Source organism: Nostoc sp. JL34 (assembly GCF_017114945.1).
Taxonomy (GTDB): Bacteria; Cyanobacteriota; Cyanobacteriia; order Cyanobacteriales; family Nostocaceae; genus Nostoc.
In genome coordinates this window covers 1-57,180 of record NZ_JABXKQ010000054.1, presented here as the reverse complement: position 1 = coordinate 57,180, position 57,180 = coordinate 1, and the positions used below count along the sequence as shown (strand labels likewise).

58 protein-coding genes and 7 pseudogenes (1 of these 65 only partly in view) are annotated in these 57,180 nt (G+C 45.7%); 39 read left to right on the top strand and 26 right to left on the bottom strand.

Translation table 11 applies throughout. The features are described from left to right. Positions 1–255 carry the 3' portion of a hypothetical protein gene (locus tag HWQ44_RS11105; protein WP_179076445.1) on the top strand. It extends 108 nt beyond the left edge of the window, so the window shows 255 of its 363 coding nt (coding positions 109–363); the start codon falls outside the window, past its left edge; it ends in the stop codon at positions 253–255. Further along, positions 252–668 carry an HNH endonuclease gene (locus HWQ44_RS11100; RefSeq protein WP_292718403.1) on the top strand — a complete coding sequence of 139 codons (417 nt, stop codon included), beginning with the start codon at positions 252–254 and terminating at the stop codon, positions 666–668. Before HWQ44_RS11105 ends, HWQ44_RS11100 begins: the two co-directional genes overlap by 4 nt. Positions 669–1,250: 582 nt before the next feature. On the opposite strand, the gene HWQ44_RS11095 is transcribed toward HWQ44_RS11100, so the two are convergent. The 10 genes and pseudogenes from HWQ44_RS11095 to HWQ44_RS11050 form a co-directional block, all read right to left on the bottom strand. Beyond that, entirely contained in the window at positions 1,251–1,469 is a 219-nt protein-coding gene (locus HWQ44_RS11095) for a hypothetical protein (RefSeq protein ID WP_179076028.1), read from the bottom strand. Positions 1,470–1,539: 70 nt separating this feature from the next. Continuing rightward, positions 1,540–1,881, bottom strand: a pseudogene (locus tag HWQ44_RS11090) (IS4 family transposase); the annotation flags it as partial. 13 nt (positions 1,882–1,894) lie between these two features. Further along, entirely contained in the window at positions 1,895–3,007 is a 1,113-nt protein-coding gene (locus tag HWQ44_RS11085) for an IS630 family transposase (protein WP_292718401.1), read from the bottom strand. A gap of 63 nt (positions 3,008–3,070) precedes the next feature. Continuing rightward, a pseudogene (locus HWQ44_RS11080) lies at positions 3,071–3,832 on the bottom strand (transposase); the annotation flags it as partial. Positions 3,833–4,205: 373 nt separating this feature from the next. Continuing rightward, positions 4,206–5,375, bottom strand: a complete 1,170-nt coding sequence (locus tag HWQ44_RS11075) for a zinc-dependent alcohol dehydrogenase (protein ID WP_179076027.1) — start codon at positions 5,373–5,375, stop codon at positions 4,206–4,208. A 199-nt stretch (positions 5,376–5,574) separates the two neighbouring features. Beyond that, positions 5,575–5,823 (bottom strand): annotated as a pseudogene (locus HWQ44_RS11070) (alcohol dehydrogenase catalytic domain-containing protein); the annotation flags it as partial. A gap of 11 nt (positions 5,824–5,834) precedes the next feature. Next, entirely contained in the window at positions 5,835–6,344 is a 510-nt protein-coding gene (locus HWQ44_RS11065) for an SRPBCC family protein (RefSeq protein WP_256874658.1), read from the bottom strand. Between the two features lie 398 nt (positions 6,345–6,742). Next, positions 6,743–6,943 (bottom strand): annotated as a pseudogene (locus tag HWQ44_RS11060) (transposase); the annotation flags it as partial. After that, positions 6,844–7,245 (bottom strand): hypothetical protein, encoded by a 402-nt coding sequence (locus HWQ44_RS11055; protein ID WP_179075994.1) that lies wholly within the window; start codon positions 7,243–7,245, stop codon positions 6,844–6,846. The pseudogene HWQ44_RS11060 and the gene HWQ44_RS11055, both read right to left, overlap by 100 nt. Before the next feature lie 82 nt (positions 7,246–7,327). Further along, complete coding sequence (locus tag HWQ44_RS11050; protein ID WP_179075993.1) at positions 7,328–8,227, bottom strand: hypothetical protein; 900 nt, start codon at positions 8,225–8,227, stop codon at positions 7,328–7,330. Between the two features lie 296 nt (positions 8,228–8,523). Between HWQ44_RS11050 and HWQ44_RS11045 the strand changes: the two genes are divergently transcribed. The 4 genes from HWQ44_RS11045 (at position 8,524) to HWQ44_RS11030 (ending at position 12,145) form a co-directional block, all read left to right on the top strand. After that, a complete protein-coding gene (locus HWQ44_RS11045) occupies positions 8,524–9,015 on the top strand; it encodes a hypothetical protein (protein WP_179075992.1) in 492 nt (163 codons plus the stop codon). Beyond that, on the top strand, positions 8,988–10,043 hold the full coding sequence (gene gnd, locus HWQ44_RS11040) for a phosphogluconate dehydrogenase (NAD(+)-dependent, decarboxylating) (RefSeq protein WP_292718397.1): 1,056 nt from the start codon (positions 8,988–8,990) through the stop codon (positions 10,041–10,043). Before HWQ44_RS11045 ends, gnd begins: the two co-directional genes overlap by 28 nt. 106 nt (positions 10,044–10,149) lie before the next feature. Then, positions 10,150–11,526, top strand: coding sequence for a glucose-6-phosphate dehydrogenase (gene zwf / locus HWQ44_RS11035; RefSeq protein WP_179075990.1), 1,377 nt, complete (start codon positions 10,150–10,152; stop codon positions 11,524–11,526). A 385-nt stretch (positions 11,527–11,911) separates the two neighbouring features. Continuing rightward, positions 11,912–12,145, top strand: a complete 234-nt coding sequence (locus HWQ44_RS11030; protein WP_179075989.1) for a hypothetical protein — start codon at positions 11,912–11,914, stop codon at positions 12,143–12,145. Between the two features lie 221 nt (positions 12,146–12,366). Here HWQ44_RS11030 and HWQ44_RS11025 read toward each other — a convergent pair whose 3' ends face one another. Beyond that, entirely contained in the window at positions 12,367–12,585 is a 219-nt protein-coding gene (locus HWQ44_RS11025) for a metallothionein (protein WP_099070196.1), read from the bottom strand. A 725-nt stretch (positions 12,586–13,310) separates the two neighbouring features. Then, positions 13,311–13,493, bottom strand: coding sequence for a hypothetical protein (locus HWQ44_RS11020; RefSeq protein ID WP_179075988.1), 183 nt, complete (start codon positions 13,491–13,493; stop codon positions 13,311–13,313). A gap of 88 nt (positions 13,494–13,581) precedes the next feature. Here HWQ44_RS11020 and HWQ44_RS11015 point away from each other — a divergent pair, with 88 nt between their 5' ends. The 3 genes from HWQ44_RS11015 (at position 13,582) to HWQ44_RS11005 (ending at position 15,967) form a co-directional block, all read left to right on the top strand. Next, positions 13,582–14,769 carry an NADH:flavin oxidoreductase/NADH oxidase gene (locus HWQ44_RS11015; protein WP_179075987.1) on the top strand — a complete coding sequence of 396 codons (1,188 nt, stop codon included), beginning with the start codon at positions 13,582–13,584 and terminating at the stop codon, positions 14,767–14,769. Positions 14,770–15,055: 286 nt separating this feature from the next. Next, positions 15,056–15,532, top strand: a complete 477-nt coding sequence (locus tag HWQ44_RS11010) for a hypothetical protein (protein WP_179075986.1) — start codon at positions 15,056–15,058, stop codon at positions 15,530–15,532. Between the two features lie 3 nt (positions 15,533–15,535). Continuing rightward, positions 15,536–15,967, top strand: coding sequence for a hypothetical protein (locus HWQ44_RS11005; RefSeq protein WP_179075985.1), 432 nt, complete (start codon positions 15,536–15,538; stop codon positions 15,965–15,967). Here the strand turns inward: HWQ44_RS11005 and HWQ44_RS11000 are convergent. Further along, positions 15,931–16,503: an IS630 family transposase gene (locus HWQ44_RS11000; protein WP_256874657.1), complete on the bottom strand. Its 573-nt coding sequence runs from the start codon at positions 16,501–16,503 to the stop codon at positions 15,931–15,933. The genes HWQ44_RS11005 and HWQ44_RS11000 overlap by 37 nt on opposite strands. Positions 16,504–16,508: 5 nt before the next feature. Continuing rightward, complete coding sequence (locus HWQ44_RS10995) at positions 16,509–17,006, bottom strand: helix-turn-helix domain-containing protein (protein ID WP_256874656.1); 498 nt, start codon at positions 17,004–17,006, stop codon at positions 16,509–16,511. 93 nt (positions 17,007–17,099) lie between these two features. Here HWQ44_RS10995 and HWQ44_RS10990 point away from each other — a divergent pair, with 93 nt between their 5' ends. Both HWQ44_RS10990 and HWQ44_RS10985 read left to right on the top strand, forming a co-directional pair. Further along, positions 17,100–17,564: a hypothetical protein gene (locus HWQ44_RS10990; protein ID WP_179075984.1), complete on the top strand. Its 465-nt coding sequence runs from the start codon at positions 17,100–17,102 to the stop codon at positions 17,562–17,564. 386 nt (positions 17,565–17,950) lie between these two features. Next, complete coding sequence (locus tag HWQ44_RS10985; protein WP_256874655.1) at positions 17,951–19,204, top strand: transposase; 1,254 nt, start codon at positions 17,951–17,953, stop codon at positions 19,202–19,204. On the opposite strand, the gene HWQ44_RS10980 is transcribed toward HWQ44_RS10985, so the two are convergent. Next, positions 19,179–19,628, bottom strand: a complete 450-nt coding sequence (locus HWQ44_RS10980) for a DUF1931 family protein (protein ID WP_179075983.1) — start codon at positions 19,626–19,628, stop codon at positions 19,179–19,181. The two genes, HWQ44_RS10985 and HWQ44_RS10980, sit on opposite strands and share 26 nt — an antisense overlap. A 509-nt stretch (positions 19,629–20,137) precedes the next feature. On the opposite strand from HWQ44_RS10980, the pseudogene groES reads away from it, so the two are divergent. From groES to HWQ44_RS10915, 13 genes and pseudogenes are all read left to right on the top strand, one after another. Next, positions 20,138–20,470 (top strand): annotated as a pseudogene (gene groES, locus HWQ44_RS10975) (co-chaperone GroES). After that, positions 20,364–20,585, top strand: a complete 222-nt coding sequence (locus HWQ44_RS10970; protein WP_292718412.1) for a hypothetical protein — start codon at positions 20,364–20,366, stop codon at positions 20,583–20,585. Before groES ends, HWQ44_RS10970 begins: the two are co-directional and overlap by 107 nt. Positions 20,586–20,622: 37 nt before the next feature. Then, positions 20,623–22,260: a chaperonin GroEL gene (gene groL / locus HWQ44_RS10965; protein WP_292718380.1), complete on the top strand. Its 1,638-nt coding sequence runs from the start codon at positions 20,623–20,625 to the stop codon at positions 22,258–22,260. A gap of 495 nt (positions 22,261–22,755) precedes the next feature. Beyond that, positions 22,756–23,184, top strand: a complete 429-nt coding sequence (locus HWQ44_RS10960) for an Hsp20/alpha crystallin family protein (protein WP_292718379.1) — start codon at positions 22,756–22,758, stop codon at positions 23,182–23,184. Positions 23,185–23,229: 45 nt separating this feature from the next. Beyond that, on the top strand, positions 23,230–23,820 hold the full coding sequence (locus HWQ44_RS10955; RefSeq protein WP_179075978.1) for a thioredoxin domain-containing protein: 591 nt from the start codon (positions 23,230–23,232) through the stop codon (positions 23,818–23,820). A 243-nt stretch (positions 23,821–24,063) separates the two neighbouring features. After that, positions 24,064–25,953 (top strand): molecular chaperone DnaK, encoded by a 1,890-nt coding sequence (gene dnaK, locus HWQ44_RS10950; protein ID WP_179075977.1) that lies wholly within the window; start codon positions 24,064–24,066, stop codon positions 25,951–25,953. Positions 25,954–26,138: 185 nt separating this feature from the next. Continuing rightward, positions 26,139–26,912 carry a ChaB family protein gene (locus HWQ44_RS10945; RefSeq protein ID WP_179075976.1) on the top strand — a complete coding sequence of 258 codons (774 nt, stop codon included), beginning with the start codon at positions 26,139–26,141 and terminating at the stop codon, positions 26,910–26,912. 277 nt (positions 26,913–27,189) lie between these two features. Next, positions 27,190–28,386, top strand: coding sequence for an alcohol dehydrogenase catalytic domain-containing protein (locus tag HWQ44_RS10940; RefSeq protein ID WP_179075975.1), 1,197 nt, complete (start codon positions 27,190–27,192; stop codon positions 28,384–28,386). A gap of 95 nt (positions 28,387–28,481) precedes the next feature. Beyond that, the gene (locus HWQ44_RS10935) at positions 28,482–29,153 is read left to right on the top strand and encodes a BON domain-containing protein (RefSeq protein WP_292718375.1); all 672 of its coding nucleotides are present in this window, start codon (positions 28,482–28,484) and stop codon (positions 29,151–29,153) included. Between the two features lie 78 nt (positions 29,154–29,231). Then, a complete protein-coding gene (locus HWQ44_RS10930) occupies positions 29,232–29,885 on the top strand; it encodes a TMEM175 family protein (RefSeq protein ID WP_179075973.1) in 654 nt (217 codons plus the stop codon). A gap of 158 nt (positions 29,886–30,043) precedes the next feature. Further along, positions 30,044–30,883 carry an aldo/keto reductase gene (locus tag HWQ44_RS10925; RefSeq protein WP_179075972.1) on the top strand — a complete coding sequence of 280 codons (840 nt, stop codon included), beginning with the start codon at positions 30,044–30,046 and terminating at the stop codon, positions 30,881–30,883. A 188-nt stretch (positions 30,884–31,071) separates the two neighbouring features. Further along, positions 31,072–31,908, top strand: a complete 837-nt coding sequence (locus tag HWQ44_RS10920; protein WP_179075971.1) for a YfdX family protein — start codon at positions 31,072–31,074, stop codon at positions 31,906–31,908. A 228-nt stretch (positions 31,909–32,136) separates the two neighbouring features. Continuing rightward, positions 32,137–33,126 carry a YfdX family protein gene (locus HWQ44_RS10915; RefSeq protein ID WP_179075970.1) on the top strand — a complete coding sequence of 330 codons (990 nt, stop codon included), beginning with the start codon at positions 32,137–32,139 and terminating at the stop codon, positions 33,124–33,126. On the opposite strand, the gene HWQ44_RS10910 is transcribed toward HWQ44_RS10915, so the two are convergent. Continuing rightward, complete coding sequence (locus tag HWQ44_RS10910) at positions 33,116–33,337, bottom strand: hypothetical protein (protein ID WP_179075969.1); 222 nt, start codon at positions 33,335–33,337, stop codon at positions 33,116–33,118. The genes HWQ44_RS10915 and HWQ44_RS10910 overlap by 11 nt on opposite strands. 117 nt (positions 33,338–33,454) lie before the next feature. Here HWQ44_RS10910 and HWQ44_RS10905 point away from each other — a divergent pair, with 117 nt between their 5' ends. From HWQ44_RS10905 to HWQ44_RS10855, 11 genes are all read left to right on the top strand, one after another. Next, on the top strand, positions 33,455–34,459 hold the full coding sequence (locus HWQ44_RS10905) for a DnaJ C-terminal domain-containing protein (protein WP_179075968.1): 1,005 nt from the start codon (positions 33,455–33,457) through the stop codon (positions 34,457–34,459). After that, complete coding sequence (locus HWQ44_RS10900) at positions 34,456–34,773, top strand: chaperone modulator CbpM (protein ID WP_179075967.1); 318 nt, start codon at positions 34,456–34,458, stop codon at positions 34,771–34,773. The genes HWQ44_RS10905 and HWQ44_RS10900 overlap by 4 nt, the downstream gene beginning before the upstream one ends. Positions 34,774–34,817: 44 nt before the next feature. After that, complete coding sequence (gene clpB / locus HWQ44_RS10895; protein ID WP_179075966.1) at positions 34,818–37,439, top strand: ATP-dependent chaperone ClpB; 2,622 nt, start codon at positions 34,818–34,820, stop codon at positions 37,437–37,439. Between the two features lie 105 nt (positions 37,440–37,544). Further along, on the top strand, positions 37,545–38,105 hold the full coding sequence (locus HWQ44_RS10890; protein ID WP_292718369.1) for an HdeD family acid-resistance protein: 561 nt from the start codon (positions 37,545–37,547) through the stop codon (positions 38,103–38,105). A 186-nt stretch (positions 38,106–38,291) separates the two neighbouring features. Then, a complete protein-coding gene (locus tag HWQ44_RS10885) occupies positions 38,292–38,846 on the top strand; it encodes a general stress protein (RefSeq protein ID WP_179075964.1) in 555 nt (184 codons plus the stop codon). Positions 38,847–38,856: 10 nt separating this feature from the next. Then, positions 38,857–39,009, top strand: coding sequence for a hypothetical protein (locus tag HWQ44_RS10880; protein ID WP_179075963.1), 153 nt, complete (start codon positions 38,857–38,859; stop codon positions 39,007–39,009). A 30-nt stretch (positions 39,010–39,039) separates the two neighbouring features. Beyond that, entirely contained in the window at positions 39,040–39,882 is an 843-nt protein-coding gene (locus tag HWQ44_RS10875; protein WP_179075962.1) for a 2Fe-2S iron-sulfur cluster-binding protein, read from the top strand. Beyond that, a complete protein-coding gene (locus HWQ44_RS10870; protein ID WP_179076024.1) occupies positions 39,869–40,861 on the top strand; it encodes a xanthine dehydrogenase family protein subunit M in 993 nt (330 codons plus the stop codon). The genes HWQ44_RS10875 and HWQ44_RS10870 overlap by 14 nt, the downstream gene beginning before the upstream one ends. A 20-nt stretch (positions 40,862–40,881) precedes the next feature. Continuing rightward, positions 40,882–43,173, top strand: coding sequence for a xanthine dehydrogenase family protein molybdopterin-binding subunit (locus HWQ44_RS10865; protein WP_292718366.1), 2,292 nt, complete (start codon positions 40,882–40,884; stop codon positions 43,171–43,173). A gap of 63 nt (positions 43,174–43,236) precedes the next feature. After that, positions 43,237–44,397 carry an XdhC family protein gene (locus HWQ44_RS10860; RefSeq protein WP_179075960.1) on the top strand — a complete coding sequence of 387 codons (1,161 nt, stop codon included), beginning with the start codon at positions 43,237–43,239 and terminating at the stop codon, positions 44,395–44,397. Continuing rightward, positions 44,376–44,972, top strand: a complete 597-nt coding sequence (locus HWQ44_RS10855) for a nucleotidyltransferase family protein (protein ID WP_179075959.1) — start codon at positions 44,376–44,378, stop codon at positions 44,970–44,972. The genes HWQ44_RS10860 and HWQ44_RS10855 overlap by 22 nt, the downstream gene beginning before the upstream one ends. A gap of 166 nt (positions 44,973–45,138) precedes the next feature. On the opposite strand, the gene HWQ44_RS10850 is transcribed toward HWQ44_RS10855, so the two are convergent. The 7 genes and pseudogenes from HWQ44_RS10850 to HWQ44_RS33535 form a co-directional block, all read right to left on the bottom strand. Further along, entirely contained in the window at positions 45,139–45,372 is a 234-nt protein-coding gene (locus HWQ44_RS10850) for a hypothetical protein (RefSeq protein ID WP_292718361.1), read from the bottom strand. Continuing rightward, a complete protein-coding gene (locus tag HWQ44_RS10845; RefSeq protein WP_292718359.1) occupies positions 45,351–45,899 on the bottom strand; it encodes a transposase in 549 nt (182 codons plus the stop codon). Before HWQ44_RS10845 ends, HWQ44_RS10850 begins: the two co-directional genes overlap by 22 nt. Further along, positions 45,880–46,068, bottom strand: a pseudogene (locus tag HWQ44_RS10840) (IS630 family transposase); the annotation flags it as partial. The gene HWQ44_RS10845 and the pseudogene HWQ44_RS10840, both read right to left, overlap by 20 nt. A gap of 16 nt (positions 46,069–46,084) precedes the next feature. Next, a complete protein-coding gene (locus tag HWQ44_RS10835; RefSeq protein ID WP_292718357.1) occupies positions 46,085–47,395 on the bottom strand; it encodes an IS701 family transposase in 1,311 nt (436 codons plus the stop codon). Between the two features lie 147 nt (positions 47,396–47,542). Then, entirely contained in the window at positions 47,543–47,926 is a 384-nt protein-coding gene (locus HWQ44_RS10830) for a response regulator (protein ID WP_179075957.1), read from the bottom strand. Between the two features lie 434 nt (positions 47,927–48,360). Continuing rightward, positions 48,361–50,502, bottom strand: a complete 2,142-nt coding sequence (locus HWQ44_RS10825; protein WP_292718354.1) for a response regulator — start codon at positions 50,500–50,502, stop codon at positions 48,361–48,363. Between the two features lie 325 nt (positions 50,503–50,827). Further along, positions 50,828–50,983 (bottom strand): annotated as a pseudogene (locus HWQ44_RS33535) (transposase); the annotation flags it as partial. A gap of 379 nt (positions 50,984–51,362) precedes the next feature. On the opposite strand from HWQ44_RS33535, the gene HWQ44_RS10820 reads away from it, so the two are divergent. Next, a complete protein-coding gene (locus tag HWQ44_RS10820) occupies positions 51,363–51,860 on the top strand; it encodes a helix-turn-helix domain-containing protein (RefSeq protein WP_292718352.1) in 498 nt (165 codons plus the stop codon). Positions 51,861–51,891: 31 nt separating this feature from the next. Beyond that, the gene (locus tag HWQ44_RS10815; RefSeq protein WP_366931373.1) at positions 51,892–52,566 is read left to right on the top strand and encodes a transposase; all 675 of its coding nucleotides are present in this window, start codon (positions 51,892–51,894) and stop codon (positions 52,564–52,566) included. 734 nt (positions 52,567–53,300) lie between these two features. Here the strand turns inward: HWQ44_RS10815 and HWQ44_RS10810 are convergent. Further along, positions 53,301–53,594, bottom strand: a complete 294-nt coding sequence (locus HWQ44_RS10810) for a hypothetical protein (protein ID WP_292718350.1) — start codon at positions 53,592–53,594, stop codon at positions 53,301–53,303. Positions 53,595–53,886: 292 nt separating this feature from the next. Between HWQ44_RS10810 and HWQ44_RS10805 the strand changes: the two genes are divergently transcribed. Together HWQ44_RS10805 and HWQ44_RS10800 are read left to right on the top strand one after the other, a co-directional pair. Next, positions 53,887–54,717: a hypothetical protein gene (locus tag HWQ44_RS10805; RefSeq protein WP_292718348.1), complete on the top strand. Its 831-nt coding sequence runs from the start codon at positions 53,887–53,889 to the stop codon at positions 54,715–54,717. Then, positions 54,710–55,246: a hypothetical protein gene (locus HWQ44_RS10800; protein WP_179075953.1), complete on the top strand. Its 537-nt coding sequence runs from the start codon at positions 54,710–54,712 to the stop codon at positions 55,244–55,246. The genes HWQ44_RS10805 and HWQ44_RS10800 overlap by 8 nt, the downstream gene beginning before the upstream one ends. Positions 55,247–55,448: 202 nt before the next feature. Here the strand turns inward: HWQ44_RS10800 and HWQ44_RS10795 are convergent, their stop codons facing one another. Then, the gene (locus HWQ44_RS10795) at positions 55,449–55,907 is read right to left on the bottom strand and encodes a hypothetical protein (protein WP_292718342.1); all 459 of its coding nucleotides are present in this window, start codon (positions 55,905–55,907) and stop codon (positions 55,449–55,451) included. After that, a complete protein-coding gene (locus HWQ44_RS10790; RefSeq protein ID WP_242066733.1) occupies positions 55,900–56,685 on the bottom strand; it encodes a ParA family protein in 786 nt (261 codons plus the stop codon). The genes HWQ44_RS10795 and HWQ44_RS10790 overlap by 8 nt, the downstream gene beginning before the upstream one ends. Positions 56,686–57,180 lie beyond the last annotated feature (495 nt).

Sequence of the window (57,180 nt, the reverse complement as noted above, 5' to 3'; positions counted from 1 at the left end):
ACTCAGTCAGGATTTTCAGGTATGGCTGAAGTCGTAGAATTTCTGGCAAGCCTACCCACTGCTGAAGCCATTATTGCCCTGCGTCCCTCTGAATCCCTGCAAGCTCAAATTAACACTCTGGTAGAAAAAAATCGGACGGTAGGTTTAACCGCAACAGAAGAGCAGCAATGGCAAGGGTATCAATATTTAGAGCATATTGTCAGAATGGCTAAGGCTAGAGCCTTCTTAAAGATCAAAGAAGCTGACGCAGAATGAGCAAAACCTATATTCCTGTAGCTCTCCGAAGACAGGTTTATGAACGGGCAAAAGCTTGTTGTGAGTATTGTCTGATTCCTGATGTCGCTACCTTTGCGCCTCATGAGATTGACCACATCATTGCTGAAAAACATAGGGGACGGACTGAAGCGGAAAATTTAGCCCTATCCTGTACTCTGTGCAATAAGCACAAAGGAAGTGATCTCGCCTCTGTCGATCCAGAAACCGGAAAAATCGTACCCTTGTATCATCCTCGCCAAGACATCTGGCATGAACATTTTCGCCTAAGTGGGTCTGAATTTGTGCCTTTAAGCCCCATAGGTCGGGTTACGATTGGGTTATTGCAGTTAAACCGTCGTGACAGAGTTGAGGAGCGTCAGCTTTTACTACAAGCTGGAATAATCGCTCCATAAGGTCGGCGATCGCCTCAATGTCCCAAGCTCATAACTTGAGCAACCCAGTTTGAAACCATAAAGCAAGCAAGTTGCTCACATTATGCTTTCAGTGACAATCGGGGTGGAACACAAAATAAGGTACTCTTATCTTTTATCCGACATAATCTACGATAAAAACCACTTTCCTTGATATACAACACTTCCACCAACATGCGATCGCGGAGGGGGCATGTTGGCAAGGCAATAGAAACTATTACGCTGCCGATAAATTTTGCTTGTCTTGGTATCGCCTTTGATGCGTAATCCAAGCGATAACCATTTACAGGGTGCTAACTTTTAGTTATAGTTAGCCGTAACTTATTATAGGCACAATGCAACTATAACTTTGACTGAGTGCAAAGATAGTTTACAAAAGTTGCTCAGGCGCTTGCATATTATCGTTTTAACGAAAAGACAGAGGTATTGCTGCACAAGTATGCCTTCGGGAAAACTTTTCTCCCTTGCTTGATGCCTGTCCCTCAATCTCTAAGATTCGGATCATGGATAATTGCAACCGCCTTGATGCAGAACCGTCTGGGAATACAAATTGCCTGCTTTAAATTAACTACAAAAATCATCCACCCGAATATCCCGCCAGACATCAGAAACCTGCCAGCCGGAATTGCCCACAGATTGTACTGGAGGATTGTCAAGGAATGGAACATAGTCACGAACTCTAGGCTCTGAAATCGCTACTGGTTGCTCCTCAACCACAGGATCTGGAGAATTGACAGTATTAGCTTCAATAAGTTTGTCTTCAGCCTCCTCGATTAGCTTCATCTGTCTCAGGGTAAGCTTGTCGGATTTTTTGATGATCTTCTTAGTATCTGTATCCAATACCTTAGCCAATTTACGAGGGTTCAACGCCTGTAGAAACGTTATGAATACGTCCTAAAGAAGTAAGTTTGGCAAAAATCTGGGTTAATAAAATAGGCTCAGGCATTTCGGGAAGCATTTTTAAAATTTCACGGACATATCGAAAACCACGATAGTGAGCCTGAAGGTCAAGGATGCCGGAGTCGGGATTAAGGAGACGAAAATCTGCGAGAAGATGATGGGATAAGTTGACCATAAAGAATGCTAGATTAGCAGCATTAGTTACAGCAGTTTGACTTAAGTTCATAAAATCTTCCAATCCCCAAAATTGCTTGGCATCTCGAAAATTGAATTCGATCTGAAAGCGCAGCTTGTAAGCTGTTGTGCTTTTAATTTGCACAAACAGCATTTCCCTTATTTTTTATTTTTCTTCCCCATTTAATAATAAGCTCTCCATCATTTAAGAGTTTATTTAACGTAGATTTTAGTTCACATACTGATTGAAACAGTCTATGAGCTATATATTCTTTACATGAATGCCAAACTAATTCAATTAGATTAAAATCAGGGCTATAAGCAGAGAGATATTCAAGAATAATATTCGGTAGATTCTTTTCTATTTCGGCGCATATATCTTTACGTTTATGGTAACTTGCATTATCTAAAAATATAATTATTTTTGGGCCATGTTCGTGAAAGCATTCTTGACTATTCCCTAAAGCCAACCATTCTTTTAATACGAATTCGTGTAGTTGTTTGAGCTGCTCATAAAAGGTTTCTGAATTTCCTCTTTCAATAAAATAACATACCCGCTTTTTATCAGATAACCTTAAACCTCCCATCATGTTTACCCGACCTCTACTACGTTTCCCAGTAACTTTTTTTCTTTTTCCTTTTTTACCCCAAGTTTTCCTTCTTAACACTCGTAAACTAAAACCACTCTCATCCCAAAACCATATCTGATAAAGCTTTGGTTTCTCTTTTACTATTGATAAATAATTTTGAGACTTTTCTTTAAATTCTTTTCTTTTCTCTGCATTTTGTCTGTCCTCTAGACTATACTTTGCCCAAAGGTAAGCATACTTTTTTCTTTTTAATATCTTCCTTACTTGTGAACTGCTTATTTTTAATCCTGTTTCTTTCTCTAAATATGTTGATAATCTTTCTGCTGTCCATCGACCAAATTCATAACCTAATTCACTTGGTTCTTTCTCTACTATCTCTAATAGTTTATCTATGTAAACTTGATTAACTTTTCTGTATTCTCTTTTTCTTCTACCGTCTTCTAAGCTTTCTATCGTATCTGGATCTCCATGCACACACCAATATGCTACTGTTCTACGAGAACAACCGATTAATGCTGCTATTTCTTCTTGTGTTCTACCATCATTCATCAATAATAGTATCAAAACTCGCTCTCTCATTTCAGAGCGTTCGCTCTGTTTTAAGAATTTTTGTAGATGCTGCTTTTGTTCCAAGCTTAGAAAGCCAATAGCCGGCATAGCAACCTGTACCTGAACTTATATTCATATCTATTATATGCAAATTGTAAGCGCAACAGCTTAGTAGTCAATTATTTTTTCAGATGACAATTTTAGCTCACTAGAAAATAGAATTACATGACTACGAGCATGAGTTTTAAGATTGGTTTTGACGAGAATAACTACATTTAGAGATTGGGCAAATTCTTTGTGAAGTAATGTAACTTGATAAACGTCAGTTTGGATATCGTCATCAACGGTACTTTGACATAAATACTTCTTAGGTATGTTGTTGTAGTCAATTTTGTCTCCGTATTTACGACGAGAGCGACTATTGGGGTCAGGGTGTTGATAAGGTATATATAATGCTGAATCAGAGCGAAGCTTAGAAATTATATGCAAGTTAACTTGACGAGCCATCTGCAAGGCATTATTATTCCCAAAGTGTCCATCCAATACTAAGTAAGTAAGGGGAATAAATTTAGCTAATAACTTAAATAGTGACTTAATCATCTTCTGAATTCTGAGTAATTCAGAAGTGAGAACTACCTGGGTTTTATTCTTGTTTTTACTTCCCTTTGGTCGTCCACGCCCACGTTTCTCTTGCGGTTTTATTTCTTTGGTTGGTGACGAGCTACTTTTTTCTATATCGCTCTTTATCACCTGTTCTATCTGAATCGGAAACGAGTGCCTTTGCTCAACACTGACTAATGATAATGTAAAAAAAGATAGCCCTGATATGGGTTTACCAGCCAGGCTAGAAAAAAATCTATCCAGTCCATAAGTTTGTTTCCCTGATTTACTTATTACAACTTCATCTCCCGCTAGCAAATATATCTCATTCGGATTTCTACAAGTGCTGCACCAAGTTTTGCCTTCATGCATCCTGATATATCCAATCACGACCAGCAACAATAGCTGCTGATGCTGTATTGTAAAGCTTTTGCTCGCCAAACACCGCACCATTGTCACTGATGCTCCGAAACTGCCAGCAATGCGCTTCGGTGTAAAATACGACAAGAATAAAGTTATTTGTACAGATAACAGATAAAGGAGTGAATTTTAGGGGTAGTCATAATACTGTCATAATACTAGTGCTGTACTTTGTACAAGGCTATCTATCGATTAGAAGGACACGGAGAGAAGTTGCGTGCGGGGATAGAGGGACATGGAGAGTTCTTTCTTTGCGTCTCCCACTCTCCGTGTCTTTTCTCCTGCCTTATGGTTTGAGTACAACTTTGATACAGTTTTCCTTCTTGTCTTTGAAAATTTCGTAACCCCGGGGTGCTTCATCTAAGGGTAGACGATGGGTGATCACGAAAGATGGATCGATCCTGCCATTTTGGATGTGATCGAGTAACGTGTTTAAGTACTTATGAACGTGCGTTTGTCCCATTTTGAATACTAAGGCTTTGTTCATGGCAGCACCCATAGGTATTTTGTCTACAACGCCGACATAAACACCAGGAATTGACACGTGACCGCCTTTGCGACAGTCAATCATCACTTGCCGCAGCACATGGGGCCGGTCTGTTTCCAGACGCACTGCTTGCTTTACTTCGTCGTATACTCCTTCTAGACCCGTCCCGTGTGCTTCCAACCCCACAGCATCAATGCAAGCATCTGGGCCGCGTCCACCTGTCATTTCTTTGAGGGCTTCACCAACATCTACTTCCTCATAGTTAAGGATTTCTGCTTTGCCTTGATCTTTAGCCATCTGTAGGCGTTCGGGAATTCGATCGATAGCGATGACTCGTTCAGCACCAAGTAGATAAGCACTTCTTATTGTGAATTGTGCGACTGGGCCACACCCCCAGACTGCGACAATATCACCGGGCTGAATATTACAGTTATCTGCCGCCATATATCCGGTGGGGAAGATATCTGTTAAAAACACTACTTGTTCGTCTGTTAGTCCATCAGGAATCTTAAACAAACCAGTATCGGCAAAGGGAACGCGGGCATATTCAGCTTGACCACCAGCGTAGCCACCTAGCATATGAGAGTAGCCAAAAATACCAGAGGGTGAATAACCCATGAATTTTTCTGCTAACCAAGCGTTTGGGTTAGAGTTATCGCACAATGACCAGAAGTCATGTTGACAGTACCAGCAGTTACCACAGGCGATAGGGAATGGTACAACCACGCGATCGCCTATATTTAAATTTTTGACGGCACTGCCTATTTCAACGACTTCCCCCATCATTTCATGACCAAGGATATCGCCCTTTTCCATTGTGGGGACGTAGCCGTTATAAAGGTGTAAATCAGAACCGCAAATTGCTGTTGTCGTGATTTTAATAACAGCATCACGCGGATTAATGATTTTTGGATCGGGTACTGTTTCCACCCGTACATCGTTGGCACCGTTCCAGCAAACTGCTTTCATAGCCATTAATCCTTTGTTGATAGTTAGTTGTCAGTGGTTATTTTCCTTGTCTCCTCTGCTCCTCTCAGCCCCCAACGCAAGGCTGTAACCTAACTTTTATGCAGTGATCTTTTCTTTGGTTGAACAGCTCGAAGCCATGCTTGGCTTCTGTTAGGGGTAAGTGATGCGTGAACACAGCAGATGGATCGACTTCGCCCTTCAATACGCGATCGCCTTTTTTCAATTTCTTGACTTGATTGCCAATATCAACGATTTCTCCCATAAACTCGTGACCAATAATGTCACCCGGTTCCATCGTCGAGATGTAGCCATTGTAGATATGCAAGTCAGAACCGCAGATGGTTGCTGATATAACTTTGAGGATGGCATCGCGGGGGTTAATTATTTTTGGGTCTGGCACTGTTTCCACCCGCACATTGTTAGTGCCGTACCAACAAACAGCTTTCATAGCAATATTTATTAACCTCGCGGTTGACCTTCGGTTGTGGCAATCTCGCCTGCTTCCATCAGCATTTTGAAGCGGCGTAAATCTTCTTTAATTTGCAGTTCTGGGTCTTCGCCAAATAATTTAGCGATGTCTGCGACGGGCTTCGCCAACGCAGCTCCAATCGCACCTCCAGGCGGGGTAAATTCTCGGATTGTTTTTACCTCAGTGCCACGATCCCCAGGTGCTGGCTTGAAGTGGACGCGACCAGAGGTTTCAATTGCTGCGCCTTCAACCGAAGTCCAGGCAATCAATTCGTTTTCTCGGTCTTCGGTAATGACTACATCCCACTCAACGCTTTCATTTAAGAATCCTTTGCTAATCCAGTGCGATCGCTTCTCGTCGTATACCCTCACCTCTTTGAGATGCTTGATAAAGCGTGGCAAGTTATCAAAGTTACGCCAAAAGCGATAAAGTTCCTCTACTGGTTTGTTAATGGTTAAAGTCTTTTCAACTTTGATCCGTTGGTTCATGACTGTACTCATGACCGTTGCCTCTTGTGTTTGCTATATGTCTTTTAATTATCAAACTTGGGACAAATTGATTTGTCCTAACTCTTCTATTGCTTAGAGTTGTAGTTAAAAAAAAATTACTTATACTCTTTCAATAGTCTTAGTTGTTCAATAAATTGATACTTCAAAAGTAGTAATTGGCAGTTACAATATTTGTATATAAAAACACTTAGATAATTTACAAAATAGTTGCGTTTTCAGAAGCAGAAATGGTGTTAGCACAACGCTAGCGAGCCTTCTCCCAAAAAGCAGAACAGCGCGAACGCATCTAAACATTGAATATTGAATACTCAAGGTATGATTGTGAATTGTTGGAGGACACCGTACTCCCAACGGACTTTTAAAGATGTATTATTAACATATAGCGGTTCTCAGTGCTGTCGATGAGCATCGAGCTTGGCAATATTAAGGGCAGTGAAACTGGCATTAAAATGAAAGTCAAGCTTTTTGACATCACGGGCTTGACAATCACTTAGCCCGGTAAACTGTTTAGCATCGCGGAAGATAAATTCGATTTGAAAACGCAGTTTGTAGAAATGATAAATCTCGTCTGCCGATTGGTTGATATCTGTTTTGCGTTTAGCCCCCGTGCTTTCTGTTCACCCTCAAACACATATCGCAGATTCGCGTCTCGACGAAGTTTACTAATCACATCCAGTTTGAGCGCCCTTACCCCCGTGACAAATGGCTCCTTGGCATATGCTCCATCCACAGTCAGGTAACGAACTTGGGAAGGTAATTGAGGTTGAGTAATTTCCAGGTGGTGGAGATAGTAATCCATCCGCGTCAGGTCGGGACAGAAGCCTCGGTCAAAGGTTTGTTCCGCCAGCAACCCATAGCCATCGATACGGTGCAAGTTTTTTCTAATCAGCACCTTAATGGTTCGATAGCTTTCTTGTCGATTCCCTCAACTAAAAATTGTCCGGAGTATTGCTTTAAGGATGGGAGACTTTCCTTTAACTTGAGGTAGGAGCCAGCCAGAGGGCTAAGTTTCGCACATAGGCTTTAATATGTTCAAGGGCTTGTGGGTTTTGCTTCATCCCATCTCCAGGGGGTTCGGTTACAAAGCTAGGTGCGCCCATATCAACATCCCAATTGTAGTCGGCGAAATGGTGGAAGCTTGATTCAGCGATCGCACGTCCTAAAATATTTCCTTGTTCATCCTGCGTACTTTCAAAAGCAACTACTAAGTTGAAGTCCCGACCGGAGACTGAGCTTGTACCCAAGGCAATTACTCGTGCATTCTTCTCGTTTGCAGGCACACCTACGGCTCCTTCATGGGGATGAGCCGGAAAGAATTCAATCTCCTCAGAAGGTGATGTAGGATTCTTGAGTAAGTCATGAATAGGTTCTATGAGAGTAATTTTCTCGTAGTCACCATTTAACCCAGAATGGAAGTTGGGCCAGGAAATATACTTAGTGTAGATGTCATCAGGGTAGTGGTGCGAGGGATCGGGATCGGGATTCTTACTGTGAAAGTAATGGGCTGCGCCGACACCACCAAGATTGCAAACCGAACAACCTACATCCTGATGGTCACGGCTGACCAATAAACCGCCGCCGCGCTGACGGAAGGCACTGATGCTCTGACACTCCTTTGGAGTTATGCCATCCCCTACATCCACAGCAAACAGCCACAGTTCATCAAAATCTGAATTATCCAGCGTACTTAAAACTGGATCGTTTTTTTCAGCAGTATTTTCTCGATCCCTTGCTGTTACCTGGTACAGGGGTTCCCCAGTGTCACTTTTCAACGAAGCTAAATAGTCCTTTAGCAAAGAAAATCGCCCAATATACCAATCATCTTCATTGGTGGGAATTGTTGTCTGTAACAGAATTTGAATCGGTTTAGTCATGATCTCACTTCCTAGGGTTCCTCTCGTAGCGTGAGCTAATTACTAGATCAACGTGGGAATTGTAGCGAGATAATCTAAGCAAAAAATGAGGACGTTTAAAGACCAATGCTTTTGTGAAAGCAGAGATAAGTGTTTATAAACGCAATTTAGTATCAGTATCTGCTCAGATTTTCCTTAGATTTGCCAACTAACGTTAGGGCAGATTCGTTAAGAAGATAAGGAAATGGGAAAAATTGGACAAATCCTAGATTCAGGCTTGGTTAACTGATTCGTCTTTGTAGAGAGGTATAAGACTTATGGTTAACAAAATTGTAACTACATTTGAACAAGACCATAACCGACCAGAATCAAAAGAATTTTATTGGAAACATTTTCTCTATAGTCTAGTTTGGCTGACGGTGCTAATGCTGGGATATGGAGGATTGGGATGGACTCTCTGGCTCGATCGCCATTTCTCGACAATTGCAATACCGATGTTCATTTTGGCAATTGCCGCAGTCCGTGCCTGCATACTCACTGGCTTTCCCGTCTGGGCGGGATTGTTATCTCTCACATTCGGTTTTGCATGGATTCTAACTGGAGCATCGATATCAAGCGGATTATTGGGCTGGGCAATAGCGATCGCTCTATCCTGGATTGGCATTTTTACCCTGGATATGGCATTAGACCAGTCCGTCGAAAATTTGCTGGAAATAGAGTTTAGTCGAACTGAGGTTTTCCTGATTCTAACAGCCGTCTGCGCTACTGGCGCTATTGCGGGATGGATACTCCCAATTTTTCTCACTTGAATACAGGGCATGTTATGGAACTGGGAATGATAGGACTAGGACGAATGGGAGCTAACATGGCACACCGTCTAACCCAGGCTGGACATAGCGTCATTGGCTACACTCGTCAGCCACAAAAAGCAGAGGTGCTGGTTCAGGAAGGAGCGATCGCCCGTGGTGTAACATCATTCGTTGAACTCATCGAAGCACTCACGCCACCCCGCACCGTCTGGCTGATGCTACCCGCCGCGACAGTAGATGCTACCCTACAGACTCTCATGCCGTTTCTAGACGCTGACGACATTATCATTGATGGTGGCAATTCTTACTACATTGATGACATTCGTCGTGCAGATCAATTAAAAGTCAAAGGAATTGAATACATTGATTGTGGAACTAGCGGTGGCATTTGGGGGGCAGAACGCGGCTACTGTCTCATGATTGGTGGTGCATTGGCGGTGGTGAAATATGTTGACCCCATCTTTGCAGCGCTGGCTCCTGGTGTATCAGCTGCACCGCGCACCCCTGGTCGTGAGTTAATGGGGGGAACGGCTGAACAGGGCTATTTGCATTGTGGCTCTCACGGTGCAGGGCACTTTGTCAAAATGGTTCACAACGGCATTGAATACGGCATCATGGCAGCCTATGCCGAAGGGTTGAACATTCTTCACCATGCTAATATTGGGAAACAATTGCATCAAATCGATGCTGAAACTGCTCCCTTACGAAATCCTGAATTTTACCAATACGACTTTAATCTTGCAGATATAGCAGAGGTATGGCGCAGGGGCAGCGTAATTAGCTCTTGGTTACTCGATTTAATCGCGATCGCCCTTCTCAAAGACCCCGACTTAGCCAACTTCGAGGGGCGCGTATCTGACTCTGGAGAAGGTCGATGGACACTAATGGCAGCCATTGAAGAAGGAGTTCCTGTTCCCGTCCTTAGTACAGCCCTCTACACACGATTTAGCTCTCGCGGTCAATCAGACTTTGCCAATAAACTCATCTCTGCGTTGCGCTACGAGTTTGGTGGGCATCTGGAAAAATGACACGGGGACACGGGGACGCGGGGATTTTAATCAGCTTTCTTCCCCTCTGCTCCCCTGCTCCCCTGCCCCCCTGCTTCCCCTCTCCGCGTCGATATGGAGGTTAATCATGGCAGCTTTACTCTCCGATGCCCTGGTATTTTTTGGGATCACAAGTGATTTAGCCTACAAAAAAATCTTTCCTGCCTTACAGGCGATGATTCAGCGCGGTCATTTTGACATTCCGATTATTGGAGTGGGTAGGCGAGATTGGAGCATCGAACAATTACGATCTTATGTGCGTAAGAGCCTGGAGGAACAGGTAGGCGTTGATGAGGCAGCTTTCCAGAAACTGTGTTCATTACTTTACTATATTTTTGGTGATTATAGCGATCGCGCCACCTATGATAAATTATGCCAGGTACTCCAAATAGCTGAAGCTCCTCTGTATTACTTAGCCATTCCTGCCAGTTTGTTTGCGACGGTTGTCGAAGGGTTAGGTCAATCAAGTTGTGTAAAGAATGGTCGCGTTATGGTAGAAAAACCCTTTGGACGCGATCTAGAATCGGCTAGAATACTGAACTGCATTTTGCACTCTATCTTTCCCGAAAGTCATATTTTTCGGATTGACCATTACTTGGGAAAAGAACCAGTCCAAAACCTTCTCTACACTCGCTTCGCCAATTCATTACTCGAACCGATTTGGCATCGCGTCAGTATTGCCAGCATCCAAATCACGATGGCTGAAAAATTTGGCATCGATGGACGGGGACAGTTTTATGAAGAGACAGGCGCTATTCGGGATGTGGTGCAAAATCATCTACTTCAGGTGACGGCGTGTTTAATGATGGACTCACCCATCAACGAGCAGCATGAAGCCATCCGAGATGAAAGAGCGCGATTGCTCAAATCCATAGATCCAATCGAACCCTCAAATGTAGTGCGCGGGCAGTACAAGGGCTATCGCCAAGAACCTGGTGTAGCTCCTGATTCCAAGGTCGAAACCTTCGCGGCGGTTAAGCTCAACATTGATACTTGGCGCTGGGCTAGCGTTCCGATTTACATTCGTGCAGGCAAATGTTTACCGAGTACAACTACTGAAGTTGTGGTCAGGCTCAAGCGTCCGCCGCAGGATGTTTTTGGCGAGCGTGCCTTTGGATTAGCAAATTATTTCTACTTTCGTCTTAGTCCAAATGTGCTGACTGCGATCGGCATTCGCTCTAAAACCCCAGGCGACGGAATGGTGGGTAGCGAAGTCGGACTAGTCGCTCAAGTCGAGCATGGCAATGAGATGAATCCCTACGAGCGGCTTTTTGAAGATGCCATGAAAGGCGACTCCATGTTGTTTGCTCGCCAAGATGAGGTGGAAGCACAGTGGCAAATTGTCGCTCCTATCCTAGATCAAGCAACCCCTGTTTACGAATACGCACCCCATAGCTGGGGGCCTCCTTTGGCGGATAGCATGATTCCCCCCGACGGCGGTTGGCATAATCCTAATGAGACGTGATATCTTCCTATACTGTACTCGAAGAGTTGGTATTGGTTTTCAAGTTTACTCATTAATGCATCTCTCCCATGTCTCAAATCGCAATTATAGAAGCCTTCGCCGAACTAAATTTCCGGCAGTCCCATTTTTTTCATCACCTCTAGCAGCAGAACAACATCATCGATTCGTTCTGAAATTATTCGTTGGGGTATGTGTGCCATTTTTCACTCTTACCATCTAAAGTTACTTCACAACAAGTTTTTTGCTGGGACAAGGCTTGGCGAGTGCCTGTTTTCGGAAAGCTTGCTTCTTCACATATCCCCTATTTCATCAAATTCATTCTCGATTACGCGAACGGTGAGTATTAGATAGTCTTCATAGCGGTAGTAATAAAAATCTCACAGACTTGAGCGACGAGGAAAGGTGGTTTGCCCGTGAATACTTCCCGACGCTGATTGACGAAGCCGAATCATCGCCTGAAGATGCCTTAAATCACATAGCTGAGGTGGCTACAGTCCTTACTATGAGCAAGTTCCGGCGAATTGTGGATTTCTCCACGCCTCAAGTTAAAGCTGACTTACTGATGATTATCTTGCGTTGTCTCCCCACTGAAGTTTACTCAGACTTTGCCCCACTGTAAGCTGTAACTAACCCGACAGTGACCTGATAAAATTTATCGGTTTTCATTTCTACTGACCTATCAGTAGTAAAAGATGCTCTGCTTCATGATTGTGTACTTAATCATTAGGTGAGCGTCCGGTTCACTATGTCTTGTCACGCTTTTTGAACCCCAGAAAGAGCGTGAGTGCATTAAAATTATCCACTGAATCAAAAATTCAGTGGTGCTTCTAGGTCGTGAGTTCAAGCTACCACTGATTGTAACTGCGAATTGTGAATTGGTAATTGCGAATTGGATTGACAATCACAGCCTGTGTGACCACAGCCTTGCCCATTGGGATGATTATTGGCACATTCTTCTCCACAGTAAGCTTTACCATCTTTGATGACAGCATCAGTCAGAGAAACAACGCATAGGCAAGATGGACAAGCACATTTCATTTGAGTAACGGTTGTAGTCATGGATAACATCAAATTTGTTTTGAAGTCATATTATTGAATTGTTTAATAAATAACCATCTGTCTCAAGTAACTATTAAGCTGCTTCAATAGCTATAATTTATACAACCTGATTTTTAACGGCTCTTTGCATCTGCATAATCAAATTTGGCTATTTTTTTGCAGGTGCTTAGAGGCTTGAAGTGATGAACCTTCTAATCAGAACCGCCCCAACTCCAAGTAGGATTACCATTCTTTAAGCCTTTATTCACCACAACTAAAGGATAATTATTAGGATCAAAGCCGCCTGCCATATCCAAAATAAAGTAGACCGTAACTATGGACTAGCCTGCGAAATTTATTTACCGTCTGGCTGATTTTGGTCGTTTTACCACTTTTATTATAAGTTCGACTTATATTTGTTTTCTCGAAATCGGCTGTTGTACATTCCTGAAAAAACGGTGTCATAAACTACTATTTTTTAGCGATCGCCAAACTTTTCGGTCTACTGACAATTATCTATGTCATTTTTGAATCTTCTTTAGTTTTTATTAGGAAATAAGATGCGTTTCCCCTGGACTACCTCCTACCTTCTGCCTCCCAGCATCTCCTCAGATTTTCCTTAGATTTACCAACTAGCGTTAGTGTTCAAGTTCAGCAAACAATGTCTATGTTATGGAACTGGGTGGGAGCCAACATGCCACTCTAATGTAGGCTGGGTCATACATCGGCGCACCGCAAGGTTCTACCTATGTCCGTCCCGGTGATGTTTTAATCTTATATGGTCGCTTTGCTGCGTTCAGTGAGCTTGTATTCACGACAAGCGGGAATTTTGGGAGAATATGCTCACAAAGATGCGATGGGCTACGCCCCGCCGTAGGCGATCGCAAATCAGCAGAGACTCCTTTGAGAACACGATCGTCAAGATTCATAAATACCAGTTTCCACCTATCAGTCTGCCAAAAAAAGTTGAAAGTCAAACGTTAAGTGTGAGTTCATAAAGCACCGAAAAGTAAAATCATGACTACACAGAACATAACAACTTTGTCATCATCTCCAGCCCAGACCGAATTAAAAACCCCAGGTTATCAAGGCTGTCAATCAAGGAGTCTGCACGACTCGGAAATACCCGAAGTGGATTTGTTTACTCCACTAATAATTCGAGATATCACCTTGCCAAGTCGCGTGGCGATGTCACCAATGTGTCAATACTCAGCAGAGAATGGATTTGCTAACGATTGGCACTTCGTCCACTTAGGGAGTCGGGCTGTGGGAGGAACTGGTCTGATTATGGTTGAAGCGACAGCCGTAACACCCCAAGGACGGATTACACTTGGCGACCTTGGGCTTTGGGACAACAAGCAAATCGAGCCACTAACTCGCATTGTGCGCTTCCTTCGCCAACAGGGATCTGTTACAGGGATTCAATTAGCCCATGCTGGAAGGAAGGCAAGTTGCAATGTTCCTTGGTTGGGCGGTACGCCACTGACACCTGAACAAGGAGGTTGGCAGCCTGTCGCACCTAGCCCAATTCCTTTTCAAGAGAACGCTCCTGTACCGATATCCCTCGATGAGCGTGGTATTCAAGAAGCGACCTTCGCGTTCGTTACAGCAGCGCAGCGTGCCCTGCAAGTAGGTTTTCAAATGATTGAAATCCACGCAGCACATGGATACTTATTGCATTCTTTTCTTTCACCACTCAGTAATCGCCGAACAGATCGTTACGGCGGTTCGTTGGAGAACCGAATGCGTTTATTACTGGAAGTAGTAAGGCGAGTACGAGATGTTTTGCCCAACGGGATGCCGCTTTTTGTACGCATCTCCGCTACCGACTGGGTAGAAGGAGGTTGGGATCTCCAGCAATCAATCATATTGTCCCGTGAACTAAAGACTCTAGGCGTTGATTTGATCGATGTTTCAACAGGAGGTTTAGTACCCCATGCCAGAATTCCTGTGGAGAAAGGCTATCAAGTCCCTTTTGCTGCCAAAATCCGAGAAGAGGCTGGGATCATGACAGGGGCTGTGGGGCTGATAAATGAGGCTGAGTATGCCGACCAAATAATTACTCGTGGGTGTGCAGATTTGGTTCTCATCGGTCGAGAATTACTCCGCAATCCATACTGGTCGATTTATGCCCGTTGTAGCTTGGATGAAGAACCTAATTGGCCTGTGCCTTACGGTTATGCAGTTAAACGACAGAGAAGGTGAAAAATTTGGCGTTGCACAACAGTGGGATCAACTAGAGAAGGCAGGGGCATCAGTGAGAGGTTAAGGTAATTGCACATTTGTCAAGAGGGTGCAGGAAAAGGCGAAAAATCAAGCTTGGAGACTGGCTTTGGCAGGGCTTTGACTACTCTTAAGTCTTGATTTTCTGGGGCAGCAAAGTACTTAATCGGGTCAAATATATTAGGACTAGCCCTTTCAAGGTGTTGTGTAATGGCTTGATTTGTAGTTTGCTCAAAAGAGGTGAAACTCTGTTGGGTGGAGAATAGAAATGTTGCTAGGGCAGGTGTTTGAGCGATTTATAAAAGAAAGTCCAGTTTCCGTAATGGTTCGTGGACTTTTAGAAAAAGCGTTATGTCCCCAAATTCTGGATGAACTGTTTGAACGTAGTGCAAAAACCCAGTATACTCGCGAGTTATTATTCTCCACAGTCGTCAATTTGATGAGCCTTGTCGTCTGCGGAGTTCACCCATCAGTACACGCAGCACACCAAGCATCAGTTGAAAAAATAGGTGTTTCAGTTACCTCGGTCTACAATAAAATCAATGGCATTGAACCGAGTACCAGTGGGGAGTTAGTCAGAGAGGTTGCTGGTCAAATGGAAGCGACGATTCGACACCTTAATGCAACAATGCCTGATTTGCTACCAGGTTATCGAGTAAAAATTATTGATGGTAATGCGATCGCAGCTAGTGAACATCGTTTAAAAGAACTGCGCCAAATCAATAGCGCTCCATTACCAGGGTAATCTTTGGTTGTACTAGACCCAAGCTTGATGCTGGCAGTAGATGTATTTCCTTGCGAAGACGGTCATGCCCAAGAACGTTCTTTATTTGATGAAGTGCTACCTACTGTTGAAGAAGACGATGTTTGGCTGGCAGACCGGAATTTTTGTACACTCAAGTTCTTATTTGGTATTGCTGCTGAAAAAGGCTACTTTATTATCCGACAGCATCAAAGTATGCCTTGGCAGGCGACTGATGATTTCCGGTTAGTGGGTCAAAGCGATAGTGGTGCTGTATTTGAGCAAAACATCATTTTGAGCGCCGATGATGGTCAACTGTTAAAGGCACGTCGTGTAAAAGTTTGTTTAGAGCAGCCTAATCGTGACGGTGACAGGGAAATTTTTATTCTCATACCAATTCTCTATGAAGTTGCACTTAATAAAGCGGAGATAATGTAATCCCATCCACAAATCGATGCGTAGTTTACCGCCGTAGGCATCGCTTCGGTGGAAATAGAATCAAGAACCTGTTTGAGCTTGTGTCTTAATTGATCTAAGTGGGTGCAATGTTGCCAAGACAATTCGTACTTGATGTGTTCCCATAAACGCTCAATGGGATTAAGCTCTGGACTATTGGGGGGCTGAAAAATTGGAATAACATTATCAGGCCATTTTAAGTCCAAAGATTTATGAAAACTCCCATTGTCCATTTGTATTAAATTCAGGGCATCAGGGTATGCTGCGGAAAAAAGGGATAAGAAATCTTGAAAACAAGTACCATCAAGATGAGAAAATTCCCAAAAAAAGCTATCTCCAGTTATTGGTTCAACAACACCATACAGGTAAAAATTTTGTCGTTGCCATCCAACAATACCTTCGGGTTTAACCCCTTTGAGGGTAATTGTGCGACCGATTATAGTTTTAAGCCCTAAGCGACTCTCATCTTGACACCAGTACCGTACTTGTTTACCTGTCCCTAAATAGCGTATCAACACTTGAATTATTTCTGGCAGTTTTTTTTAAAGGCTTCTTGGACTTCTGGTTTTGCTTTGGCACTGCGCGGACGAGGTACTTTCAATTTAGCATTTAGCTTGTAGCGTACAATTTTGTGTACAGTTTTGTACGCAGCCACAATCTGGTACTCCTGCCTCAGCCACTCTTGGATTTGACTATAACTCTTGAATCCTTCAGGTTGGCGAAGACGTTCTGTAAGTTGGTTCATCACCGTTTCTGGAATTAAGGCAGACAATCCTTTGGGTGTTTTGACTTCCAGCAATGCATTCATCCCCCTTTGTTTATACCGTTGCAGCCAGCGATACACTGTTGATTCATCTCTTCCCAAGCGTTGTGAAAGTTCCTGTCTGGTTGCGATCGCACCTACCTTAATCCAGTAAAGCATCTGTAGTCTTTCTTTACTTGTTGCTGTTACTGCATGGCGTAATCGGTGTTGTAGTTCTTCTTGACTCTCGGATACTTCAACTTGGAAGCTATTTCCCATACCCCTATACCCTGTTTCTGCTTCTACTAATTTAGTGCATCTTCATAGAGAACTGGTATCACTAATTTATCGTCTGAGGTTATAGATGCGCTTTTGATAGCCCAACTCTATCGCAAACGTTGGAAACTCGAAACTTTGTTTCAAGTCCTAACAGAAAACCTCTGCTGCGAGATTAATACATTAGGCTACCCAAAGGCAGCTTTATTTACCTTCTGTATCGCTTTAGTCGCCTATAATGTGCTGTCTGTGGTTAAGGCTGCACTCAGGATTGAAACGGAAGTTTCCAACTACTACTTAGCTGACGAAATCAGGGGTACTTATCGGGGGATGATGATTGCGATTCCCCCTGAAGAATGGGGTATTTTCCACAACATAACCTTCATGGAATTATCGCAAATTCTCAAACATCTGGCAGGTCTTGCCAAGTTGAGAGCTTTTCGCCGCCACCCAAGAGGGCCAAAGATTGCTCAACCAAAACGAACTTATCTTAAGAACAAGCCCCATGTCTCAACTGCTAAGATTTTAGCCCAGAAAGCACAGAACATTAACACACCTTGAAAGGGCTAGTCCTAATATTATGTAACCATTGTCATCAGGCTCAACTACATCTTTCACGTTATCCCATAGTAAACGAGGCGTTAACTTTTCTGTTTTCAAATAATAGTTAATTTTATCATGGCTAATACTCTCTAAATGCTCTGCCAAATTGGTAATGGTATAATTAATTTGGCTACTAAGTAGATACTGGCAATAATGTAATTTAGTAAACTTCATATTCAAAAGTATTCGTTACAGTAGCTTGAGCAGCAGCCCAAAAGAAAAGTTTGGTGTGAAAAGGAACAGTTTACATTTGTACTCTAGTTCATTTCATGTGCATCTTTATAGTACTAAAGTACTATTTACTAGCGATCGCATTGTGCCAGTTGCGTAAGTCCTGTATTAATATGAAAACACTGAAGTTTAAGCTATATCAACACAAAAGAAATAGACACCTCAAACGCATGATAAATGCTGCCGGGGTAATCTACAATCATTGTATTGCCGTACACAAACGCTACTACAGAATGTGGGGCAAGCATTTGAGGAGTGTAAAACTTCAGTCTCATATTGCTAAATTAAGAAAGCGTAACCCATTCTGGCAAACAGTAGGTTCTCAAGCAGTACAAGATATTTGTCAACGCATTGATAAAGCCTATCAATTGTTTTTTAAACATAATAAGAAAGGAGTTAGAACACCGGGATTTAAGAAAGTTAAAAAATACAAATCATTCACCCTCAAACAAGCTGGCTATAAGTTTTTAAATGGCAACAGAGTAAAAATTGGGAATCGAGTATATCAATTTTGGAAGTCTAGAGAGATTGAGGGAACAGTCAAAACCCTAACCATTAAACGCACACCGTTGGGTGAGTTGTTTATGGTTGTGGTAGTTGATGAGGGGAACAAACCAGAAGTTGAAGTTAAGACGGGTAAAATCGCTGGCTTTGATTTTGGATTGAAAACATTCCTCACCCTTTGGGTTCGGGAGTTTGCCATCGACGGAAACCGCCAAGACGGCAACTCCCTCACTTGTTCAGACGGGACTAAAATTGAATCACCCCAATTTTTCAAGCAGTCACTCAACGCCATCAAAATAGCCAGCAGACAGCATTCCCAAAAGTTGAAAGGCTCATCTAATCGTGAACGAGCTAGAAAGAATTTAGTACGTCGATACGAGGATATTTCTCATCGTCGGCATGATTGGTTTTGGAAGTTGGCACATCATTTGACTGATAAATTTGATGTATTATGTTTTGAAACACTAAACCTGAAAGGAATGCAGCGTCTTTGGGTGAGAAAAATCTCTGATTTGGCGTTTGGAGAGTTTCTACAAATACTAGAATGGGTTGCCAAAAAGAAGAAAAAGAGGGTTGTTTTCATCGACCAATGGTATCCCAGCACTAAGACTTGTTCTTGCTGCGGCCATGTTTTAGAAAGTCTTGATTTGTCTACTAGAGAGTGGCGCTGTCCGTCCTGTCAGTCAGTAAACGGGAGGGATAAAAACGCATCTCAGGTAATTTGTGCAGTCGGGGCATCGACTGTTGGGTTAGGTGATGTCAGTCGGGCGGGAGCCTGCTATCGCTGTTTGAGCCTAGAATCCCCACCCTTGAAGGGTGGGGAGTATGTCAATGAGTCTACAGCAGCAAGTCAAAAATGCTGAAGGCACGCTCCCACTGCATCGTCTGGGGGTTCTTGAGAGCAGGATCGATGATCTTGAAGGTGCGGGCAAGTGCCACACTAAGTCCACCCACGATGTCTGGAAGCCGTGCCTCGGTCTCTTTACTGTAGTCCAGGTCGAGCAGTGGTCGCGTCGTCATGTAATCCAGTATGGGCTTTAGCTCAATCTCCTCGTTGATCTCCTTGAAGTTGTGAATTCTCTCCTCCAGTCCCTTTGTAATAGGTACATCAAAAGGTTCGATGATGTCGCGCCCGTTCGCCTTCGCCGTAGCCTGGCCACGAAGGAGAAGATCGTAGGTTTTATGATTGACGAAGTCGCTGTAACGCTTAAGGTCGTTCTTGTCCACGTCTAGACCTGCCACAGTGCGGAAGAAGCGCTCGAACTTAGAAATACTGATTACTGACATGATTTAAATCCTCTTTGAGAACATTAAACAACCTCAGTGTTTAACGGTTGAATTGAGCAGATGCTAATAACCTTGAACTTAGTACTGACGACTCTCTTCAGTCCGCTCCAATGAGGTTTTATTTCAATACAGTTCGGTTAATAGTAGCCGCACCCTTTAGCCTGTGAGCTAAATCTCACAACCAATCACATTTGCAGTGCTTTGCAACTCAGCCGATATCTGCAACTATCAGTACATTCCACCATCGTACTCAATTAAGCTGAACCTCAACAGAAATTCTTGCACGCCCGGTTTTTGCCATACAACTGTTTTGCAACTTCCATGATTTCCTCAGAAAGTCCTTAGATTTTTTGGTTAAGGTAATAAGCACTGAGCAGTATTTTTGACAAAAAAGGTAGGAGACATACTGCGGGGTACAGAAGAAAGATGACAAAAACTTTAGTTGTGGGTTTAAAGCCCACTCACTAATGTACCTAGTGCCTCCTGCCTTCTCAACAGGAGAATAGCCTATGGCAGCCGTATCGCTGAGTATTTCGACAGTAAAACCATTGGGCGATGTCTGCGACGGGCTACGCCTACGCATCTTTATTAAGGTCGCGCAAGCGGAAGAAAAAACTGCTGGGGGAATTTTATTGCCCGACACCGCCAAAGAAAAGCCACAGATTGGAGAAGTGGTGCAAGTCGGCCCGGGGAAGCGTAATGAGGATGGATCTCGTCAGCCAATGGAAGTGAAAATTGGCGAATGAGTTCTCTATTCCAGATATGCCGGAACCGACATTAAACTCGGTAGCGAAGAATACGTGTTGTTGTCTGAAAAAGATGTCCTGGCGATCGTGGAGTAAGCAGCTTTCAAAGGGACTGAATATTGGGGAAAAGAGAGCAGGGGGAGCAGGGGGAGATAAAACTCCTAACTCTTGTACAGACGCGATTTATCGCGTCTCTATTCAGCACTACTGAAAACATCCTAATTAAAATTAACAAGGACAATATTTCTATGGTAAAGACAATTCTGTACAAGGACACGGCCCGTTGGACATTGGAAAAAGGCTTTGACGCTCTGACCGAAGCCGTCGCTGTCACCCTCGGTCCCAAAGGGCGGAATATAGTTTTGGAGAAAAAATTTGGCGCTCCTCAAATCGTCAATGATGGAGTAACTATTGCCAAAGAAATTGAACTAGAAGATCCCGCTGAGAATACCGGGATTTCCTTGCTACGTCAAGCAGCCTCCAAGACAAACGATGTCGCGGGTGACGGAACCACCACTGCAATTGTGCTGGCTCACGCGATGCTTAAAGAAGGGCTACGCAACGTTACGGCTGGTGCCGATCCCCTGACGGTGAAACGGGGGATTGATAAAGCTACAGAATTCGTCATCGAAAAAATTAAAGAACACGCCCGTCCAATTAAAGATTCTAGGGACATTGAGCAGGTTGCAACCATTTCAGCGGGTAATGACCCCGAAGTGGGTCGGATTGTGGCTGAGGCGATGGAAAGAGTGGGCAAAGAAGGTGTAATCTCTCTAGAAGAAGGCAGATCCACAACGACCGAACTGGAAGTCACTGAAGGAATGCGCTTTGATAGAGGGTACGTTTCGCCTTACTTTGTGACTGATCCAGAGCGAATGGAGGCAGTGCTGGAAGAACCCCACATTTTAATCACCGATCGCAAGATTACAATGGTTCAAGATTTAGTGCCGATTCTGGAGCAAATTGCTCGGACAGGCAAACCCCTACTAATCATTGCGGATGACATTGAAAAAGAAGCCTTGGCAACTTTAGTTGTAAACCATTTGCGCGGTGTGCTGCGAGTCGCGGCGGTGAAGGCTCCCGGCTTTGGCGCTCAACGTAAAGCCATGCTGGAAGACATCGCGGCGCTCACAGGTGGTCAGGTGATTAGCGAAGATACGGGCTTGAAGCTAGAAAATGTCAGGTTAGAAATGCTTGGTAAAGCCCGGCGAGCGATCGTTACCAAAGACGACACAACCATCGTGGCAGAAGGCAACGAAGAAGCTGTCAAAGCTCGCATCGAACAAATTCGTCGCCAAATCCAAGAAGTTGAATCCTCCTACGATAAGGAAAAACTGCAACAACGGCTGGCGAAACTGGCAGGTGGTGTCGCGGTGATTAAGGTCGGTGCTGCCACCGAAACTGAACTCAAAGACCGCAAGCTACGTCTAGAAGATGCAATTAATGCCACCAAAGCCGCAGTTGAAGAAGGAATTGTGCCCGGTGGCGGTACAACAATAGCACACATTGCTCCCCAGCTTGAGGAATGGGCAAAGAGCCAAATGAAGGATGAAGAGTTGACGGGCACTATGATTGTGGCTCGCGCCCTTTATGCTCCACTACGTCGCATTGCTGATAATGCTGGTGCTAATGGTGCGGTGATTGTGGAGCGCGTCCGTGAACTGCCCTTTGATGAGGGATACGATGCCGTTGCTAATAAATTTGTGAATATGTTCGAGGCGGGCATTGTCGATCCAGCGAAGGTGACTCGTAGTGCTTTGCAGAATGCTGCATCTATTGGTGGTATGGTGCTGACCACTGAGGGTGTTGTGGTAGAAAAACCTGACAAGCAGGCGAAAGCGCCAGCTGGTGTCGGCCCTGGCCCTGGCGAAGGCTTCGATTATTGAGGAGACTGGGTATTGGGGAGCCAGTCGCGTGCAAAGAGAAGTGCAGTCTTTGGGAGACACTGCGTTGCGGAGGTTCCCTCCGTTGTAGCAAGTGTCGTCTTTGCCCCTTCGGGTGACGCTCCTGCGTCGCTAACGGAAGTTTCAACTCTACGGGAACCGCCAAGACTTGAACTTCCTCACCAAGTGGAGCAACTTCGGAGGGTTTCCCCCGTTGATCGAACTGGCGTAACTGAGAAAGGTTAAAGGGAAGTTATTTGTTTTTCCCCTTACAATTTTGCCTTGTCCCAATCCCCAATCATCATAATTTCCTCAGAAAGCCCTTAGATTTCTTCTTTATAGTGTCAACAGAGTTCAGCACTGGCATGATAGCAACGCTGTTTCAGCGACTGACAAAACCCAGTCTAATGCAGAATTCTAAACACTCAAGTATAGATCATCAGGAGACTTAAAATTATGGCACTCGTTCGTTAGGAACCTTTCCGAGAAGTTGAAAGTTTGCAGCGGCAGTTAAACCGCTTGTTTGATGAGATAGCACCGACAGGTCGTAGAGAAGAGGAAGGCATTGCCTTTATTCCCTCCGCAGAGATTCAAGAAACCCCCGATGCGGTTCATCTCAAGGTAGAAATTCCCGGTGTAGACCCCAAAGACCTAGATGTGCAGGTATCGCCAGAGGCAGTATCTATTTCCGGTGAGCGCAAGTCAGAAATCAAAACGGAAGAAAGAGGCATCACCCGCACCGAATTCCGCTATGGCAGGTTTCAGCGCGTAATTCCGTTGCCTACCCGTGTCCAGCACGATCAGGTGCAAGCAGAATACAAAGATGGCATTCTCAAGCTGAGGCTGCCCAAGGCTGAAGAAGATAAGAACAAGGTTGTGAAAGTAAACTTAGGTGACGGGCACAGGGGCAACGGGCAAGGGCAGTGACGCAATGTTTTCCAAAGCACTCCCTTAAGAGCAGGAGGTGACAACATGATCACAACAGCAACAGGCGAACTTAGCCTCCCAGTTAGCGATGCCTTCTCTTTCAGAGACGCTACCGCGAACGGCACACCTGAAGGTGAACGCGACCATATCCGAGGGCCAAAAAATGCACCCGTCACCCTCGTGGAATACGGCGACTATGAGTGTCCCTATTGCGGTCGTGCCCATTTCATCGTCAAAGAACTCCAGCAGTTGACCGGGGATCTCATGCGCTTTGTCTACCGCCACTTCCCGTTAACTAACGTGCATCCCCACGCCAAGCAGGCAGCAGAAGCAGCAGAAGCCGCTGGGGTGCGAGGTAAGTTCTGGGAGATGCACGACCATCTCTTTGAACATCAACAGGCGCTCGATCGCAAACATCTAATAGAATATGCCGCTAACCTCGGTCTTGATGTGCCTCGGTTTAGTCACGAACTCGCCGAGCACGCCCACGCAGCCAAGATACGCGAAGACTTACTCAGCGGAATCCAGAGCGGGGTCAACGGCACGCCGACTTTTTTCATCAACGGTGTGCGCCACGATGGCTCTTACGACCTCCGTTCATTGTTAGCCGCGATTCAAAACGCAGCCGAATCCTGAGTGCTAAGGAGCCAGAGGGCAGAAGGTTCAAGGATAGATTCTTCCCTCTGCCAAAAGGTCACAAGCCCACGCCAGTTTGCTCAAGTCGGGAAACCCTTACTTTCAGAAGCCGTTGTTAAATCCCCTAAATTTATTTATGGGGATTCCCCTTCTGCCCTCTGACTTCTTAATACCATTTATTCAACTTGTCCTGAATCCAGACTATCAATTTTTTATCCCAATCTTTGAAGGAGGTTGCTAACGATGGCAAAAATCGTTGGTATTGATTTAGGAACTACCAACTCCTGTATAGCTGTAATGGAGGGCGGACAACCCGTCGTTATTCCGAACACAGAAGGCGGTCGCACAACTCCGTCTGTGGTTGCCTACACCAAGAAGGGCGAAAAACTTGTCGGGCAAATTGCCAAGCGCCAGGGTGTAATGAACCCAGAAAACACCTTTTACTCCGTTAAGCGGTTCATCGGGCGCAGGTATGATGAAGTCACCCAAGAGGCAAAACAAGTTACTTACAAAGTGGCACGTGACAGTAATGGCAATGTCAAGCTACACTGCCCCGCTCTGAACAAGGAATTTTCACCCGAAGAAATCGCGGCTGAGGTAGTCCGCAAGCTGATAGATGATGCCAGCACATATCTGGGGGAACCAGTGAGGCAAGCGGTAATTACCACCCCTGCCTATTTCAATGACTCTCAACGGCAGGCTACCAAAGATGCCGGTAGAATTGCCGGGATTGAAGTTCTGCGAATTATCAACGAGCCAACGGCGGCTGCCCTCGCTTACGGACTTGACAAGAAAACTAACGAAACTATCTTGGTATTTGACTTAGGTGGTGGAACGTTTGACGTGTCTATCCTAGAAGTGGGTGATGGTGTGTTTGAAGTGAAAGCTACCAGTGGCGACACCCACTTGGGCGGTGATGACTTTGATAAGAGAATCGTAGACTGGCTAGCAACCGAATTCCAGCGTAACGAAGGCATCGATCTGCGTAAAGACAAACAAGCCCTGCAACGCCTCACCGAAGCAGCAGAAAAAGCCAAAATTGAACTGTCAGGCGCAACACAGACGAACATTAACTTACCTTTTATTACCGCAACCCCGGAAGGCCCGAAACATCTAGATATGACCTTAACGCGGGTACAGTTCGAGCAAATGTGCGCCGACTTGTTCGATCGTAGCCGCATTCCTGTCGAACAAGCTCTGCGCGATGCTAAACTGAGTCCCGCAGATATTGACGAAGTAATCCTAGTGGGTGGTGCAACTCGAATGCCGGCTGTCCAGCAACTGGTACGGCAGATAATAGGCAAAGACCCGCACCAGGGTGTCAACCCGGATGAAGTCGTAGCAGTGGGTGCAGCGATTCAGGCGGGTGTGCTTGGGGGTGAGGTAAAAGACGTACTGCTCCTAGATGTTACGCCGTTGTCGCTGGGTGTTGAAACTCTAGGTGGTGTGACGACCAAGATTATTCCGCGCAATACCACTGTCCCAGTGAAGAAGTCTGAGGTGTTCTCAACGGCGGCTGACGCACAAACAAACGTAGAAATCCATGTTCTGCAAGGTGAACGCGAAATGGCATCCGACAACAAGAGCCTGGGAACCTTCCGACTAGATGGGATTCCTCCAGCTCCCAGAGGTATGCCACAGATCGAAGTTACCTTTGACATTGATGCTAACGGGATTCTGTCAGCAACTGCCAGAGAAAAAGCCACAGGTAAAGAACAGTCCATTAGCATCACAGGTGCGTCTACCCTCGACAAATCTGAAGTAGAACGGATGGTGAAAGAAGCCGAGCGCAATGCGGAAGAAGACCGTAGGCGGCGCGAACAAATTGATACCAAAAATATGGCGGATTCTGTCGCCTATCAAGCCGAGAAACAGCTTCAGGATTTGGGTGACAAAGTGCCACCAGCAGATAAGTCCCGCGTGGAAGGCTTAATTCGAGACTTGCGTCAGGCAATTGAGCAGAACAACATCGATCGCATGAAGTCTCTCACCAACGAAATTCAACAAGCCCTGATGCAAATCGGCACTGCGGTCTACTCACAAGCAGGCGCATCTCCAGATGGCGGTACCTCCGCAGACGGACAACGCAGTGGTGAAGATGTCATTGATGCAGACTTTGTGGAACAAAAGTAACAAGACGCAGTGAGCAGTCCGTTGCTCTGGTTCTCAGAGTTAAAGGAACTGCTTTAGGGAGCCTGCGTGCGTCACCCTCTGGGTGACGCAGTGAAATTATCAAATACTCTCTTCCTATCCCCGCATCCTTAAATCTGCGCCACATTTCGTGATGCTATCTAGTTCTTTAATTTGGAGTAATTTTTATGACTTCTACATCTGAAAAAACCGCCCTCAAAAGTGTCTCTGCTATCTTCAAAGATGAAAAGAAGATGCAAGAAGTGGTTGAGCGTCTAATCAATCGCGGTATTCCCAAAGATCACATTTCGATTATTGGTCGCAATTTCCATGCTGAAACTCGTATCTCCGGATTTGTGACTAAACAAGATGTGATCTTGGATGGACTCGCCACCGGAGCGATTTTTGGATCGCTGTTTGGTTCTCTCTTGGCTTTACTTACGGGCGTGGGCGTGTTGTTCATTCCCTTTTTAGGAACCGTAGTAGCAGCAGGCCCTTTGGGAGCAGCATTATTAGGAGCGGCAGGCGGTGCTTTATATGGTTCCTTGGGAGCAGGCATTGGAGCTGCCTTAATCGCAATGGGTATGCCGGAGGACAAAGCTGCTATTTACGAAACACGCCTGAAAGCAGGTGAGTTTTTACTGGTCGCGGAAGTGCCACAAGAACAAGCAGACGAAGTTGTCTCACTGTTAGAAAGTGCGGGTGCGGAAGAAGTCGCTATCACTGACATGAAGATTCCCCGTCAACCAAAAGGTGAACTGGCAGATAATGAGCAGATTTCACCAGAAATTAGAGCAAATCTGTCGGACGACGCACAAAAAACTTTTGTTGATACCTACAATCGGTCGTTCAGAGAAGCCAATGGAAAAGATAATGCCTTGACGAAGGCTTGGGATCGGGTCAAACAGGTGTTCGATCGCGACGAAAAAGGCACTTATTCCAGGTCTAAAGTCAGATCGTAAATTTCCAGAGTTGCGATCACCTACGGTGGGGCGTAGCCCATCGCGAGGAACAAGGCACTTATTCCAGTCACAAAACAACTTAAAAAACTAGGAGAACCATCATGAACTGATATCACCGACTCCTTAAAGGGCTGCAAGTTTTGATCGTGGGCTTTCTTTTTTCCTCCCTTGAGTACTTGTGGCAGCCAATGCGATGTTGTTGCGCCCCGTGAAACTAGCTGAGGGGGCCTGAAATGAAATTTAGTAGTTCAAACCATAGAAAGAGGATGAACAAGCTATGGTAAGCAATCGTGGAGTAGTCTATGTGGGTCCTCGGAAAGTCGAGGTACAAAGTATCGACTTCCCAAAACTAGTTGACCCTCGTGGCAAGAAGTGCGAGCACGGTGTCATTCTCAAGGTGGTCACCACGAACATCTGCGGTAGCGACCAGCACATCTACCGGGGCCGCTTCGCCGTTCCAGAGGGGATGACGCTGGGTCATGAGATTACTGGTGAGGTCGTCGAGGTGGGCCGGGACGTGGAGTTTATTAAGGTCGGCGATCTCGTCTCGGTTCCATTTAACGTCGCCTGCGGCCGCTGCCGCAACTGCAAGGAGCGGCACACCGACATTTGCATGAACACCAACCCTGACTTCCCGTGCGGAGCCTACGGCTTCAACCTGGGCGGCTGGCCAGGCGGGCAGACCGAGTACCACATGGTCCCCTACGCTGACTTCCAACTGCTGAAGTTCCCCGACAAGGACCAGGCGATGGAGCGCATCCATGACCTCACCCTCCTCTCGGACATCCTGCCCACGGGCTACCATGGGTGTGTCATTGCGGGAGTTGGAACGGGCTCCACGGTGTACATTGCAGGGGCAGGACCGGTGGGTCGGTGTGCCGCCGCCAGTGCCCGCCTCCTAGGGGCCTCCGCCATCATCGTCGGGGACGTGAACCAGACCCGATTGCAGCTGGTGAAGAAGTCGGGTTACGAGACTGTGGACCTGACGCAAGACGTGCCGCTGGCCGATCAGATCGAGTCGATCCTTGGCGTTCGCGAAGTGGACTGCGGGGTGGACGCCGTGGGGTTCGAAGCCCACGGCCATGGGAAAGACGCTGGCGAGCAGCCGGAGGCTGTATTGAACGACCTGATGTCGGTGGTTCGCTTCGGCGGGGGAATGGGCATCCCTGGCATTTATACTAGCTCCGACCCCGGTGGTCCCACGGACCTGGCTAAGCAGGGGAAGTTGATCCTCGACTTCGGCAAGGCATGGATCAAGTCGCAGTTCGCCATGTGGGGGCAGTGCCCGGTGATGAAGTACCACCGACTCCTGATGCAGTCCATCCTCGGGGGCCGGATGGACTACCTGAGCGAGGTCACAAACATCGAGTTCATCTCGCTCGACCAAGCACCAGAGGCGTACCGGACATTCGACCAAGGGGCACCGAAAAAGTTCGTCATCGACCCGCACAACAGCACCAAGAAAGCTGCATAGAGCAGGATCATCCTGTGGCAGAAGCAGGTGTTAGAGCCTTTGAAATGAAGTTTAGCAGTTTTAAACCATAAGAGTAGCTCAAAGGAGAAACAACCATGACAACTGCAACCGCAACCCGAACTGACGAGGAAATCCAAAAGGATGTGCTGAATGAGTTGAAGTGGGATTCCCGCGTCCAGTCTACCGAAATCGGCGTAGCCGTCAAAGACGGTGTTGTTACGCTCACAGGCTGGGTCGATTCCTTTTACAAGCGCTGGGCTGCTGAAGAAGCTGCCCACCGCGTCCGTGGCGTACTGGCTGTGGCCAACGACATCGAGGTTCAGCTGCCGGTCTCTGCCGAGCGCACTGACGCCGACATTGCCGCAGCCGCCATTCATGCACTGGAGTGGGATGCCGGCGTGTCTATCGATAATCTCGACGTCACGGTCTCCAAGGGCTGGGTCACGCTCAGGGGTGTGGTCGAGTGGGAGTACCAGAAGCGCGATGCCGAGCGGGTTGTCCGCCGCCTGAAAGGTGTCAAGGGGGTGACCAACTTGCTCACCATCAAGCCCCGCGTGTCGCCGTCGGAACTCAGGCAGAAAATTGAGCAGGCGCTGATCCGCAGCGCGGAGACCGACGCGCTGCGGATCACGGTTGAGGTGGAGGGGAGCAAGGTCATCCTGAGGGGGGCGGTGCGCTCCTGGGCTGAGAAGCAAGAGGCAGAGCGGGCAGCGTGGTCGGCACCAGGAATCACCTCGGTGGAAAACTGGATCACGATCTTGCCCTAAGCCTGACCGTCAGAACGGCCGCCTCGACTGTCATCGAAGCAGGCACAAAGGTATGGTGGAACACAGAATCAAGTCACTATGCAGAAATCACGAGCATCAGCGGAGTCGGACACCCAGCGGATTGAAGCGTTTAGCGATGCCGTGTTTGCCATTGCCATCACGCTGCTGATACTGGAAATTCGCGTGCCAGAGTTGAACTCTACGGAGGGAACAACCAACACACTAAGTCTTGCCTCAGCATTATTCGTATTGTGGCCGTCCTACTTCGCCTACATTTTCAGCTTCGTGGTAATTGGAATTTTCTGGGCAAATCATCACTACGTCTTCCAACTCTACGAACGGAGCGATCAAGTATTTAAGCTGTTCAACCTCTTGTTTCTGATGTGTATTTCGTTTCTGCCGTTTCCAACGGCGGTCCTGGCTAGATGCATTACTGACGCACAGCAGCTGCAAACCGTAGTCGTCTTGTATGCGTTGGTATTGTTCTTATCAGTGTTGACATGGCTGCTCATCTGGCTATATGCCAGCCGCAATCATCGATTGCTGAACAGAAATCTCGACGGTCGATTCATCGCTTACCTCACCCGCATGTACATATTAACTAGCGTGTTGTACTTCTTAGCGCTTGTGCTGTCGTTGTGGAACGGTATCGCCGGATTGGTGTTATGCGTGGGATTGACATTACTATACACGCTGCCGCCGAAAAAGCCAGTGTATCGTAGCGGCGCATAAACGTGAGATCTCCTGAGGACATCAGGAACGAGCCTGAGGATGGAGAGTGAGGATCGCATCGGCGCGTTCGCGCAGCGTACACAGAGTGTAATCGCGCAGTGTACACGAAGTGTAATTGCTAACTTGCAAAAGAAAAGAATCTAGTCAGGAGAACAAGCATGGAACAGCGTCGGTTTGGTTCCACAAAGCGTGAGGTCGCGGTGATCGGTCAAGGGACTTGGTACATCGATCGCTGTGATCGCGCCTCCGCAATCGCCACGCTGCGTCGAGGTCTCGATCTCGGCATGACCCATATTGACACCGCCGAGATGTACGGCATCGCCGAGGAAGTCGTCGCCGAGGCGATCGTCGGGCGACGCGATGAGGTCTTCCTGGTCTCCAAGGTACTTCCCGAGAATGCCTCTCGGCGCGGGACGATGGCGGCTTGCGAGAAGTCGCTTGCTCGCCTCAAAACTGATCGACTGGACTGCTACCTCTTGCACTGGTGCAGTCAGCACCCGTTGGAGGACACAATTGCCGCCTTCGAGCAGCTTCAGCACGAGGGGAAGATTCTCTCCTGGGGAGTGAGCAACTTCGATCTGCCCGACCTTGAAGAGTCCCGGGCGATCGCCGGCGAGGGTCGTTTCGTCTGCAACCAGGTTCTTTACCATTTGAAAGAGCGCGCGATCGAGCATGCCGTGATTCCTTGGTGTGAGAAGCATGGCGTCGCCGTGGTCGCCTACAGCCCGTTCGGTCACGGGCACTTCCCAGATCCGCACACGACCGGAGGCCGCGTGCTGCAAGAAATCGCCGCCGCGCACAACGCGACCCCTCGCCAGGTTGCGCTTCGGTTCCTAGTGCGGCGGCCCTCGCTCTTCGCAATCCCCAAGGCCTCTAGCCCAGATCACGCAGCCGAAAACGCCGGGGCTGGGGAGCTCCAGTTGACCGAAGCCGAGCTTGATCGGATCGATAAAGCTTTCCCGCCCGATCCCCGTCCCCACGTGCTTCCAATGCTGTAGCTCGCCTGCAACCAACGAAGAGGCAAGGGAGCAGTCCGAGTGGAGCAGGGGAGAAGCCTCTGGTACAAGACCAAAGGAAAAACTAATGGGCTAGTAAAGGCTTAGAAGTAGATCGAACAATTGTTTGATCGCGATGAAAAAAACACCTATTCCAAACCCAAAACAAATTAACAAACAAGGAGAAGATTATGAACTCTCAAACATTGAATCAGCTCGATGCTCGTAATCAGCAAGAGATTGACAACGAGAGACAAAAGGCAACAGATGAAGCTCAAAGATGCGTAGATCAAGAAGCAGTTTCCGCGCTCAAAGAAACTCGAAATGCAATTAATGCCATTAACCAGAAAAATACTCAAGAAGCACTTCAAGCTTTAGAACGAGCAACAGGAAAACTTGAAATTCTAGTAGCACGATACCCTGAACTGGGTTTTGTTCCTGTGTCGGCTCAAGTAAATATAATCGATCTTGCCCCTGACAATTCTAATGAGATTGAGCGAATTCGTAATCGAATTAAGAGTACTGTGAATGGGGATGATTTTCGTACTGCTCGTCAACTGTTGAACAGCCTGGTGAGTGAGATTCGCACAACAATCTTTAATCTGCCACTAGAGACATATCCTGATGCCATGAAGGAAGCAGCCCGGTTATTGAACGAAGGTAAAACCGATGAAGCCAAAACGGTGCTGCAACTTGCCCTCTCAACCCTAGTGGTGACAGAAGTTGCTCGACCCCTACCGCTGCTTAGAGCCGATATTGACATAATGAGTGCAGTTGCTATAGCAGACAGCGATCGCGAAAGAACGCTGAGGTTGCTGGAAGATGCTCGCAACCATCTCAGGTTGACTCAACAATTGGGCTATGCCAAAGGCGATCCTGAGTATGCAGAACTTGAGCAGGCAATCCAAGATATCGAGCGGCAAGTTAGGGCAAACGAGAGAACCGCAGACCCATTGAGTCGGCTCCTGGAAAAATTCTCTAGTTTCTTCAAACGTATATCCGGAACCGCCCCCGCCCAACCAGCTTGATGAAGCTAGAAGGCAGGTGGTCACTGAGCGTAGCCGAAGTGAGGCAGGAGGCGAGAAGAGGATAGGGAGATAAGGAGCAGAGGAGATAGGGAGAATCAAGGGTAATTTTAGTCTTTTCTCCTCCGCTCCTTTGCCCCCTGCCCCTCTGCCCCTCTGCTCCCCTGCCCCTCCGCCCCCTACCTTCTTCAATCCAGGTGCAAAACAAGTTTATAAACCAGGAGAATGATCGTGAACCGATATCACAGATTCTTTAGAAGGCTGCAAGTCCTGTTCGTGGGTATTCTTTTTTCCTCGCTTTTATTCATCGCTCCCGTTCATGCAGTTAGCTCTGCTGCGGTATCTCCTGAAAGATTGAATCAGCTTGATACTAGTCTTCAGCAGGAGATTGAAAAGGAGAGGCAACAGGCAACAGCTGAGGCTGAAAGTAAACTGGATCGAGAAGCGATCGCCGCAATCGAAGAAACTAAAAAAGCGATCGCTGCCATTGAGCGGGGAAAGACTCAAGAAGCACTTCAAGCTTTAGAACGAGCAACTGGAAAAATTGACATACTGGTGGCACAATACCCTAAACTAGCTCTAATTCCGGTGGCGGCTCAGGTAGCGATAATCGATTTTGCCCCTCAGGATTTTAATTTGGTTGACCGAATTCGCAAACAAGTGAAGGGTGTTGTAATTGCAGAAGATTTTCCGGCGGCTCGCGAACTGTTGAACAACCTGATAAGCGAGATTCGCACAGCAATCGTCAATCTGCCATTAGAGAGATATCCAGATGCAACAAAGCAGGCAGCTCGGTTGTTGAACGAAGGCAAAATTGATGAAGCCAAAGGCGTGCTGCAACTTGCGCTCTCAACTTTAGTGGTCACAGAACAAGCTCGACCCCTGCCGCTAGTCAAAGCCCATACCGATCTAGTGACTGCGGTTACTTTAGCAGAGAAGGATCGCGACGCAGCACAGAGGTTGCTAGAAGATGCTCGTACCCAACTCAAGTTAGCTCAAGAACTAGGATATGCCAGAGGCGATCGCGAGTATGCAGCATTTGACAAAGCAATTAAAAATCTAGAGCGGCAAGTTAAGGCACGTGAGAACACAGCAGGCGCATTTGCCAAGCTTCAAGAACAATTCTCTAGTTTCTTCAACCGAGTATCCGAAGTCGTTAAACCAGATGATTCCCCGAAAAGGGCAGAAGCCAGAAATGAAAGGGAAAAGGTTAAAGGGTAAAGGGAAATGGCACTAAGAAAAGCGTAAATCCTTGGTATTCCTGGCTTTTGGGTGTGGGGTGTAGGGTGTGGGGAATTAAGAAGATGTTGAACTCCTTGACGCAGTTGCATTCAATTATCTGAAACACTACACCCAACACTCTACCCCCAACACCCTGCCCTGAGAAGGTTTCACCTTTTCTTCGTGCCATTCGGGTAAAGGGTAAAGGCATAATAAATTACATTAATATTACTTTCTTGCCCTTTTCCCCTTACCCTTTCCCCCTTACCCCTCATCTTCCTCATGCCCCTGCCCACCCGTCCCATCGCGTTAATTTCAAGAGGTGCTGATGGTTGCAGCAACCGATTTCAAAGATTATTACCAAATTCTCGGTGTCAGTAAGAACGCCACTCCGGAGGATATCAAAAAAGCCTACCGGAAATTGGCACGGAAATATCACCCGGACTTAAATCCTAACGATAAGCAAGCGGAAGCGCGGTTCAAAGAAATTAACGAAGCTAATGAAGTGCTGTCCGACCCGGAAAAACGCCAGAAGTATGACCAGTATGGTCAGTACTGGCAACAGGCTGCGGCGGGTGCATCTCCACCCAGAGGGGCGGGTACACAAGGTTATGACTTTAGCCAGTATGGCAACTTTGATGATTTCATTGATGAATTGCTGGGAGGGTTAGGTCGCAGTGGCGGTCGTACAAGGCAGCGCGGAGCTAATTATCACACAACAAGACCAGAAGGATTCCGGGACTACGTAGATTTTGGGTATGGAGAAGACCCCTCCAGCCGCTTCACTAATGTTCCCGCACAGGATACGGAAGCGGCGATCGCTCTCACTTTTTCTGAAGCGTTTCACGGTACACAGAAGCGGCTACAAATTGATGGAGAAACTATCACTGTTCGCATTCCGCCGGGAGTAAAATCGGGAAGCCGCATTCGAGTCAAAGGCAAAGGACAGATGAGTCCTTTTAGTCAGCAACGCGCTGATTTGTATCTGACAATTGAATTATTGCCCCATCCTTTCTTCAAATTTGAGGGCGACAATCTTGCTTGTGAACTACCTGTCAGCCCAGAAGAAGCAGTACTTGGCGCACAAATAGATGTTCCTACGCCTGATGGCAAGGTAACGATGACGATTCCGGCCGGTGTGGATTCCGGCCAAGCACTCCGGCTACGTGGCAAGGGCTGGCGCGATCCAAAAGGCAATCGTACCGCTTTGATTGTGCGGTTAAAAATTGTGACACCCAAAGATTTGAGTCCCCAAGAAAGAGAGTGCTATGAAAAATTGCGACAAGTTAGCAGTTTTAATCCCCGTCAAGGCTTAGAAGAGGTGCGATTATGATTTCTAACCTGAGTTTGTCTAGTGTGGTTTGGTCAGAAGCAGGCGATCGCCTCTATAGTTTCGAGCAAGCCGCCTACCTCACCCAGACCTCGGTTTTTTTGCTAGAACGATTTGCCCACCTGGGATTAATTGAACCTGTAGGAATCATGCTGCGCCGACAGGATATGTTTCGCGTTGTGCAGATTCAAAGGTTGCACCGCGATCTGAACTTGAATTGGGTCGGAGCAGCAATGGTGCTGGATATGGTAACTGAAATTGCCCAACTCAAGGCGCAACTGCGTGCCTACCGTGCTGAATTACAAATTCGTAATTAAGAGCGTTAACAAAATAATTTATTTCTCAGCTAAGGAGCACGATTATGCAACCAACCAATCCCGAGCAATTTACTGAAAAAGCCTGGGAAGCCCTTGTTCGTACTCCCGAAATTGCCAAGCAGTTTCAGCATCAGCACATTGAGAGCGAACATTTGATGCTAGCGCTACTGGAACAGGAAGGACTCGCCAGTTCTATTTTCAACAAAGCTGGGGTGAATGTTCAAAAACTCCACGAGCGCACTATCGACTTCATCAACCGTCAGCCCAAAGTATCGGGGGCTAGCAGTGGTTCGGTATACATCGGACACAGTTTAGAGAGGCTGCTCGATCGCGCCGAACAATACCGCAAAGAGTTTGGTGATGAATATATTTCTATTGAACATTTAATACTTGCCTTTGCCAAAGACGATCGCTTTGGTAAAGGGTTGTTTCAAGAATTGGGACTGGATGAAAAAAAACTCCGCAACATCATTCAACAGATTCGAGGGAGTCAAAAAGTGACAGATCAAAACCCGGAAGTTAAATATGAAGCGCTAGAAAAATACGGACGCGATTTAACCCAATTGGCACGTGAGGGCATACTTGACCCAGTGATTGGACGAGATGAAGAAATTCGCCGCACGATTCAAATCCTTTCTCGTCGGACTAAAAATAACCCCGTGCTGATTGGTGAACCCGGTGTCGGTAAAACGGCAATTGTAGAAGGATTAGCGCAGCGCATTATCAGTGGTGATGTCCCGGAATCATTGCGCGATCGCAAACTAATAGCTTTAGATATGGGTGCGTTAATTGCCGGAGCCAAATACCGGGGAGAATTTGAAGAACGCCTGAAAGCTGTCTTAAAAGAAATCCAAGAAGCACAGGGACAAATCGTCTTGTTCATTGACGAAATTCACACTGTAGTTGGTGCGGGTGCAACGCAAGGATCGATGGATGCTAGCAACTTGCTCAAGCCGATGCTTGCTCGCGGCGAACTGCGCTGTATTGGTGCCACCACGCTAGATGAATACCGCAAGTACATTGAAAAAGATGCGGCTTTGGAACGTCGTTTTCAGCAGGTGTATGTCGATCAGCCCAGTGTGGAAGATACCATCTCAATTCTGCGCGGTTTGAAAGAGCGCTACGAGTTACACCACGGCGTGAAGATTTCTGATAGTGCGTTAGTTGCGGCAGCTACTCTGTCTGCGAGATATATTAGCGATCGCTTCCTACCCGACAAAGCTATTGATTTGGTGGATGAAGCTGCGGCTAAACTAAAAATGGAAATTACTTCTAAACCAGAAGAATTAGACGAAATCGATCGCAAAATTCTGCAACTGGAAATGGAGCGGCTGTCACTGCAAAAAGAAACAGACAGTGCTTCCAGAGAGCGGTTAGAACGCATAGAGAGAGAACTTGCACAGTTAAAAGAACGCCAAGTTGCTCTCAATGCTCAATGGCAGGCAGAGAAGCAAATTATCGATCGCATTCGCCAAATTAGACAAGAGATTGAGCGTGTCAATGTAGAAATTCAGCAAGCCGAACGCGATTACGACCTCAACCGGGCAGCAGAACTGAAATACAGCAAACTCACTGAGCTGCAACGACAACTAGAAGAAACCGAAGCGCGACTAGCTCAAATCCAGACTAGCGGTAAATCTTTGTTGCGCGAAGAAGTCACCGAAGCTGACATTGCCGAAATTATCTCCAAGTGGACGGGTATTCCGTTGAGCAGACTGGTTGAATCGGAAATGCAAAAACTTTTGCATCTGGAAGAAGAGCTACATAAACGTGTGATTGGTCAGGAAGAAGCTGTAAGAGCTGCTGCTGATGCAATTCAACGTTCCCGTGCTGGGTTGGCAGATCCGAATCGTCCCATTGCCAGCTTTATTTTCTTAGGCCCGACCGGGGTGGGAAAAACAGAACTGGCAAAAGCTTTAGCGGAATATCTGTTTGATACCGAAGATGCACTGGTGCGGATCGATATGTCCGAATACATGGAGAAACACGCTGTTGCCCGTCTCATCGGTGCGCCTCCAGGTTACGTGGGCTATGAAGAAGGCGGACAACTCACCGAGGCGATTCGCCGCCGACCTTATTCTGTAATTCTGTTTGACGAAATTGAGAAAGCTCATCCTGATGTATTCAACGTCCTGCTGCAAATCCTGGATGATGGTCGCCTAACTGATTCTCAGGGACGCACAGTAGATTTTAAAAATACGATCGCGATTATGACCAGCAATATTGGTTCAATATACATTTTGGATGTGGCAGGAGACGATAGCAAGTACGAACAAATGCGCGATCGCGTCATGGAAGCAGTGCGAGAAAGTTTCCGCCCCGAATTCCTCAACCGCATTGATGAAATCATTATCTTCCATAGCTTGCGGAAGGACGAGTTGCGCGAAATTGTCAAACTACAAGTGCAGCATTTAGAGGAGCGATTGCGCGAGCGTAAAGTCTCGCTCAAAATCTCCGACCAGGCTCTCGATTGGATTGTTCAGGTCGGTTATGACCCAGTTTACGGTGCTCGTCCCCTGAAGCGGGCGATTCAGCGAGAACTAGAAACTCCAATTGCCAAAGCGATTCTACGCGGCGAGTTCCACGAAAGCGACACAATCTACGTCCATGTGGAATATGAGCGACTGGTGTTGAAGCGCTTATCACCTGAACTGGTCAATGCTTAGAGGGGGCAGAGGAGTACAAGGGAGAGATAACTCTTGGAAAGACTTGGGTTAATCGCGTCTCTCTTTCAAAATTTAACAACATATCAAAACATTTTTGGAAAAGCTATGACTTCTGAAGATTTTAGAGAAACCAGAACAAATTCAGCATTGGCAATTGTCTTAGGTGTTTTGATGATTCTGCTCGGAATTGCAGCGATCGCAGAACCATTTATTGCCACTATTGCCATCACAATCGTATTCTCCTGGACTTTAATTATTGCTGGCATCGTCCGAATTGTTCATGCATTTCAATCACGTCACAAACGAGGCTTCTGGACAAAGCTAGTAGTTGGCATTCTATACGCAATTGGTGGAATTTTGTTAATTACCAACATCTTTGGTGCTGCACTTTCTCTCACCTTAGCTTTTGGAATTGTCATTTTTACTGAGGGTGTATTGGAGGTGATTGCAGCATTTCAAATGCGTCGAGATCCAAACTGGGGTTGGGTACTATTTAGCGGTATCATGGCTATTATTCTAGGGATTTTTATTCTGTATCAATGGCCTGTCAGCGCAGTTTGGGTATTGGGAGTATTTGTAGGGATTAATTTTTTGTTGACGGGTGTTTGGATGATCATGCTTTCATTAGCTTCTCGTAGTCTTCTTGACCATAGGGCAAGAGTTTAAAGCAGTTATCAGTTATCAAAGTTTGAGTTGGAGATTTAGACCCCAACTCAAACGTAGCACGCAATAGTGGTGAGGAACTTTGACTCCCAACTGAAAAACAGTTTACTGTTCACTATTTACTAATTTGTTGAAATAACTTTCGGTTTTATTAGTGAGCTAGTGCTGCCTCACTGAAATAAGGATAATATGATTACAACAGATAACAAGCACGCTGTTGGAGTATTTACTAACCGTAAAGCAGCGGAGCAATCAGTTAATGAATTAAAAGCCTCAAGCTTTCCAATGGAAAAAGTTGCGATTTTTGCAAAATTTGCAGATCGCATAAATCCTATTGGCGAAGTATCAGTCAGTTCGCGTATCAACAATCAAAGTGTAGATACAACTGGAGCAGTTGGTGACGCTTTAGCTACAAGTTTTTGGGGAAGCGTATTAGTTGGTCTTAGCAGTTTGGTACTTCCTGGCGGTATTGGAGTAATAATTGCAGTCGGTTCGGTTGGAACAGCATTCATTATCAGTGTAGCGGGTGTTGCAGTTAGTACTATAGCCACAAATCATTTAGTAAAGGTGCTAGCTAGTTTAGGTATTCCTGAAGACCGAGCTAGACGTTATTGCGATCGCATCCAGTGCTGTGAATATTTACTAGTACTAAAAGGCAAAGATGAGGAGATTCAAAATGCTGAAGTCATTTTGAAGAAGCATGATATTAACTATTGGGGTATCTATGAGCTACCACAGGTTTAAATAAGCCTTCTTGGGTGGCCGCCGAGATACGGATACCGTTGGCGAAATATTGCTTAACAAAAAAACGGTGGATTTACCGTGTATTACTTGGAAAGGTGCTTCTGCGCCTTTGGTGGGTGCAGACCGTGAGAAGAGTCGGCGCGAAAAACAAACACTTGTCTAGGGCTTGTTCGAGAATGTTGCAAGGAGAATCATGGACGACAATCAAGAACGACAAGATTTCGATCTAACCGAAAGCGATGAGCAACTCAGCGCGGACGAAAAAACAATACTTGACGAACTCGGTATTGTTGGTGCTGCTCGCCGAAAATTCTTGGGGCAAAACATGGCTGCGGCACTCGGCACTTTCGCCTTCCACCTGCTGGCTAAAGAGGAGGTCTTTGCCACGCTCACCGCTTCGCCCGACGCAGTGTTCGCTTCGACCGCTGGGGTGGAAAACGCCGTTAAGGTCCTGTTGAAAATCAACGGCTCTACTCAACGCCTGGAAGTGGATTCGCGCACGGTGCTGCTCGATGCTCTACGCGAAAGACTTGGATTGATCGGCACCAAAAAAGGGTGCGATCAAGGACAGTGCGGTGCTTGTACAGTGATCGTTGACGGACGCCGCGTGCTTTCGTGTCTGACACTTGCCGCGAGCTGCGAGGGAAAAGAGGTGACGACCATCGAAGGGCTGGCTGACGCCGACAATCTTCATCCGATGCAGACGGCGTTCATCAAACACGACGGCTTCCAGTGCGGCTACTGCACGCCGGGGCAGATATGTTCGGCAGTGGCGCTTTTGCAGGAAGCCAAAAACGGCGACGTGAGTCACGTCACTAATAATTTGCGGACGAGTCCCCAGAATTTATATCTCTCTGATGAAGAAATCAGAGAACGCATGAGCGGCAACATTTGCCGTTGCGGCGCTTATCCAGGAATCGTTGCGGCAATCAGAGAAGTTCATTCCGGGCGCGAAACAGCCCAGACCAGGCATTTTGCAAGCGATGAAGAAATTGCCATTGCATTCAATGAGGGCAAAGCCGATGAAATCGTTTAAATATTCTAGCGCAACCGACGCAGCAAGCGCCGTTGGCACCGTTTCCGCTAATCAAACGGCACAGTTTCTCGCAGGCGGGACAAATTTGATTGATTTGATGAAAGAATACGTCGAGCGTCCCAGCGAACTTGTTGACATCTTAGGTTTGAATCTGGCGGAAATTCGATCGACCTCGAACGGAATTTCTATCGGCGCGTTAGCCAAAAATACTGATACGGCTAACCATGCGCTCGTCCGGCAAAATTACCCGCTTCTGTCAATGGCGATTTTAGCTGGTGCCTCCGTACAGCTTCGCAATATGGCGACCAACGGGGGAAATTTAATGCAGCGCACCCGTTGCCAGTATTTTTACGACATCGCTATGCCGTGTAACAAACGCGAGCCTGGCAGCGGATGTGGAGCGCTTCAGGGGCTTAATCGCATTCATGCCATTTTTGGCTACAGCGATAAATGCGTGGCGACTTACCCGGGCGATATGGCGAATGCGCTTTATGCGCTTGACGCAGTAGTGAGGATTCGCGGCACGAACGGGCAAGAACGCACAATCCCGATCCAGGATTTTCATCGCTTGCCGGGCGAAACGCCGGAAAAAGATAACAATCTTCAGCATGGGGAATTGATCGTCGCCATCGAAATGCCGAGGAATAACTTCGCCGACAAGTCTTATTACCTAAAAGTTCGCGATCGCACTTCATATGCTTTCGCACTGCTTGCCGTGGCTGCTGCTTTAGAAACAAGAGGCAACAACATCAAACAGGCACGCGTTGTTTTGGGAAGCGTCGCGCATAAACCTTGGCGTTCAGGCGAAGCGGAAAGAGTTTTGATCGGAAAACCAGCGACGGAAGAAACTTTTCGGGCTGCTGCCGAAGTGGCTTTCAAAGATGCGAAACCGCTTGAACATAACGGTTATAAAGTCGAACTCGGAAAACGCGCCATTGTTCTCGCTTTGCAGCGAGCGATGTCGGGCGGTGTTGCGTAAGTAGGGAGAATATAAAAGAAATGGCAAGATACATCGGAAAAGAAATGAGCCGCGTAGACGGCATCGCAAAAGTGACGGGCAAGGCAAAATACGCCGCAGAATTTCAGGTTTCCAATCTCGCTTACGGTTTTATCGTGCTGGGAACCGTAGCAAAGGGCACGATTAAATCAATCGACACGCGTGAGGCTGAACGCGCTGCGGGCGTAATTCGCGTCTTCACGCACCTGAACACACCAAAGCTCGATCCGAAGTTTTCTATGGTGCAGGCTCCGTCGCGCGCTACCGATGAGCAAGACAAGTCGTTTCAGGCGCTCCAGTCCGACAAAATCTTCTTCAATATGCAGCCTGTGGCACTCGTCGTCGCCGAGACATACGAGCAAGCGCGTTATGCGGCACGTCTGGTCAAAGTCTCCTACAACACAGAGCCGCACACGACTGACACCGAGGCGGTGCGAGCGATCGCGCGCGTCCCCACCCAAGCTCCGCCTCTAAAGCCGCGCGGTAATCCGGAAGAGACGATGCGTACAGCGGCGATTGAGACTCAGCCGTTAGTTGTTGAACATACTTTAACGCGCGGTAATCCGGAAGAGACGATGCGTACAGCGGCTGTGAAGGTAGAGGCCGAGTACCGCATTCCTATCGAGCACCACAACCCCATAGAGCCGCACGCGGCCATCGCGGTCTGGCAAGGCGACAAGCTCACGATCTTCGACAAGACGCAGGGGGTCTATGGCGTGCGCGCACATTTGGCTTCGAGCTTCGGCGTGCCCGAGGAAAACGTGAGCGTGCTTTCACCCTTCGTCGGCGGGGCTTTCGGATCGTCGCTGCGCCCGAACTATTATCCGGCGCTGACAGCAATGGCGGCCCGCGAACTCAAACGCCCAGTCAAGGTCGTCTATACGCGCACACAAATGTTCACTGGCCACGGCTATCGTCCGTACACGATTCAGAAGGTCGCGCTCGGCGCAGAGCGATCGGGAAAGCTCTCCACGATGATTCATGAAGTCGTACACAACACCTCCAACATCGAGGAGTTCTCAGACGAAACCACGCTTTTCACGCGCCAGGTCTACGCCTGCCCGAACCTCTACGCGCCGCTGAAGATTACCAACACTGACCTCCCCACCCCGACCTGGATGCGTGCACCGGGGGCCGTTAGCGGTATGTTCGCGCTCGAATGCGCGATGGACGAGCTGGCCTACGTGCTCAAGATCGACCCGCTCGAACTACGGCTGATCAACTACGCCGAAGTAGACCCTGAGAGCGGCAAGCCATTTTCGAGTAAGGCGTTGCGGGAGTGCTATCGGCTCGGCGCGGAAAAATTCGGTTGGAAGAAGCGCCAGTTTGAGCCGCGCTCAATGCGCGACGGACGCCTACTCGTCGGTTGGGGTATGGCAACCGGCGTCTGGGGCGCTTTCCAGATGCCTGCTGCCGCCCTCATCACGCTGCGGGTGGATGGCACGGCGCAAGTTGCTAGTGCGACCAGCGACATCGGCCCCGGCACCTACACGGTGATGACCATGATCGCTGCCGAGTATCTGGGGCTGAAGTTGGAGCAAGTGAAATTTGAACTCGGCGACACGAAGTTCCCTCTGGCACCGTCGCAGGGGGGATCTTGGACGACGGCGAGCGTCGGCTCGGCCGTGCGCGGCGCGGCTCTGGCGATCGGCACGAAGTTGCTCGCACTCGCGAACCAGGAACCGAATTCTCCGCTCAAGGGGGCAGCCGCCGCCGATGTCGAGATGCTCGACGGGAGACTGCGACTAAAAAACGACCCATCGCGTTTCGTCAACATCTCCGGAGTGATGAAGCGTAATGGTCTCACCGCAATCACGGAAACATTCGAGTCGCGTCCCTCAGAGGAGCGCGAGAAGTATGCGACGTTGGCGCACGGCGCGCAGTTCATTGAAGTGAAGGTCGATCCGGATGTGGGGACTGTCCACGTTACGCGGGCCATTGAAGTGACTGCCAGCGGCAAGATCATGAATCCGAAGGCCTCGCACAGCCAGGAAATTGGCGGCGTTGTCTGGGGCATCGGCATGGCACTGCAAGAGGCGACTGAAATCGACCATCGTTACGGGCGGATCATGAACCCGAATTTGCAGCACTACCATGTGCCGGTTAATGCCGATATTCTGGAGATCGAAACGATCTTTGTTGAGGAGGACGATAAAATCGTCAATCCGCTCGGTGTTAAAGGCATGGGCGAACTCGGTATGGTCGGAATTCCGGCGGCGATCGCCAATGCGGTTTTTCACGCGACCGGCAAGCGAATCAGAGATTTGCCCATCACGCCTGACAAACTCTTGTAGAATTTGCTGCCGCAAATTTAGCGCTATTACATTTACATAGTTCCGTAAGTGAGCAATAACTATATGAATGAGTTACAGCATATCCTGCAAGCATTTGTACATAGCCAAAAGTCAGCACAGCGTAGTGCTTTAGCAACGGTAGTACAAACAAGTGGCTCGGTTTATCGCCGATCAGGGGCGAGGATGTTATTGCTTGAAGATGGACAAATGATTAGTGCGATTAGCGGTGGCTGTTTGGAAGGTGATGTTTTTGAACGGGCGCAATCGCTGATGTTTGGCGGTGGTGAAGCGATAGTAGTAAGATATGACACTACATCGGATGAAGACATTGTATTTGGCTTTGGGTTGGGGTGTAATGGCGTTGTCGATGTTTTGATTGAATCTTTAGGTGATGAAACTGCTGCGAGCCAAATGTCTTTCATTCAAGATTGTTTGCAGTCTGGGCAAGTGGGAGCGATCGCTACTGTCTTTAAAATAGAGGGAGCGTCAGATATTACAGTTGGTTCTCGAATGATGCTGAAATCAGATGGCACTGTCATCAATCACGTTGCTAATATTTTCATTGCTCAAAAGATAGAAATAGACACTCACCAAGCACTGAGAAAAAAACAAACTTGCGTACAATCATATACTTTACCTCAAGGACGCGTTGATGTGTTGATTGAAGTAATTCATCCATTAGTACCACTGCTCGTATTTGGTTCTGGATATGATACGATTCCCGTGGTGCATTTGGCGAAACATCTGGGTTGGCACGTTACCGTAATTGATGATCGACCAGGGTATTTGAGGGGCGATCGCTTTCCTCAAGTTGACCAAATTCTCTGGTGCGAACTCAATGATTCCCACTCATACAAACATTTGCTGACACCGCAAACTGTAGCAGTTGTCATGACACACCGCTATCTAAGCGATCTAGCATTTCTCAAGACTCTGATTCCGTCCCAGGTGCGTTACCTGGGAGTGTTAGGCCCAAAACGCCGGATGCAAAAATTGTGGGATGATCTGTCTGAAGAAAATATCATTACCACATCTGCACAAGAACAACGAATTTATAACCCTGTAGGACTAGACATTGCTGCGGAAACACCCCAAGAAATCGCCCTGTCCATCGTGGCAGAAATTCAAGCTGTAATTGGCGGAGGTAGGGGTAGTTTCTTGCGCGATCGCCTAGGCTCGATCCATTCTCTCTTAGAGCAACCATGTCTAACATTGGCATTATAATTTTGGCAGCAGGCGCTTCCACAAGGCTTGGTCAGCCTAAACAGATCCTAGCTTACCAAGGTAAATCACTAATTCGACATATCACGGAGGCGGCGATTAATTCTCAGTGTCGGCCAGTTGTTGTTGTGTTGGGTGCTTACGTCGAAACTATTGAGCCGCATCTGAGAAATTTAGATATCCACATTGTTTATAATCAAAAATGGTCAACTGGTATGGCCAGTTCCATTCAATGTGGACTAAATGCTATTGGGGCGATCGCATCTGAGATTGAAGCGATCGTACTGATGTTATGCGATCAACCGTTTGTTTCCTCCGACCTGATTAATCAACTTGTTACAAGATATCAAGCTACAAATTCGATGATAGTTGCTTCGGAATACGCGGGTATCCTTGGTGTTCCTACTATATTTCACAAAACGTTATTTTCAGAACTAGCTCTTCTTCAGGATGATATCGGTGCTAGAAAAATCATTCGTCAGCATTATTCAAACTGTTCAAGCATTTATTTTGCTGAGGGACTTATTGATGTAGATACTCTTGAGGATTATGAACAACTTCACAAACATCATCGTTAACAAGTTAGGCTTTAGGGCTATTAGTCAATAAGCAAAAGTACGCAATAGACTAGCATGAATGCTCATATGACTGTAAGGGGTGTAGTCAAAAGTGGGTAGTTGTCCAGGCATACATCTACGCCAAGCGGACAGTTAACGCTCTTTCAAGAAACACTTGACGTAAAGCTTATGTAGAAAGGGTTTGATAAAATGAAGCTTCCTCCTTATCTTGGGATTTGGGGACAAGTTGAAAACCAAAAGCTTGCGCTTTCTTCTGAAGATTTTTGAGGATCAGATCCTGGTATTTTTGCTCATAATATTCCATACCAGGATCAGAATATCGTCCAGCAGTTGTCCAAATTTGGTAGAACAAACGAGCCAGCTTGTGTGCAGTAGCAGTTATTGCTTTGGGTGCGCCCAAGCGAGAACGTAAACGGCGATAAAATGCACCTCTTCAGAACGGCTGTGAGTCAGAGAAAAAGCCGCCATGCGAAAAGCATTCGCAGCACGATTGACAACAGTACGAGTTTGAGAGCTTTTGACCTTACCGCCGGTCACTTTTTGACCAGGACATAAACCTAACCAAGAGGTAAAGTGTTTAACGCTGGGAAAGCGTTTCGGGTTTAATCCCACCTCAGATAAAATAGTCTGAACAGTTAAAGCATCAAGACCATCAATCAGTGTAAAATCTACTCCTGCCATCCGATAAAGATATTTATGCAAATCAAAATCGGGGTGATTTGCAGTCGGTTTTTTTCTGCGTTTTCTTCCTGTTGTCGGTGGATCATCTAAAGTTTTAGGTTGAAAAGATGCTAAACATTTTTCAATTTCAGCGTCAACAGCACTAATCTGTTGTTGGTAAATTTCATACAAGGTCAATTCTTGCTGGAGGACAAATAAATGTTCACGACGGTAAGCTAATCGGTATTTAAATTGCAATATAGGCACTATTGCCCTTGTTTTTTATATTTCGATGCCACTTAATGACTAGCTCACCCTGGTTCAATAGCCTATCGAGTAAAGACTTTAACTCATCTACTGATTGAAATAGACGATGAGCAATGTATTCCTTACATGAATACCAGACTAATTCGATGATGTTGTAATCAGGACTATATCCCTGTTTTGTCACTCTAGGCAGAGGAAAAGTAGAAATCAGGGTGAGTTAGGGAAATAAAAATTGAACTAGTTAGGTTATAAATAATAGATTGAAGTTTAGAAAACCCCAAGGACAATTGGGGGATAGGAAAAACTGTTAACCAGGGATATATTAGGTTAAATAAGGTAAAAGGTTGAATTATTAAACGGAGATTGTTAAGAATGTTCTTCCAGCCTTTTTCATCGTTCCACCAGGGATGCGAAGCTAGCTTTGATGGAGATTTTGGCACAGAAGACTGCATTTGTTCAGAGTGGAGGGTAACCATTAAATAGCTGCTACATACAATCTCCCACCAGCGTTCAATATCCGGGTAGTGAGTCAGCCGATAATCTGCCCAGCCTAATTCATTTTTACTTTGCTTCAAGCCATACTCAACCCAAGTTCTTAATCCATAAAAGTTGCCTACATCTCTTGGTGTAATGTCTGGATACTTACTCATGACATACCAAGTAGTGTTATCAGGTAAATTCTCACTATCTGTAGTAATCTGCCAATATCTTTTTTCTTGTCGTTTGCCGTGAATTATTTCTCTAATAAATCGATTTTCACTTTTGAGGTCTGAAAATACTCTTTTAAACTTGTGCCACTTTAAATATTGAGTATGTTGTCTCGGAAGTAAATCTACATCATGGTTTGAGCGAATCGCCACTATATAGTTTAGATTCATTTCATCTAACACAGATATGAAGTTAGTTCCACTTTCTCCATACAAACTATCTGCCAGTACTAAGTTAAATTTAAAGCCCATTGACTTGAGCTTTCGCATTAGAATTGCTGCTATTTGTGGCTTGGTTAGGTATTTATCTTCTGGCTTTAATCTTTCACGAGGCTTATATATTTCAAATAGTAGTGGAAAAGTCATACCGCAGAATACGCCATACGCTGTTACTGCCACAATTCCATTCTCTACTTTTCCTAAGTTCCCTATATACTGCCGTTTTACGTAATCTGTTTTATTCCCTTTCTTTCTGTCTCCTGTTTCATCAATAATTAGAATGATTGGTCTGCCTTTTAGCACTTGTAAAATTAGTTCTAATCGCAACACTCTTAACTTTTCTATATTCCAAGGTGATGTAGTTAAAAAATGATGCAACCCTTGCTGGTTATCCAATCCTACAATTTTTGCTATTTCTGGTAGGGTTTTCCGTTTTAGCTCAGAAACACAGCCTACATGAAGATATTTAAAAGCCTCAAAACTCCTAACATCTGGAAACAAGCTTTTATACCACTGGCAATATTCGTCCACAAATTTGACTGTAGGTGCGGCTGGACGGGGCTGTACCATACTCTGTGTCTTGGTTCTAGCGTTTTTACCTTATTATACTACTGCCAGAGTGACAAAACAGGGTTAACTGGATTTGATATGAAATATCTCCGCATCCCCTTTCTTTGCTTTGCGTCTCTTCCATAAAAAAGGCATTGCACTCTAACCTTACCACCCCAATTGCTCAATAATCTGCTCGCCAAGCTGCAAGACATTGAACGGCTTCAGGATCACTCCAGCAAATTCAGAGGGGTCAAATCCCAGCGAATCGTCTGACGGGTCTGTGGCAGTAAACAATATAACCGGAATCGACTGCGTAGTCGGATTAGTTTTCAAAGATTGCAGCATAGTCAGTCTATCTTCACCATACAGGCTCAGATCGAGCAAAATCACGTCTGGTTGCTGCGTTTCTGCCTGCATCAGTCCTGCCTGTGCAGACTCAGCTGTGAGGATTTTCCAGCTTTTGAGGCGTTCTAGCGTGAACTTGACAATGCTGCACAAGTCAGGTTCGTCGTCAATCACCAGGATGCATCGATTTGTATAAGAGGACATAATACCAATTCGTTATTCGTAATGAAGGGGCGTCAGATTTAATCTGGTTTCATGCAATCCAACTTCTCTCTAAATTGATTGATGGAAAATAACAAAGTACGTTCGCGTAGCATTGCCGCTAGCATCATTATTTGAATCAATCCCTTGAGAGCTAATTTGTAAACTAAAGTAAACTACTTGTCTAGTAAGGGTTTTAGGCATTTAAGTTAATAAAGCGCTTATTCGCTGAAACTCAGACCTAGTAATGAGTTAAGTACCCTTAAGATTTTCTTTACGAATCAGCTCTAAGGGATGAAGTATCAATTACTAATTAGGAATTTCCAAGAAATAAATTATCCAATTTATTCATAATTCTATTTTTCTTACTCCCCCTGCTCCCCTGCTAACACAGTGATTGGTTATTTTTTTATTTGGAAGTCCCTTATTTTAAATCCCTACCAGGAATTGAAATTTAAAATTCGCTGAATCAAATCGGCTTCTACGATTGGTTTTAAGATATAGTCATCTGCCCCCGCTGCTAGGGCCCGGTACAGGGTATCAGCATCGGCATGAGCCGATAACAACAACACAGGTAGCCGACTCCAACGCGGATCGCTCTTGACTACCTGGCATAGTTCAATGCCGCTAAACCCCGGCATAGCGACATCCAGCAATAGCAGATCGGGAGTGGTGGCTTCCAAGTATTGCCAAAACTGGCTTGAATCTGCCAAGGTTGTGACCTGAAAGCCCCACGGTTGCAGTTGGGCTTCTAACATGGACAACAATGCCGGATCGTCATCCACAATCAGCAGTCTGGCATTGATAGTGTCAATCCGGTGGAGGAGTTGGCTGACGGCTTGAAACACTTCGGTAGGCGTGGCAGGCTTTTGCAAAAAGGCGTTGGCTCCTAAACGGGTGACTTCCACGCGCTTGGTTAAATCGCCAAGTCCTGTCAGCACCAGCACAGGAATAGTGGGAAATTGGTGCTTCAACTGTGCCAGTAGGGTCAAGCCGCTTTCGGTGGTATTGGGAAAGGTAAGATCCAATATGATGGCATCGGGCGTGAGGTACTGAAGGCGTTGGCGGGCGAGGGTAAGGTCAGTGACGGTTTCCAGGTGAATGCTCCAGTTTGAGGCATTTGCCTGCATTCGCTCAATCAAGTCAGTATCATCATCAATCAACAAAACCACGCAATCGCTAGACTTCAGTACTAGAGTGGGCGCTGTTGTAGCAAAAGTAGGTAACTGCTGGATAACTTGCCTCAGTTGCCCAAGCAGCGATTTTAGTTGAACCACTTCCTCTGGTTGGACAGCAGCCGTTGGTGTTTTCAAGGTGCGTTCGATCTGGCGGGCAAGTTCTGCTGCTTGCGGCATACCAAATGCCCCCAAAGAGCCAATCAGCCGATGGGCGATGGTCTGGGCGAACTGCCGTCCGTCAGGGGTGAGAGTATTAGTAAAGAGGTGGGCAATCGCTTCCTCCAACTTTGCTAGTTGGCCCTGCAATCGCTCCTGAGAATCCTGCCACATCTGCCGAATTGCCGCCACTGCCTCCACCTCTGCATCATATCGATTTTCATTCAGTGAGTAGGATGAGGAAGATGCGGAGATGGAGAGACATGGTGAACCAGCACCTTGAACTGAGTCGCTTTGCGATGAGGAAGTCGGAGTCTTGGATGCCACATTCTCGACTTGCAAAGACCCCATCGGCCTTGGCTTCTCCCCTTCGGAGAAGACCGGAGTAGCTCCGGTTCCCGTCGAGTCCGTTAGCGCAGCGTTAGCGACTTTAGGAGCGTCACTTCCAAACCCGGAGGGCAAAGACTTGTGGCGACTGGCGAAGGGTAACGCGGAGACCCTATCAAATATATTCCCTGTTTCCTCGCGTCTTTGCGTCTTTGCGTCCTCCGATCCCTGCTCCGGCTTTTCTGGCACAGATTTCAGCCGATACCCCAGCCCATACAATGTTTCAATCGGATCGGAATTTAGCCCAGCCATCTGGAGTTTGCGCCGCAACCCCCGAATTTGAGTTGTTACAGCTTCTTCACCAGGACATTCATCAATCGAACAGATGCGATCGAGCAGAGTCCTTCGGTCAAAAATCCGCCGCGGATGTCGCAAAAATAGCTCCAACAGTTTGTATTCTTTAGGCGTGAGATGTAAGCCTTTGCCTTGACACATGACTTCGCAATTATTTGGATCAAGCTGCAACTGACCCCAGCAGAGTACTTTGGTTAATACTGTGCTGCCTCGGCGCAGTAATGCCCGAATCCGAGCTAGCAGTTCTGATAGCTCGTAGGGTTTGGTAATATAGTCATCTGCTCCTGCCTCAAAGCCTGCTATCCTATCTGCCGGATCAACCTTCCCTGTAAGCAGCAAAATAGGCTCTTGCTGATTCTGCGTCCTTAGTTGGCGACACAGACGAATTCCATTCTCATCGGGTAGCATGACATCTAGCACGATCAGGTCATACTCTGTTGCCTCAGCTAACTCCAGTGCCGATCGACTATCACTAGCGGTATCAACTGTAAACTGCTGTGCTACCAGAGAAGTGGTGAGAGCAGCCACCGTATCTTTATCATCTTCAACGATAAGTAGTTTCATAAAAAAACCTATTTTTCAGGCAATTGAGCCAAGTATTTCAAAGGCAACCCGAAGCAAGTTTATTTACTTGCCCTATCTCTGAAGTGTATTGTGATGTAATATACTCTAATTCATCTTTTATTTATAAATAGCATTCCAGGCTAATGCAACGAATTTTTCTGTCGTCTCTAAATATAAAAATTTCAACCAAACTATAGAAGTTAATCTTAAGTAAGTCGGGGAGAAAATTTACAAGTATGTAACAAAGAATTAAGCAGAAGAATTAGAGTTAAATTTTACACGTTGCGTACTGTAGTTCCCCTTTTCTCCTCTTCTTTGAACTCCATCAATCACAGCATAAGCAATGGTAGTACTCATCCTCAAAACTTTTCGAGGCAAGTTCATGTTTTTTCAGGTGTTGCCACTCAAGTTCAATTGGATTCATCTCCGAGGAATATTTAGGTAGAAAAAAGATGTACTTTCCCCAGTCTTCCCACTTTGACCATAATTGTTGTACCCCTTAAACGGCTGCCCATATCTCTGTTACCTTCGTAGACACATTATACGTATTTACTTATCTTTATACAGTTTGGTTTTTTCACCTCCTTCTACTTAAATAACGTAAAAAAGTATTAATCTGTAATACAACTAAGCTTAAATAAATTAATGGAAAGCTTCATCTATCCAATAGGTTGAGAATAGTTTATGCCTAATGACATAAATTCATTCGTGTTGATTTCATTTGGGTATATTCAAAGGATAAGCTTGCCGAACCTAGAGCCTGACTAGTACAGCGCGGCGTAAATAAACCAAGTATTTTTGTGGGAGAATAATTAATTAGATTAAAACAACATTTTTGTTGATGAGCAAGGAGTCAGGGTGTGGCACGATTAGCTCCAAAAGTATTAAATTTGAACGAGAGTGATCGCTCAGAACTGCAACAGTTGGTAAACCGACACAATACAGCGCAACAAATAGTACTGCGTGCAAAAATAATTCTCCTAGCATCAGAGGGAAAAAATAATGGAGAAATTGCTAGAACATTAGATATAAGCCTTGATATGGCTCGTTTATGGCGAAACCGATGGTTTGAAACTAGCGGTAAAAAATTGCCTAGTTTACAGAGATTACAAGATTCGGAGCGTATTGGGGCACCAGTAAAATTTAGTATGGAGCAAGTAATTGAGCTATTCGCCCTTGCATGTTCAAAACCCGAAGACTATGGACGACCAATAAGTCATTGGACACCAAGAGAACTAGCAGACGAAATTATAAAACTTGGCATTATCGAAAGCATATCTGTCCGTCATGTTGGAAGATTATTAGAGGAGGCAGAACTTAAACCACACCAGAGTCGTTACTGGTTAACCCCCCCCTGAAGATGAAGAATTTGACGCAAAAGTTGAAGATATTACTGGTTTATACATCAGCGCGATCGCTCGTCATCAAAACGGAGAGCGCACAATATCGATTGATGAAATGACGGGTATTCAAGCTACAGAGCGTCTAGAACAAGATTTGCCGATGCGACCAGGTAAAGTTGAAAGACGAGAGTTTGAGTACGTTCGTCACGGTACACAAAGTTTGATTGCTAATTTTGATGTCGCTACCGGTAAGATTATTGAGCCGACTTGTGGAAATTCTAGAACCGAAGAAGATTTTCTCGTCAATATTCGTAGAATTATTGAAAGTGAACCCGATGCCAACAAATGGCACTTAATCATGGATTGTCTGAATATTCATCAGTCTGAGTCGCTAGTTCGCTTAGTTGCACAAATTGAAGGTTTAGATATTGATCTGGGTATTAAGGGAAAAAGCGGTATACTCAAATCCATGAAATCCCGTACTGCTTTTTTGAAAGACCCAACACATAGAATCGTCTTTCATTACACACCAAAACATTCTTCTTGGCTCAACCAAATTGAGATTTGGTTTAGTATTTTAGTTCGTAAGTTACTAAGAAGAGCTAGCTTCAAAAGCCAGGATGACCTCAAAACTCGAATTCTTGGATTTATCGACTATTTTAATAAAACAATGGCTAAACCTTTTAAGTGGACGTATAAGGGAAAAGTGTTAGCTATCTAATACTTGGCTTATTTCCGCCGTGCTGTACTAGCTTTATTGTCACTTAAGGGATAAAGTGGTTCTTGTCAGCTTTTGGTGATCAATAGTGGGCTGGTTTAGGCAGAAGGCAGAGGGCAGAGGGCAGAAGGAAGAAAGAATAAAATTACAGAAAGCCCTGTGGTATAAGGGTTACAGAATCTCTACATCACAAGAAAAGTCTTCAGGTTGGATCTGGATCTTTGTCACAAGTTCTACGACGACAGGCAAAATCTTAAAACCCTTCTGCCTCCTGCCTCCTGCCTTCTGCCTTAAAGCGCGTAACCTTTCATCATCACCAAAAGTTGCCAAGAACCACATTATCCTTTAAGTGACATTTTTTCTACCTAAATATTGCTCGGAGCTGCTTCTAAGCAGGTCTGAAATATTGTTAATCCCTCTTGTTGAGTCTGTAATGCCTTTGTTTATCTAAGAAAAACTTCTATCAGAAGGTTAAAAATCAATATAAATAGTTATTTCTAAAGAACTAAAAGTATTTATTGTAAGTGGCTCTTTAGAAAGATGTTTTAGAGGCTAGGGTTTGGTGTCCTAGTTAATATGTGCAATTTAAGTTGCTCAATTTTGAAATTTCAAATTGATTTTTATATTTAACTTGATGAAAAAATAATAGTAAATTAGCCGAAATAACGAGTTAATTAGAAAATAGCCTATTGTTAATAAAATTTTTGAAAATAACTAGTAAAATTTTGTTCTATGAATTATCTCATTGCAGTTTTACCAGACGTCACCAGTTGAGCAAATTTGTCTGGGCAAGCGTCTTCAAACTCCAGCATCACACCGCAACGCTCATCAATCGTTAGCGTACTGAGTAATTCCTTAACCTTGTCAACTCCATCCTCCACCCGATCAATCGCCAATCGAGCGTAATATTTAACTTTATCCCACCAAGAATCACTGAGTTCTACCTCTGTGTCCATACCCCCCCAATTATTATCTCCACTTTCATTATTGGGGGGTGTGGACGGAGCATTAATTCCGTATTGAAACTGCATTCTAGCCTTATGTGCCGCATCTCGCTCAAGTGATTCTTGCCGCTTCCTTTCCCTCTCCTCCCTCTGGTTTTGGCGATAATCTAGTACCTTCTGGGCCCTAGCTATCTAATTGGTATACAAAGCAGGTAAGCTGAGGAAAGCACCTAGCAGCAGTAAAAAATTAGTGATAGAAAAATTGCCGCGCCATCGCCCAGAACGAAAATTCAGTAATATCAAACGAATAGTATTAGAATGTTCGCTCATCGAGTGTGTGCATTGTGGGGCAGAATTAACGCTACGCAGACCAAGACACATGCGTAAAACCGTTCAAACAATTGATGGTGCAGTATTTGTGGCAGGCAAGAGTAAAGAATGCACTAATTCCAGTTGCACACATTTTGGTAAACATTACTACGCAACTGGCGTAATAAAATACAGCTTACCTTACAGTACCTATGGGCTAGATGTGCTGGCATTTATTGGTTGGCAGCACGAGCATGAACATCAACAATTGGTAGAAATTCAACGCTCATTAAAAGGGCGTGGTGTTGAAATTAACGAGAGTAATGTAGGCAAGCTATATCGACAATTTCTAGCACTCTTGGGTGGAACGCTTGCACATACACAGGAGAAATTAGCTGCCACAGCAATTGAACACGGTGGTTTGATTTGGGCAATTGATGCGTTACAGCCTGAAGGTCACGGAACTTTACTGTATGTATTGTACGAGGTATTAAGCGGTACACCAGTAAGTGGAATTCAGTTACCACAGGCACAGGCACAAAGGTTAATTGAGTGGCTGCAACCTTATATGTCACGAAACGCAGAGTTAATGGCAGTGGAGTCCCAGATTCGCGCTGCTGTTAGGGATTGTGTAAATCGCACTAGTCGCAAACCTTTCCGTTGGGGCGGTATTGAAGGCTATCAGCAACTAAAAACCATAGGTGCGATTTTACGTACTTTACCATGCCGGAAAATTGATACAGATTACTTGTCTCTCTTATCAGTATGGGTTGACCAAGCTTTAAGCAACAATCTTTCCGTAGCGTTGGATTTGGAACAGGCGCACCAATGGTTGCGACGAATTGCTGATTGTTTGCACTACCCCAAATACTTTCACCCCCATCAAAGACAATGTGACTAATACTACAGATACTAGCAACTTATCCTTGACAAACCTTAAAGTTCGATGTGACATGGAAGAATTATTACAGAAATTTCAACCCGATCCTCAACAACATCCGGCACAGTTTGCTCTCAAGAAAAAGTTACAACGACTATGGCACAAATACGGAGCTAACTTATTGCACTGCTATGATATCCCTGGCTTGCCGCCAGACAATTTGAAAATCGAGTCTTTGTTCAGCAATTTACGTCGTCATCAAAGGCGGATTAGTGGGCGCAAATCAACTGTTGAGTTGCGTGATTTTGGGCAATATCAGGTTCTATTCCTAGCCGAAAGTGAAGAAATGTTACTGGCACAAATTCGGGAAGTACCTGTAGCAGAATACAACACGCAACGTCGCAGATTAGCAATGGATGAAGCACCCCGTCAACAAAAATATCGCCTTCATCGTCATCCAGTTAGCACAATACAAGCTTTGGTTGATCAGCATACGGAACTTCTGACTGTGCTTGAGTCTCAAGCTCTTGAATACCAATTAGATAGCTAGGGTGAGCGATCGCTACTCCAAAATTGAAACTGACATCTATGTCACCTACTGTGGGGCGTAGCCCATCGCCAACGCGGTAAGCGAAGTAGCTGACCACCCTTTTCTATCACTATCACCAAAAGCTGACAAGAAACCATAAATTGAACTTTTTGCTTAATTTATAATCAAAGTCACAACCTCTCACGGATGGATTAGGGTTAACTTAATCGTTAACGTTGATTTTCTTAGCCAATGTCTGAAATTTGCGTTGTTCACCAGCTTGTTTACGCTGTTGATAACGTTTTCTAGCTTGGTTTAATACCTCTTGCAATAATTCCTCATTTTCTGAGCAGACGATAAATGCACCTTCTAGGAAAGTATCTCTAGTAATTTTATTTACATTGCAAAACGTATCTAGTTTGGTATCAATGTCCTGTTCTAACCTGATTGTTCGCCTGATGATCTGGGGTAACTCTAAGTGCTGTTCTTGATTAGAAGTGCTTACCTTATCGTTTATAACTTCCTCACTATCTAAATCCGGTTTTGGTTTCTCAGATAAATGACTAAATTCAGTAATTTGGTCATTTAGTAAGTTATCATGTTGTACTTTTACAAGTGTTGTATCCCGTGCTGGAACACTTGGACGTGTCTTTTTCTTAAGGCGCTCAAAAACATCAGACATTCTTTTGTAACCTCTCGATAATTTGTTGGAAGGGAGTTTCGAGTTGTTCAAAGCCTAGAGAGGACAAACTTACACCTTTATCTATGGCCTTTTTAAATTGTTCAGATTCTAAAATTGAAGGTAAAACGACTATTTCTTCGGCAATTGTTCGCATTGCACTGATACTCGCCTTACTTTGTGCGACTTGGTTATTACCTACCCATTTATCTCTGAATGGTAAGATGCCAAGCACTATCCCTGAAAAAGCATCAATTTCTTGAAGTTCTTCAACTAAACTTAGAGTTCGGATGAGAGAATTTACACCTTTGGATGATGCTTCTACAGGAATGATAATATGGTCAGCTGCCCCCAACGATGTAAGGCAGATTTGCGATCGCTGAGGTGGCGCATCGACAATGCAGTATTGGAATAAATCGGATACCTCTTTTAAGCGTTTGCTCAGAACAATAGCTCCCATACCGCTCCCAGACAAAAATTCTTGAGCATTATCTAATCCATCATCAGCAGGAATTAACCATAGGTTTTCTCCGATTTCATAAATACCGTCTTCAGTATTGATCTGTTTTTTGAGAACTTCTAGAAGCGTGGGTTGATTCTGCTGAACTTCGTGTCCCAGGTAAAAAGTTAGGTTCGCTTGGGGATCGGCATCAATCATCAGTACACGCTGTCCTGTTTGAGCAAGCATTCTACCCAACAAGATTGCAACAGTTGTTTTTCCCTGGCCACCGGACAAGGATGCACAAGTAAGAATTAACATTTTACTGACTACCAGCAGCATGGTGTAAATTAGTCAATATCATAATGCATAATGTTGTTTTTAAGTTATTTAGTCATTATGTAATTTAGTCATTTGTAAATGACTAAATTGTAATTAACGCTATTTAGTCATTACTTTAGCTCTCAAAAAGTCCTACTCTTCGATAAAATAGTTGTAAAAATAGATTTTTGTCCCGTTTAGTTGTAGCTGATTTTAGTCAAGACTGAATTTAGTCATTCATAAATAACTAAATTGTATAATAATGCAATCTAGTAAACCAGTTTTGTTTTTTGAATAAAATAAAACTTCAAAAATGCTCACGGGGGCTATATAGGGGCTATATGTACCCCAAAAATGATTCAGGGCTTCGATGAGTATTTGACCCCTATGTAGGGTATGTATGGGTGTTTTCTGGGGTATACTTGACTGTTGGACACTTTATACCCCACTTAGCCCCCAAAGGAGTATGATAAGCTCTTGAGGCTGGAGAAAAAAGAGGTAGTCATTTTATTCTTC

Coding starts and splice junctions, on each gene's coding strand:
- HWQ44_RS11045 (WP_179075992.1), top strand. CDS start 8,524: ATGGTTAACAAAATTGTAACTACATTTGAACAAGACCATAACCGACCA.
- HWQ44_RS11025 (WP_099070196.1), bottom strand. CDS start 12,585: ATGACTACAACCGTTACTCAAATGAAATGTGCTTGTCCATCTTGCCTA.
- HWQ44_RS11100 (WP_292718403.1), top strand. CDS start 252: ATGAGCAAAACCTATATTCCTGTAGCTCTCCGAAGACAGGTTTATGAA.
- HWQ44_RS11015 (WP_179075987.1), top strand. CDS start 13,582: ATGACTACACAGAACATAACAACTTTGTCATCATCTCCAGCCCAGACC.
- HWQ44_RS10810 (WP_292718350.1), bottom strand. CDS start 53,594: ATGCAGTTTCAATACGGAATTAATGCTCCGTCCACACCCCCCAATAAT.
- HWQ44_RS10945 (WP_179075976.1), top strand. CDS start 26,139: ATGACTTCTACATCTGAAAAAACCGCCCTCAAAAGTGTCTCTGCTATC.
- dnaK (WP_179075977.1), top strand. CDS start 24,064: ATGGCAAAAATCGTTGGTATTGATTTAGGAACTACCAACTCCTGTATA.
- HWQ44_RS10980 (WP_179075983.1), bottom strand. CDS start 19,628: ATGTCAGTAATCAGTATTTCTAAGTTCGAGCGCTTCTTCCGCACTGTG.
- HWQ44_RS10795 (WP_292718342.1), bottom strand. CDS start 55,907: ATGTCTGATGTTTTTGAGCGCCTTAAGAAAAAGACACGTCCAAGTGTT.
- HWQ44_RS11085 (WP_292718401.1), bottom strand. CDS start 3,007: ATGCCGGCTATTGGCTTTCTAAGCTTGGAACAAAAGCAGCATCTACAA.
- HWQ44_RS10995 (WP_256874656.1), bottom strand. CDS start 17,006: ATGGGAAATAGCTTCCAAGTTGAAGTATCCGAGAGTCAAGAAGAACTA.
- HWQ44_RS10900 (WP_179075967.1), top strand. CDS start 34,456: ATGATTTCTAACCTGAGTTTGTCTAGTGTGGTTTGGTCAGAAGCAGGC.
- HWQ44_RS10910 (WP_179075969.1), bottom strand. CDS start 33,337: ATGCCTTTACCCTTTACCCGAATGGCACGAAGAAAAGGTGAAACCTTC.
- HWQ44_RS10875 (WP_179075962.1), top strand. CDS start 39,040: ATGGACGACAATCAAGAACGACAAGATTTCGATCTAACCGAAAGCGAT.
- HWQ44_RS10870 (WP_179076024.1), top strand. CDS start 39,869: ATGAAATCGTTTAAATATTCTAGCGCAACCGACGCAGCAAGCGCCGTT.
- zwf (WP_179075990.1), top strand. CDS start 10,150: ATGGCAGCTTTACTCTCCGATGCCCTGGTATTTTTTGGGATCACAAGT.
- HWQ44_RS10925 (WP_179075972.1), top strand. CDS start 30,044: ATGGAACAGCGTCGGTTTGGTTCCACAAAGCGTGAGGTCGCGGTGATC.
- HWQ44_RS10920 (WP_179075971.1), top strand. CDS start 31,072: ATGAACTCTCAAACATTGAATCAGCTCGATGCTCGTAATCAGCAAGAG.
- HWQ44_RS11065 (WP_256874658.1), bottom strand. CDS start 6,344: ATGAGTACAGTCATGAACCAACGGATCAAAGTTGAAAAGACTTTAACC.
- HWQ44_RS10955 (WP_179075978.1), top strand. CDS start 23,230: ATGATCACAACAGCAACAGGCGAACTTAGCCTCCCAGTTAGCGATGCC.
- HWQ44_RS10805 (WP_292718348.1), top strand. CDS start 53,887: ATGCGTAAAACCGTTCAAACAATTGATGGTGCAGTATTTGTGGCAGGC.
- HWQ44_RS10830 (WP_179075957.1), bottom strand. CDS start 47,926: ATGTCCTCTTATACAAATCGATGCATCCTGGTGATTGACGACGAACCT.
- clpB (WP_179075966.1), top strand. CDS start 34,818: ATGCAACCAACCAATCCCGAGCAATTTACTGAAAAAGCCTGGGAAGCC.
- HWQ44_RS11075 (WP_179076027.1), bottom strand. CDS start 5,375: ATGAAAGCAGTTTGCTGGAACGGTGCCAACGATGTACGGGTGGAAACA.
- HWQ44_RS10885 (WP_179075964.1), top strand. CDS start 38,292: ATGATTACAACAGATAACAAGCACGCTGTTGGAGTATTTACTAACCGT.
- HWQ44_RS10940 (WP_179075975.1), top strand. CDS start 27,190: ATGGTAAGCAATCGTGGAGTAGTCTATGTGGGTCCTCGGAAAGTCGAG.
- gnd (WP_292718397.1), top strand. CDS start 8,988: ATGGATACTCCCAATTTTTCTCACTTGAATACAGGGCATGTTATGGAA.
- HWQ44_RS10860 (WP_179075960.1), top strand. CDS start 43,237: ATGAATGAGTTACAGCATATCCTGCAAGCATTTGTACATAGCCAAAAG.
- HWQ44_RS10855 (WP_179075959.1), top strand. CDS start 44,376: ATGTCTAACATTGGCATTATAATTTTGGCAGCAGGCGCTTCCACAAGG.
- HWQ44_RS11050 (WP_179075993.1), bottom strand. CDS start 8,227: ATGACTAAACCGATTCAAATTCTGTTACAGACAACAATTCCCACCAAT.
- HWQ44_RS10930 (WP_179075973.1), top strand. CDS start 29,232: ATGCAGAAATCACGAGCATCAGCGGAGTCGGACACCCAGCGGATTGAA.
- HWQ44_RS11020 (WP_179075988.1), bottom strand. CDS start 13,493: ATGAATCTTGACGATCGTGTTCTCAAAGGAGTCTCTGCTGATTTGCGA.
- HWQ44_RS10935 (WP_292718375.1), top strand. CDS start 28,482: ATGACAACTGCAACCGCAACCCGAACTGACGAGGAAATCCAAAAGGAT.
- HWQ44_RS11095 (WP_179076028.1), bottom strand. CDS start 1,469: ATGAAGCTAATCGAGGAGGCTGAAGACAAACTTATTGAAGCTAATACT.
- HWQ44_RS10985 (WP_256874655.1), top strand. CDS start 17,951: ATGAAAACACTGAAGTTTAAGCTATATCAACACAAAAGAAATAGACAC.
- groL (WP_292718380.1), top strand. CDS start 20,623: ATGGTAAAGACAATTCTGTACAAGGACACGGCCCGTTGGACATTGGAA.
- HWQ44_RS10790 (WP_242066733.1), bottom strand. CDS start 56,685: ATGCTGCTGGTAGTCAGTAAAATGTTAATTCTTACTTGTGCATCCTTG.
- HWQ44_RS11010 (WP_179075986.1), top strand. CDS start 15,056: ATGTTGCTAGGGCAGGTGTTTGAGCGATTTATAAAAGAAAGTCCAGTT.
- HWQ44_RS10835 (WP_292718357.1), bottom strand. CDS start 47,395: ATGGTACAGCCCCGTCCAGCCGCACCTACAGTCAAATTTGTGGACGAA.
- HWQ44_RS10825 (WP_292718354.1), bottom strand. CDS start 50,502: ATGAAACTACTTATCGTTGAAGATGATAAAGATACGGTGGCTGCTCTC.
- HWQ44_RS10890 (WP_292718369.1), top strand. CDS start 37,545: ATGACTTCTGAAGATTTTAGAGAAACCAGAACAAATTCAGCATTGGCA.
- HWQ44_RS10905 (WP_179075968.1), top strand. CDS start 33,455: ATGGTTGCAGCAACCGATTTCAAAGATTATTACCAAATTCTCGGTGTC.
- HWQ44_RS10865 (WP_292718366.1), top strand. CDS start 40,882: ATGGCAAGATACATCGGAAAAGAAATGAGCCGCGTAGACGGCATCGCA.